Source organism: Leptolyngbya sp. Cla-17, from assembly GCF_016807185.1.
In the GTDB taxonomy this organism is placed as follows: Bacteria; Cyanobacteriota; Cyanobacteriia; order Leptolyngbyales; family Leptolyngbyaceae; genus ULC077BIN1.
The window spans coordinates 1-57,671 of the sequence record NZ_JAEVYN010000006.1; the positions used below are offsets into that span (position 1 = coordinate 1).

Consider the following 57,671-nt stretch of genomic DNA (forward strand, 5'->3'; position numbering starts at 1 on the left):
TGGGTTGGGAGGTGAGGATTACGGTGTAGGTGTCGGTTGCGCCACCTTCGGTAATCGCGGTAGTGCCATCTAATTGGGTAATCGTGACTCCAGCGGTGTCGTTGTCGGCGATGGTGACTGGAACAGAATTAATCGTAATCCCGTTGTAGTTGGCATCAGTGCTGGTGGCGGTGTGGGTAATCGTGCCACTGTGATTGCCTTCAGCCACGTTGTCATTGACGGCGCTGACGGTAACTGTTTGAGCAACATTCCAGTTGGCAGCGGTGAAGGTGAGCGTGTTGCTGTTGGTGCTGGTTTGGGTGCCAGGGTTCAGGGTGACAGTAACATCGGCGGTGGGTTGGGAGGCGAGGATTACGGTGTAGGTGTCGGTTGCGCCACCTTCGGTAATCGCGGTAGTGCCGCCACTTTGGGTAATCGTGACTCCAGCGGTGTCGTTGTCGGTAATTGCAGCGGTAACGGAGACAATCGGGATGTTGTTGTAGTTAGGGTCCGTGCTGGTGGCGGTGTGGGCGATGGTGCCACTGTGAATCCCTTCAGCCACGTTGTCATTGACGGCGCTGACGGTAACTGTTTGAGCAACATTCCAGTTGGCAGCGGTGAAGGTGAGGGTAGGAGCGCTGGTTGTGGTTTGAGCACCGGGATCTAGAGTGATGGTGACATCACTGGTGGGTTGGGAGGTGAGAACAACGGTATAGGTATCGGTTGCGCCGCCCTCGGTGATTGTGGTGGTGCCGCCACTTTGGGTAATCGTGATTCCAGCGGTGTCGTTGTCGGCGATGGTGACTGGAACAGAACCAATCGTAATCCCGTTGTAGTTGGCATCAGTGCTGGTGGCAGTGTGAGTAATCGTGCCACTGTGATTGCCTTCGGCGATGTTGTCATCGACGGCGCTGACGGTAACTGTTTGAGCAACATTCCAGTTGGCAGCGGTGAAGGTGAGCGTGTTGCTGTTGGTGCTGGTTTGGGTGCCAGGGTTCAGGGTGACAGTAACATCGGCGGTGGGTTGGGAGGTGAGGATTACGGTGTAGGTGTCGGTTGCGCCACCTTCGGTAATCGCGGTAGTGCCGCCACTTTGGGTAATCGTGATTCCAGCGGTGTCGTTGTCGGTAATTGCAGCGGTAACGGAGACAATCGGGATGTTGTTGTAGTTAGGGTCCGTGCTGGTGGCAGTGTGGGCGATGGTGCCACTGTGAATCCCTTCAGCCACGTTGTCATTGACGGCGCTGACGGTAACTGTTTGAGCAACATTCCAATTGGCAGCGGTGAAGGTGAGGGTAGGAGCGCTGGTTGTGGTTTGAGCACCGGGATCTAGAGTGATGGTGACATCACTGGTGGGTTGGGAGGTGAGAACAACGGTATAGGTATCGGTTGCGCCGCCCTCGGTGATTGTGGTGGTGCCGCCACTTTGGGTAATCGTGATTCCAGCGGTGTCGTTGTCGGCGATGGTGACTGGAACAGAATTAATCGTAATCCCGTTGTAGTTGGCATCAGTGCTGGTGGCGGTGTGGGTAATCGTGCCACTGTGAGTGCCTTCAGCCACGTTGTCATTGACGGCGCTGACGGTAACTGTTTGAGCAACATTCCAGTTGGCAGCGGTGAAGGTGAGCGTGTTGCTGTTGGTGCTGGTTTGAGCGCCAGGGTTCAGGGTGACAGTAACATCGGCGGTGGGTTGGGAGGTGAGGATTACGGTGTAGGTGTCGGTTGCGCCACCTTCGGTAATCGCGGTAGTGCCATCTAATTGGGTGATGGTGATTCCAGCGGTGTCGTTGTCGGCGATGGTGACTGGAACAGAATTAATCGTAATCCCGTTGTAGTTGGCATCAGTGCTGGTGGCGGTGTGGGTAATCGTGCCACTGTGATTGCCTTCGGCGATGTTGTCATTGACGGCGCTGACGGTAACTGTTTGAGCAACATTCCAGTTGGCAGCGGTGAAGGTGAGCGTGTTGCTGTTGGTGCTGGTTTGGGTGCCAGGGTTCAGGGTGACAGTAACATCGGCGGTGGGTTGGGAGGCGAGGATTACGGTGTAGGTGTCGGTTGCGCCACCTTCGGTAATCGCGGTAGTGCCGCCACTTTGGGTAATCGTGACTCCAGCGGTGTCGTTGTCGGCGATGGTGACTGGAACAGAATTAATCGTAATCCCGTTGTAGTTGGCATCAGTGCTGGTGGCGGTGTGGGTAATCGTGCCACTGTGATTGCCTTCAGCCACGTTGTCATCGACGGCGCTGACGGTAACTGTTTGAGCAACATTCCAGTTGGCAGCGGTGAAGGTGAGCGTGTTGCTGTTGGTGCTGGTTTGGGTGCCAGGGTTCAGGGTGACAGTAACATCGGCGGTGGGTTGGGAGGTGAGGATTACGGTGTAGGTGTCGGTTGCGCCACCTTCGGTAATCGCGGTAGTGCCGCCACTTTGGGTAATCGTGACTCCAGCGGTGTCGTTGTCGGTAATTGCAGCGGTAACGGAGACAATCGGGATGTTGTTGTAGTTAGGGTCCGTGCTGGTGGCAGTGTGGGCGATGGTGCCACTGTGATTGCCTTCAGCCACGTTGTCATTGACGGCGCTGACGGTAACTGTTTGAGCAACATTCCAGTTGGCAGCGGTGAAGGTGAGCGTGTTGCTGTTGGTGCTGGTTTGAGCGCCAGGGTTCAGGGTGACAGTAACATCGGCGGTGGGTTGGGAGGTGAGGATTACGGTGTAGGTGTCGGTTGCGCCACCTTCGGTAATCGCGGTAGTGCCGCCACTTTGGGTAATCGTGACTCCAGCGGTGTCGTTGTCGGTAATTGCAGCGGTAACGGAGACAATCGGGATGTTGTTGTAGTTAGGGTCCGTGCTGGTGGCAGTGTGGGCGATGGTGCCACTGTGAATCCCTTCAGCCACGTTGTCATTGACGGCGCTGACGGTAACTGTTTGAGCAACATTCCAATTGGCAGCGGTGAAGGTGAGGGTAGGAGCGCTGGTTGTGGTTTGAGCACCGGGATCTAGAGTGATGGTGACATCACTGGTGGGTTGGGAGGTGAGAACAACGGTATAGGTATCGGTTGCGCCGCCCTCGGTGATTGTGGTGGTGCCGCCACTTTGGGTAATCGTGATTCCAGCGGTGTCGTTGTCGGCGATGGTGACTGGAACAGAATTAATCGTAATCCCGTTGTAGTTGGCATCAGTGCTGGTGGCGGTGTGGGTAATCGTGCCACTGTGATTGCCTTCAGCCACGTTGTCATTGACGGCGCTGACGGTAACTGTTTGAGCAACATTCCAGTTGGCAGCGGTGAAGGTGAGCGTGTTGCTGTTGGTGCTGGTTTGGGTGCCAGGGTTCAGGGTGACAGTAACATCGGCGGTGGGTTGGGAGGTGAGGATTACGGTGTAGGTATCGGTTGCACCGCCTTCGGTGATTGCGGTGGTGCCGCCACTTTGGGTAATCGTGACTCCAGCGGTGTCGTTGTCGGTGATGGTGACTGGAACGGAGCCAGCAGTAATGTTGTAGTTGGGGTCGGTGCTGGTGGCAGTGTGGGTGATGGTGCCACTGTGAGTGCCCTCAGCCACATTGTCATCGATGGCAGTCACGGTGACGGTCTGAGCAACGTTCCAGTTGGCGGCGGTGAAGGTGAGGGTGTTGGTATTGGTGCTGGTTTGAGCACCGGGATTTAGGGTGATGGTGACATCACTGGTGGGTTGGGAGGTGAGGACTACGGTGTAGGTCTCGGTATCGGTTGCGCCGCCTTCAGTCACTGCGGTATTGCCCGCACTTTGGATAATGCTGACTCCGGCGTTGTCGTTGTCGGTAATAGCAATCGCTTGAGTGGTGGTGCCGAGGGTGATGCCACTGGAGGGATTGCTGAGAGTTAGGGTGGCGGTTTCTAGTCCTTCCGCTATGGCATCGTTGACGACGGTGAAGGTAACAGAACCCGTGGTTTGCCCGGTGGGAATAGTGATAGTGGAGTTGCTGAGGGTATAGTCACCAGCAGTGATGCCTGTGCTGGAAACACCAAGGCTGACGGTTTGGTCGCCAGAGACTGCACTAGAAGCAGTGGCGGTGACGGTGATGAGGGTGGTGTCTGCTTCTGTGCCTGCGGTGGTGCTGACGGAGAGGTTGACGGTGGGCGCATCGGCAATGGTGAGGGTGGCAGTGGGGGCATTGTTCAGCAGCACCGAGACATTGCCATTGACATTGTTTGCGGCGGCAAAATCCGCCTTGCCATCGCCATTAAAGTCGCCGATCGCCACAGAAATGGGATTTGACCCAACCACAACGTTGGGGGTAGCCGTGAAGCCGCCCAGTCCATCACCCAGGCGGATCGAGACATTTCCACTGCCAAAGTTTGCGGCGGCAAAATCCGCTTTGCCATCGCCATTAAAGTCGCCGATCGCCACGGAACGGGGAGATGCCCCAACCACGACGTTGGTGGTGCCCGTGAAGCCGCCCAGTCCATCACCCAGGCGGATCGAGACATTTCCACTGCCAAAGTTTGCGGCGGCAAAATCCGCCTTGCCATCGCCATTAAAGTCGCCGATCGCCACAGAAATGGGATTTGACCCAACCACAACGTTGGGGGTAGCCGTGAAGCCGCCCAGTCCATCACCCAGGCGGATCGAGACATTTCCACTGCCAAAGTTTGCGGCGGCAAAATCCGCCTTGCCATCGCCATTAAAGTCGCCGATCGCCACAGAAACGGGACTTGACCCAACCACGACGTTGGGGGTAGCCGTGAAGCCGCCCAGTCCATCACCCAGGCGGATCGAGACATTGCCATTGCCATTGTTTGCGGCGGCAAAATCCGCCTTGCCATCGCCATTAAAGTCGCCGATCGCCACGGACCAGGGATTTGACCCAACCGCGACGTTGGGGGTAGCCGTGAAGCCGCCCAGTCCATCACCCAGGCGGATCGAGACATTTCCACTGCCATTGTTTGCGGCGGCAAAATCCGCCTTGCCATCGCCATTAAAGTCGCCGATCGCCACGGAATAGGGATTTGACCCAACCACGACGTTGGGGGTAGCCGTGAAGCCGCCCAGTCCATCACCCAGGCGGATCGAGACATTGCCATTGCCATTGTTTGCGGCGGCAAAATCCGCCTTGCCATCGCCATTGAAGTCGCCGATCGCCACGGACCAGGGATTTGACCCGACCGCGACGGGGGTGGCAGCAGTAAACGGGGTGGTGGAGTTGTAGCTCGTGGTGTAGCCGCTCCCTGCTGCCAGGTTGAGTTTGACCGTTTCGTTGGGGTCGGCAATGCCATCGTTGACGGCATTAACCAGGAGAGTGGCGCTGGTTTGTCCGGCGGCAATGGTGAAACTCGTACCTGCGACCGCAGCGATGTTGGTGCCTGCGGATAATGTGTAGTCAGCGGGGTTGGTGGCGGTGCTGCCCGCGAGGGTGTAGTTAATGGTTAAGCCGCCCGTCGGGGCAGGGGCATTGAGGGTGACGGTGTAAGTGCCCTGGGTGCTGACTTCAGCGGGGTTGATGCCTGCCGCAAGGTTGACAACGGGTAGGAAATCGTTGTCGATCAGGGTGATGGTGCGGCTAGGGGTGCTGCCGAGGACAATGCCGTTAGAGGGATTGCTGAGGGTGAGGGTGGCAATTTCGTTGCCTTCGACCAGGACATCATCCACGACGGTGAAGGTGGCAGTCCCGGTGGTTTGTCCCGCAAGAATGGTGATGGTGGGGCTGCTGAAGCTGTAGTCGCCTGTGGTGATGCCTGTGCCAGAAACACCGAGGCTGACGGTTTGGTTACCAACAACCGCACTAGAGGCTGTGGCAATGACAGTGACAACAGTAGTGCCGGCTTCACTGCCTGCGGCGGTGCTAACGGAGAGGTTGACGGCAGGAAAGTCGTTGTCGGTGATTGTGACTAGAACAGGATTAATCGTAATCCCGTTGTATTTGGCATCAGTGCTGCTGGCGGTGTGGGTGATGGTGCCAGTATGAGCGCCTTCGACGATACTGTCATCTACAGCGCTGACGGCGATAGTTTGAGCGGTGTTCCAGTTGGCAGCGGTGAAGGTGAGCGTGTTGGTATTGGTGCTGGTTTGAGCGCCGGGATTTAGGTTGATGGTGACATTGGCGGTGGGCTGGGAGGTCAGGACGACGGTGTAGGTGTCGATCGCACCGCCTTCGGTGACCGTAGTGCCGTCTACCTGAGTGATGGTGACTCCAGCGGTGTCGTCATCGGTAATCGCTGCGGTGACAGAATCAATCGTAATCCCGTTGTATTTAGCATCGGTGCTGGTGGCGGTATGGGTGATGGTGTCAGGGTGATTGCCTTCGGCAACATTGTCATCGACGGCGGTGACGGTGATGGTTTGAGCGGTGTTCCAGTTGGCAGCGGTGAAGGTGAGGGTAGGAGCGCTGGTTGTGGTTTGAGCACCGGGATCTAGGGTGATGGTGACATCGGCGGTGGGTTGGGAGGTGAGGGCAACGGTGTAGGTGTCGATGATGCCGCCTTCGGTAATCTCCGTGGTGCCGCCACTTTGAGTGATGGTGACTCCAGCAATGTCGTTGTCGGCGATGGTGACTGGAACAGAACCAATCGTAATCCCGTTGTAGTTAGGGTCCGTGCTGGTGGCGGTGTGGGCGATGGTGCCAGGGTGATTGCCTTCGGCGATGTTGTCATCGACGGCGGTGACGCTAACCGTTTGACCAACGTTCCAATTGGCAGCGGTGAAGGTGAGGGTAGGAGCGCTGGTTGTGGTTTGAGCACCGGGATCTAGAGTGATGGTGACATCACTGGTGGGTTGGGAGGTGAGAACAACGGTATAGGTATCGGTTGCGCCGCCCTCGGTGATTGTGGTGGTGCCGCCACTTTGGGTAATCGTGATTCCAGCGGTGTCGTTGTCGGCGATGGTGACTGGAACAGAATTAATCGTAATCCCGTTGTAGTTGGCATCAGTGCTGGTGGCGGTGTGGGTAATCGTGCCACTGTGATTGCCTTCAGCCACGTTGTCATTGACGGCGCTGACGGTAACTGTTTGAGCAACATTCCAGTTGGCAGCGGTGAAGGTGAGCGTGTTGCTGTTGGTGCTGGTTTGGGTGCCAGGGTTCAGGGTGACAGTAACATCGGCGGTGGGTTGGGAGGCGAGGATTACGGTGTAGGTGTCGGTTGCACCGCCTTCGGTGATTGTGGTGGTGCCATCTAATTGGGTAATCGTGACTCCAGCGGTGTCGTTGTCGGTAATTGCAGCGGTAACGGAGACAATCGGGATGTTGTTGTAGTTAGGGTCCGTGCTGGTGGCAGTGTGGGCGATGGTGCTACTGTGATTGCCTTCAGCCACGTTGTCATTGACGGCGCTGACGGTAACTGTTTGAGCAACATTCCAGTTGGCAGCGGTGAAGGTGAGCGTGTTGCTGTTGGTGCTGGTTTGGGTGCCAGGGTTCAGGGTGACAGTAACATCGGCGGTGGGTTGGGAGGTGAGGATTACGGTGTAGGTGTCGGTTGCGCCACCTTCGGTGATTGTGGTGGTGCCATCTAATTGGGTGATGGTGATTCCAGCGGTGTCGTTGTCGGCGATGGTGATGGCTTGAGTCGTGGTACCGCCGAGGGTGATGCCGGAAGAGGGGCTACTGAGGGTGAGGGTGGCGGTTTCGGTGCCTTCAACCAGGACATCATTGACCACGGTGAAGGTAACAGAACCTGTAGTTTGTCCGTCGGCAATGGTGATGGTGTTGCTGCTGAGGCTGTAATCGCCAGCGGTGATGTCGGTGCCAGACACACCGAGGTTGAGGGTTTGTGCGCCGACAACGGCACTGGAGGCGGTGGCGGTGACGGTGATGAGGGTGGTGCCGGCTTCACTGCCTGCAGTGCTGTTGACTGAAAGGTTAACCGCAGGAAAATCATTGTCGGTGATGGTGATGGCTTGAGTCGTGGTACCGCCGAGGGTGATGCCGGAAGAGGGGCTACTGAGGGTGAAGGTGGCGGTTTCGGTGCCTTCAACCAGGACATCATTGACCACCGTGAAGGTGACAGAACCTGTAGTTTGTCCGTCGGCAATGGTGATGGTGGGGCTACTGAGGCTGTAGTCGCCTGCGGTGATGTCGGTGCCAGACACACCGAGGTTGAGGGTTTGTGCGCCGACAACGGCACTGGAGGCGGTGGCGGTGACGGTGATGAGGGTAGTGCCGACTTCCGTGCCTGCGGCGCTGCTGACGGAGAGGTTGACGAGTGGTAAATTTGTCAGGAAGAAATCGTCGATCGCCAACCCATCCTCCAATTGACCAGCGGCATCGAAGTCTTGCCAGCGAAACCAGAAGGTGGCTCCGGCTGGAATATTCAGACCCGAAAGCGTTGTGGTGATAGCCGTCCGGTTGGCGCTAATATTGCCATCTTTTGCACCTAGAGTCCCTGTCGTAACAGGCGCAGTGAAATCTAGCGTATCAACATTTGTCCAGGTGCCTGTGGACAAGGATGTTGCATTCAAGCTGTATTGAAAATCCAGGCGATCCGTTCGACCTGTTGCACCTAAACGCCATTGTTCCCCGGTGTAGCTGACTTGAAGTGCAGTGATTGGGCTACCAGTAGTATTGGTAAAGCTGGCACCAAATGAGGGAAACACAGTATTAGACCGTAACAAGCCCAACGCTCGTTCGGTGTTGCCCGCCGCAGTCCCATAGCTGTAGGTATCTCCATTGTTTGAACCACCATTATCACCCGCGTATAAACTATTGGCTCCTCCTCCAGTTTCTGAAATAACCCAATCTGTTGGAAGGGTGCTACTAAGTCCTGTGGTTGTCAGAGTATCGAAGTTTTGGGTGTACGAGCCAGTGAAGTTAACGGGCATGAATGGACGCTCCAGGGATTGAGGTAGTTAGGCGGGGCAGGAAAGTGAGCGTAGTGAGATTTTTAGACAGGATAGAGCGATCGTGTATCATCGAATACCTTAACCGTGAGTTCTCAGTGGTATCCGCATATCCTGGTGACGCTTATGAAAGAGATATTTTATGGAAGATACGCTTTATGAAAGCCTTACCCAGCCTATGACAATCAAACATTCCAGATTTTTTGGATAGGTTTTAACGTTTCAGAGCTACTCCTCTGCATACTTTCACAGAAATGAAGTATTCACCACTACTGAAACTACCCAGAATTCCTAACTACAAGATGACCAAAATCCCGTGAATTTCTAGGTGTAAATTGTTTGAATGTATGCACGTCCTACTTAAAAACTGCTAGACATTCGAGTTCTTGAAGAACTTGAATGTCTAGTGAAAACTGGAAGTTTAAGAGTATGGCTGTTCTAATAAACCGCTAAGGTTGTAAAGTCACCTGACGGAATTGCTTTAGGTAAAAAGGTTTGATCGGAGCGATCGCGCAAGCGCTGACGTGTCAACTCGCAGCTCAGTGGTTTTGATTCCGCTGTAGATGGCGTAAAGGTAGCGAAACCTTGCCCCTCCATGGCTGATGTGGCGCAAATTATTGCCTACGTCATGACACAGGGCTGTACCGAAGCGATTTTGATCTATCCAGAACCGTTACAAAAATCGTTGAACGTACGGTGCAAAATATTCGCGTCTGCACCCTTACTTTTGCGGTAAATGGGGATCTGAAGCAGGCAGGCAGCAGTTTTTTGGAGAGCTTGTTTGAGTAGACTTGCTTATTTGCGATCGCAGTTACGGCGGATTGCAGTGTTAAGAGGGACAGTAACAGCAGTGTGCAAACCAGTTGTGCAAATGTTGAGGATCTATCAAATCCATCGCTGTGGCAATGAGGGTATCTACCCTTTTCGAGGTTGTCGGCGAGAACTGTCTTAGGAAAGCCTTTAACTGTGACCACCAATGCTCAATCGGATTAAATTCGGGAGAGTAAGGAGACAGATACAGAACCTTCGCTCCAACCGCCTCAATTAAAGGTGCAATGGCTTTTACCTTGTGAGCAGGCAGGTTATCCATGACCACGACAGCCCCTTTCCACAGTTGAGGCACAAGACACTTTGAGACGTACACCTCAAAGACAACCGCGTCCATCGACTGATCTATCGTCATCACAGCCAGCACCTTTGAGACGGTAATCGCGCCCATGACACTCACCTTCTTGCCCCGATAAAAAGGTTTGAAGTCATACGCTCGTTCCCCAGGTGCAGCACGGGCATGGGTTCGCATGAGTCCCAGTAGAACACCCATCTCATCGAGAAACACTAAATCTTTGAGTTCTATACTCGTCACCTGTGCCCAGTACTCCTGTCTCAGGAGTTGGACTCGTTCGCTGGTGGCTTGGCTGGAGCGGAGCGTTTTTTTTTGCGCGGTAAATTGAGTCTCTGAAAGGTTCGGCACATAGTACTTTGGCTAACCCATAGCCCAGTCTCATCAAAGAGTAGCTCACAATATTCCGCTAAGGTCGCATCGCGCTGGTTCTCGAAGATCGCCACTAACTGGTCTTTGTGCTCCATCACAGGACTCACCGAACCACCCTGCTTATGGGGAACGACGTGACCTTCTGTGCGCTTCTGAATCATCCATCTCTCGACGCACCAGAAAGTGGAGCAAGTGCAAGCCGACCATCCCGACGACGACGTTGAAACCTGGTTTGAAGACGAACATCGACTGGGCTTGCAACCGGTGTTGCGACGGGTGTGGGTGGAACAAGATGAGCAACCGATTGCTACCGTCAACTGGAAACGCGAATGGTTATGGCTGTATGCCTTTGTCCACCCTCAAACCGGAGAAACCTACTGGTGGCTGTTACCCTATGTCAACACGGACCTATTCAATCAAGTGCTCCAGGACTTTGCTGAGCATTTCAAGGTGGGCATAACCAAGCAAGTGATTCTCTCGGTTGATCAGGCAGGATGGCATCTGAGCAAAGCCTTGCAGGTGCCAGAAGGCATTCATTTGTTCCCCCTGCCACCCTATTCACCAGAATTACAACCCGCCGAGCGCTTGTGGGTGCTTGTGGATGAGCCATTGGTCAATACAGCGTTTGACTCCATTGCACAGGTTGAACAGATTATCTACCAGCGCTGTCAAAGCTTACTCAAGCAGCAAGAATTGATTCGTGGACTCACCTCTTACTACTGGTTGCCAGATGTAAAGGCTGTATCTTAATTATGGGTATTCATCCTGACTTGATATAAAAGATTGATTTTACGTTGTTTTAGCTTTCTTACTGCAACTAGAGCAAACTACGTAAGCGGGACAGTTTGTCCTTAGCGACCATTTTTTCTCGGCTGCTATACAAAAGCGAGCAAGTCGTGTAACCGCTACCCCTATTGGATTAGCAGGATCAGGTTAGGTGACATAACGGTTACGCTACCTCCATTAGATTTTAATACTCTGAAAACCTTTGTCTGTAGAGCATTCGGTTTTCTAGTATTCACGCTTCACTAGTTCTTCACTAATATTCTTATAAAGATCATGCAGGGAAAGGTGCTCAAATTTATCCACTGGGAGTCTAGAAAACCAGGAATGTTGTGAGTCTTGAAAAGCTAGCAAGCTACTTACTATTTTGACTCAAGCTGAAGACCTGCAAGCAAGAATTAAACTCTATGAGACCAAAGAAACGCTCTAATTAACACCATAATCCTGCTGAGAGCTTAGCAGGTTAAATACCATAGGAAAACTCCCTCAAGAGAGAACTACGCTATCTCGCGGGTGTCTTGTTCTACTGTACGAGGACGGCACATTTGAAAGACTGTCTCTTACAGCAGGACTGCTAATCGCAACTTGCCTAACAATCTAAATGCCAAAAATTTGACAGACGTAGAGTTTTAGCTGAACCTCACTTCTCCCTCAAATCAAAAGAAAAGTCTGAAGTCAAAGCTAATCCTGCCCCATCGTACTGCTTGCACTGAAATTGCTAGCAAGAGCTAGAAGCTATTTGTTGCAGTTGTGAACCAAAGGCACCTTTTGTGGCTCGGTAGCTGCTTTGGTCTGACTTATTGTACAACATTTAATCATTTATTTCACCGAATCCACCGTTTGGCTGGAGGCACTGCGAGGGCCTGCTGACATCGCTCAACCTCCCACTGCCACCGAGGTAGCCCAGAACCGGGAATCGTCATGTCCCGACAATGGGTCCCGACTTTGAACAGCCCCTTTCGCCGCAGTTTACGCAACTGTTCGGCGGAGAGACCCAGGACTTGAGCGGCGTGAGCGGTTGGCAACCAGGCAGAAGGAGGCTGTAGATAGGACTGGATGGAGGTTGCTGCTTCGAGCCGAGTCAGATCATGAACTGGAAGGGTGATTAGGGTCGCAGGGGCAGAGGGGTTGGAGGCGACTGGATCTAAATCGGGTTGGATGTGGTATTCCCAACCGTGGGAACGAATGAAAGTCATGCCGATGATGCAGCCCGTTTGTCGCTGCCAGACCCGTTGGTCATTTTCACCCGCCCATTGCACTCGCTCACCAAAGTGAAACTGAGGTTCGGTGAAATCTAGCTGAGGCACTACCACTAACCAGACTTGGTCAAGCGGATGCGGAGACGTTTTAGAACGAGACATAGTGATCATCCTTTTGTAAAAGTTGTTTGGGTGAATTCTCCAGTCGTCATCTCTCAGGTGCAGCGAAGAGAGACAGGCGAACCGGACTTAGTGAACCGAACTAACTGAGCAAAATTAATGGTTCAGAGCTGAACGATCAATTCTGAGTAGTTCGATGGCAAAGTAGATTAACAGAGCGATTCGGTTGACCAGGGGAAGTTGATCTAATCGGTTTTCTGCGTCAAATCCGTTTCACTTTGTCGGTGCAAAGCTGTGTCCTGGCTGGGTGTCGCGGGTGTGGCGATCTCGCCAGTCCATCAACGATACTCCTAATAAAAACTCCCTAGGTTTATAGCTGAGGGAGTTACTTTTTTCGTAGGTGTGACCAGTAGGTAGCAACACAGGTAGCAGCAGGTTGCAAGTGGGAAGCGCTACCCAGGTAACGGGAGGTAGCAGCCAGGTAGCAGGCGTTACCTCCCCAAAATCGATATGTTTTTCCTTTGCTACCCGCTACCTGTTTCCCACTTGATCCACTCCCCTTTTCCTTCGCTTGGCGTGAAGGTTGATAGTAGATGAAGCTCCATTAGCTCGATTAACGAATGGTCGATCGCTTCCGAATCAAGTGGATTTTTCCGTCTAGCTCTTCCCCAATCTTTCAAGGTAGATACTGCTAATTCCCCACCTTTTGAATGGATATACCGGGCAACATCGTTCAGCGGCTCAGGTAGATCATCAAAGGAATTTTTTGTGGGTAAAACCTCATGAATCACTGTAGGTTCTATAGAATTTAGCCGATAAGAATCTTCCAGTTGTTCAACGGGCGATTCGTTCCCCGATCCCTTTGGGAATCGCGGCATTTCTGGCAGCGGCAACCCGTAGGCAGTGGCGATCTCTTCAACCTTCTTTGGGGTGAGTGCGGTTGCTGCCAACAATTCATCCATGTCATTCCGTTCGCTGCCCACCTCTGCCACTTCAGCCCCTGGACGCAAATCAATCACATTGGGGACGGCTTCCCAAGTGGCAAACTGCGGAATATTGCCAGGTGCAGCCAAAGCAGGGTAAACCGCGTTGCTCGTGAGCCAAACTCTACCCGGCGGTAAGGTTGCCTCATCAAAGGGAATTGCGAGGGTGTCACAGATATTTTTGCAGCCAGTCCGGTCCGGTCCGGTCCGATCGCAGAGATCGCGGTAAACATCGCTCTGTTTGATCGGCCACTAAAACCCAAATCTTCGAGCGTGACAGACTGACCCGACAGCCATACCGCCATGTTGCAGCCTCGCAGCAGGGAAGCTAGAGCTGTAATCTTTGATTTGAATGCCTGTTTCTGCTTGGGGGTGAATAGCCCGATCAGGGCGGTGATCTCTTCAAGCAGCAAAACAAATGGCTCATAATCACCCGGTTGGTTATTGCGGCGGCTGCCTTCGTAGCTAAATAGTTCCAGCGTTGCCATCAAATCTGAAAATATCTGATCATCCTGTTGCAGGCGATCTTTGAGGTAATGCTTTTCCGCCCTGGCCCAATATCCCGCTTCCTCTAGCTTGTTTTTGGGATTGAAGATCCAATAGCGTAAGCTGCGCTCTTTCACACCCAACGAAAGGGCGATCGCTGCCAACATTCCTTTTCCACTGCCAGGAAGACCCGCAAGGATGACAGGTTGGAGTGGCGCAGAGGTGAGCGATCGCAAAAACTCTAGGGCATTGGGCGGTTGAACGGGCGGCGCTTCTCCAAATGCTAAAGCTAATTCATCAAGAGCTTGAGGCAGCATTTTTGGCGCTTCTACTTCCTGCACTTGGGCTTCAATCGCATCCTTACGGCTCAATGCTTCCTGTCGTTCCCACAATCTGAAAGCCACGTAATCAGCCGGCGTAAGGGGAACGGATTCGCCATCATCAAAAGTGAGAATGCCCCGGAGTCCATAGTAGGGATGCTTTTTATCTTTAGTGAAGTTGCACAATTCACAATTGCCGATCATTGGCTCAATCAGGCTGTTGATCGTGTCCTTGCCCCATTCCTTGCACCAGTCCGCGTAGGAATCCGCAATGCTCTTATGCTTGGGCGATAGTTTGTAATGCCATAGCTCATCCCGGCTGTGGCACCAATCCGCATCCTTTACCTTTCCGGTAGAGCGGAACAGCTGATAAACGGTCGCCAATGCCAGGGGCGCGGCAAACAGAACGTTGCCCCCAACCGAAATCAAGATGGTGCCTGCGGTGACAATAGCACTGAGCTTCAGAATGTGCCCTAATCCTTGGGGATTGTAGTCATTCAGCGAGGGGCTTTCACGGGTTGCTAAAGCGCTCATTAGTATTCCCTCACTGGCTTCTGTTCTGCTTTTTGGTACTTGATGGACTGCGGATCAATGATGTTGCTAATCAGGGTTAAACCCAGGATCACCACTTCAACACCAAACACGCCTAACAGCACTCGCATCAAGGCTTTTATGTCTAGCTCTCCCATCTCGTTGAGGGGGGAATACAGCCAACTCATTAGCCCTAAATCGAGCAAATACATCACCCATGAAAAGGCGAGTAGGGCACCTAAAGAACGTTCTACGATGCTGTTGTGTTTTTGCTTGAGGCGCTTAACGGCGGCGCGATCGCGTTCTTCCTCATCCACTTGCGGCGCGGTTTGCATCTTGCTGAGTAGATTCGAGAGGAAGGGGATATTAAATGAGTTGGCGATCGGTAGCAGTTCCACTATTTGGAATATTGCCCACACAATAAACCCAGCAAGGCTGTAGATAACGGCTCCAAAAAAACCGCACACCCCTTGAAAGATGCCCCCAACAAAGGGCATAAACCCTAATACGTCGCAAGTGTCTACACCTTTGGTATCACTGAAAATCAGTTGAGTGACGCTGATATACGGCTCAATATTGCTGACGACGAGAAAAGCCCCGGCAATGATCAAAAGGAATTTAAGCAGCTTCAACATCTTAGATTTCTCCCTTTTGCACTTTCAGGTTCTCATTGCGGAATGCCCGTTCTTGATAGGCTTTCCGCACTCTGGCACTCACGCGAATATCAGAGATAGTGCCATCGGGGGCGACTGTCGCCGTTGCCCCAGTTTCATCGAATAAACAAGTGCCCTTGGCTAAGGGTGTGCGGCTGCGAATATCGAGCGGGGTTTCTCCTTCAATCAAGTTCGGTGTGCCATCGGAGAGCACAAAACCCGAACTACAGTTGCCAAAGCGTTTCTCTGCGATGCGGCTATCTCTGGCAGCACTGCTGGCATTGCGGCTTACGAGGGATTGGGCGTTGATGCCTTCGATTTGCTCACCGCCCTTGAGCAGGAGCAGGACTAGAAAGGATAAGCCCAATACTCCATAGATGATTTTGTCTTGCTGGTCTATCTGGTTCATGGGTTCATCCAAAACTACATGGGCAAGCAACCAAGGGCAGATGAGACGGAGATCGCGGGGATTTCCCAGTCTCCAATGGCATCGAAGGCTTCGACCAAGGCATCGATCGCGGTGGGGGTGACAGTCGCAACGGCTGCGGGCTGGTTCCCTTTGAGTTTCTGTTGAGCCAGGTTCAACAGGTCATGCATGAACAGGTTTTCGTCTTGCAGGTAGGCAACCCGGTCGGATAGGCGATCAAGTACTTCATGGCGGCGCTGTTCGGCTTTGTCGAGGGCGGTGGTAAGTCCAACTAACCGTTCCTGGTTGGCAGTGACTAAGGCAATTTTGGTTTGTTCGGCCACTCGCCCTGCATCGGCTTGAGTCTGTGTAAGGCGAGTGGGGTCAATCCCTCTAGCTTCTACAGGCGGCGTTTTGAATTGGTTCAGGATGGCTTTGGTGTTTTCGTCACTGTAGCGGTGGTCGTCGTCAGTAGGGAGTCCCAGGTCTGCGATCGCCCGTCTCAATTGGGCATCACTCACCGTGCCTGGAATCATTCGCCGGATTTGATGGCGTTTCATAACTGTTAACTCCTTAAATATCGGGAAGATTGGAGGTTTTACCCCCTTGTGAATAGTGAATGCAAAGTCTCATTAGCCGCTGCAAGTCGGATTCGGAATACCGGAATTTGGGTGAGATGGATAGCTCTCCAATCCAGCGGTAGAAAGTGGCTGAAGAGATAGACGGACGAGAAAATATAGCGTTTCCGGCTCCTGTGAGGTACAAACTAAAGGCTCAAACCCTTGCTCTCTATTATTCTGCCCGTACCTCATCCGACAGAAAACCGCTATATACGCCGTTGATGAGAAAGCAAATGAATAATCTCATCCCGGCTATATCCCTCTAGCACCAATGGCTTTACATTTCTCATGGCTGCTTATGGCTTCCTACACGAGTCTCATAAGAATCTCGTCGCGTTTATGATTTGGATGTTAACATAAATCACATCAAATGAATCAATTACCTCATTTGATTCATTTGATTGGTTTGGTGCAAGAATGAGATCAACTTGAATTCAAGGATATGATTTATGCATTCCAAACAGGTGGCTGACAACATGCGGCGTACAACCGTATCATTTGAGGATGATCAGTTTGAGATCCTTGAAAAATGGGCAGATAAGGAGATTCGGACAGTTCCGAACCTCATTCAAGCGATCGTAGTGAGTGTTTTGAGAGGGGAACCGCCAAACGTTCCAGATTTGCCTGACTTAGGGAAGCTGAAGGAAAAGTAAGGGGTGATCTTTATGGCACAACTGCTTCAACAATCCACTGACCAGCGCATCGTCATCCAAGGAACATGGGATCACTTCACACTCATCCAGCAGGGTTTTGAAGCAACCCCCGGTGCCAAATTGTCTTACTACCAAGGGACGATAGAAATTCTCATGCCTGGAGAGGACCACGAATTTTTTGCCCATGTCATCGGCTACTTACTGACAACCTTCTTGTTAAAAAAAGGAATTTCCTTCAAGCCCACAGGAGCAAAAACTCAAGAGATGCCAGGTAAAGCATCCGCTCAGGCGGATCAGTCCTACTGCATCGGTGGCTCCAAGCTAATTCCTGATTTGTCCATTGAGATTGTTTTTAGCAGCGGAGCGAATAAGCTACCGCGATACCGAGCCTTGGGCGTGATTGAAGTATGGTTCTGGGATGATGGAGTCCTCACCCTGCATCATCTGCGCGGCAACGAGTATGAGCAGATTGAACGGAGTGAATTACCTGGATTAGATCAGTTGGATGTGAACTTACTAAGGCGCTGCATCTTGATGGCTGAAACTGATTTTGCCGAAGCAGTACAAGTTTTCCAACGGTCGATTTAGAGGAGTTTTTGAAAAACTACGACATTTTCCCCGATCTGCGCTTAGATCATTCAAGCGACTCACTCCAGCCCACGTGCTGAGTGTAGATAAGCGCCCGATCACGAACCAGTTTTCCCGTTTGAAACTCCAGGAGGTCAGCCCGTGACATAGAAAACCCTTTAAAAAGTCAGAACCCCCACTGCTGTAACAGAAGGGGTGAAAGACTTGATTTAGTTCTGGATAGGATTCGGAGACTCTAACTGCGCCGTCGAAAAGCAAATGTTAGGTCATCCAGCTTTGCTATACAAATTTTAGTAGCAATTCGTCAAAAGGTGCAACATCTTTGACGAATTTCACTGATTTTGCATAGCTTCCTATCTGCCGTTCCTTCACAAGGCATAGGGAGTTCATCATGCATCGAAGATTTTGTGACTATTGGGAGGACAGACCATGACTCTGCCTCTCATCCCCTCATTCAAGGGGTTTGGAGCTAAACTCCAACCCAAACGTTCCCATCCCAGTCCTCAGTTTCAGTCAGTAGCAGAAGGGGAGGATACCTTCCTAGCGCTGTTTCCCCATCGCCATGACTACATCTGGGCAACGCATCCCCAGCCCACCGCCAAGCCAGAGTGGCAAACCGAAAGTCGTCACCCCCTCTCAGATCGCTTGATCCTTCAAGGCGGATATCTCTATGGGGTGCGCTTTGGACCGAAAACTAACTACCTGCTGTTCGATATTGATATCAGCAGCCTCTACCATCCCCGGCGTGACCCGTTTGCGATCGCGCGTCTGGTCGCTGCCCTGGAAGTGCTGGGACTGGTGAGCTACATTGCTGTGACCAGTTCTTACAGTGGCGGTCTGCATCTCTATTTTCCGTTTGAACGGGCGCAGAAGTCCTATGAATTGGCGGGGGCAGTACAGGCCCTGTTGGAGAACGCAGGTTTCGTTTTCTCTCCGGGGCAACTGGAACTGTTTCCCAATGATCGCGGGTTCGTAGACGGAAAGCCGACGCTGTATGCGGCTCATCGGCTGCCGCTCCAGTTGGGTTCTTATTTGCTTAACTCCAATTGGGAACCGATCTTTAGCACTCCAGCGGAGTTTGTGCACCAGTGGCAGTTTTGTCTACGTCGCAACCCGATTACGTCTAGAGCGATCAGGCAGGTGCTGAAGGCGGCAAAGCGGCGGCGCTTTAGTCTATCGGGCAAGGTGGACAAGTTCTTGAATGATTTGAATGCGGAGATTGAACCGGGTTGGAGTGGGACGGGGCAAACCAATCGGATTCTGGGACGAATTGCTTTAAGGACGTACATCTTTGCCAAGATTCTCTATGGCCATTGCTTGGAGGGCAAGGCGCTGGTGGAGAAGATGATGGAGATTGCGACTGCGCTACCGGGTTACCGGGAGTTTTGCCAGCATCAGCATGAGATTCGGCAGCGGGCGGAGGAGTGGGCACAGTCGGTTGAAACTACAACCCGCTATTTCCCTTACAAGGGGCGGAGGGCTAAACCGAATCGGTCTTCTAAGCCAGCGGAGACTCCAAGCTGGCATGAGCAGCAGTTGGAAGATGCGCGGGGGCGGATTAGCAGGGCGATCGCGCTCATGCTGGACTCTGGCACTCTGCCGATAGGGGCGACAGCGAGGTTTGGTGCTCTAACCCAAAGTGGCATTGGTGGGGCGACGCTCTACAGGCATAAGGATTTATGGCATCCCGAATATCTGATGCCTGTGGATAACCCCCCGCACCCCCCTAGTTTAGACATTGAGCGCGAAGGGAACGCGCCAAAGTGTCCAAGCTTATTAGCACTCAAGTCCAGTAATGCTCCATCTGGCAAGCATTTGAGCGGTGCGAAAGACTCGAATACTGACGCAATAAGTAGTAATACTCAAGAACAGAAGGAGGGGATTGAGTTTGTCAGGCAGAAATTGGCTGACGTGGAGGAGGTGCAGGCGTATAAACGGGCGGCTCAGTTGGAGCTTTGGCAGCGGTATGGGCAGCAAGGGGGGCAGGTTGCTCATCCTTCTCCGGCTCATGTGGACAAGATGCGGCAATGGCTAGAGTCGGGGGATGTAATTCTGGTGGCTGAGGCTGAGGTGTTTTTTGGTTTGATGCAGGAGAGTTTAAAGGGGTCTGAGTAGAAGGTTAATTCGTCATTCGGTGAGGTCGATTCAGTCAGCAACCTAACCACTTCAATCGATTAAAGTGGTTAGGCTCCTTTGGTTGTTTCCATTCCATGGGTTTCCCTAGCAGTATCCGTTGCTTCTCAGACCCGAGGTTAGGGGCAGCGCTAAATCTGGGAGAAGATGCGATAAGTCTAGACGCACCTAAATATTAGGGGGCTGTTTGGCTATCCTTAATTTGCTGAGTTAGAACTGAGTAGAAAAGGGGGATTCTAGAGGGACTCTGCCTCCCAACTTATTCTGTTTCTGGATCGGCACAATGCCATTATCCCCAAATTTTGAGTTTCTTAAAGTACACGACCCTCAACTTGTTAGGCTTGGTAGTCTGGCTGAACGCTACTTTGTCGATGACCCCAATACTTGCCTGATTAAGTTACGGCAGTTTGGAGAAGTTTTGGCACAGCTAACGGCAGCAAAAGTCGGGATGTACGCTGATTCAGAAGAGAAGCAAGTTGATTTACTGCGGCGATTGCGCGATCGCGGCGTTGTGAAGGGTGAGGTTGACCGTCTCTTTCATGAGCTACGTAAGGCTGGCAATAGTGCCACCCATGGGTTAGCTGGTAATCAGCGCACGGCTTTAAGTGGTCTCAAGTATGCTCGTGCGCTAAGTATTTGGTTCCATCGGGTCTTTTCCGGCGAGACTCCAGAGGAGCGGCTTCGCCTACGCACTTTTGACCCTGGTCCATTCATTCCACCTACTGATCCTGCCGTTGAGACCCAGGATCTCCAAGCTGAGTTGGCACAGCTACGGCAAGAAGTGCATGCTAGTCTTTCTGCTACGGCGGCGGCAGAGGCTCTGGCGCAAGCAGAAGCCCAACGGCGGCTGGAAGCGGAAGCCTTAGCGCAGGAAGCAGAGGCAAAGGTAAAGGAGGTTCAGACCCACCTCATTCAGATTCAGAGTCAAGCGGCTGGAGCATCGCAGCAAGCGATTCAACAGACGATCGTTCAAGCACAAGTTGCCGAAACGCAAGTCAGTTTGGATGAGCGGGAGACTCGACGGTTGATTGATGCCCAACTCCGGGCGGCTGGGTGGGAGGTGGATTCGGAGCTCTTAACCTTTGCGAGTAGAGCACGGCCACAAAAAGGTAAGAATCGGGCGATTGCGGAATACCCCACAGCGAAAGGACGAGCAGACTATGCCCTCTTTATAGGGCTGCAAATTGTCGCATTCGTTGAGGCTAAACGCCAGAGTAAAGATGTCTCTGAAGGGGCACTCAACCAGGCAAAGCGCTATAGCCGGGGCTACGAGCCTCAGGGTGATGAGATATCATCTGGCGGACCTTGGGGAGAATTTAAGGTGCCGTTTGTCTTTGCCACCAATGGTCGTCCATTCTTGCAACAGCTGCAAACAAAGAGTGGCATCTGGTTCTGTGACTTACGTCGTCCTGATAATCTACGCCAATCCATCGCGACCTGGTACAGTCCGCAGGGACTGATGGAGGCGTTGAAGCAGGACATCGACCAGGCACAGGCTAAGCTCCAGCAGGAACCATTTAACTACGGCATTGCACTACGGGACTATCAAATCCAGGCGATCAAAGCAGTCGAAGCGGCTCTGGAACGAGGGCAAAGAGAGTTGCTGGTAGCGATGGCAACCGGCACTGGCAAGACCAAGATGTGCATTGCACTGGTCTATCGACTCTTGAAAACAAAGCGCTTTCGGCGAGTGTTGTTTCTGGTTGATCGCACCGCGTTAGGAGAGCAAACAGCCAATGCCTTCAAAGACTCTCGCATGGAGAACCTCCAGACGTTTGCAGATATTTTCGAGCTGAAGGAACTGAAGGACGCAGCGCCAGAGACGGACACCAAAGTGCAGATTGCCACTGTGCAGGGCATGGTCAAGCGCATTCTTTATCCCTCTGACGAAACGGCAATCCTCACTGCCGACCAGTATGACTGCATTGTCGTGGATGAGTGTCATCGGGGCTATTTGCTCGATCGAGAATTGAGTGATTCCGAGCTGGAGTTCCGCAACTTTGATGACTACATCTCTAAATATCGGCGCGTGCTGGATCAATTCGATGCGGTCAAGATTGGTCTTACAGCCACCCCAGCCCTGCATACCACACAGATTTTTAACGAGCCCGTTTACACCTACACGTATCGGGAAGCCGTGATTGACGGTTGGCTGATTGACCATGAACCACCCTTTCAGATTAAAACCCGACTCTCGGAAGAGGGCATTGTCTGGAATGCAGGTGACCAGATGGAGTTCTTCAATCCTCAGACGGGGCAGCTTGACCTGGCTCATGCCCCCGATGCCGTCAAAATTGAGGTGGAGCAGTTCAATAAGAAGGTGGTAACGGAAACGTTTAATCGGGTGGTCTGTGAAGCGTTGGCACAACACATCGATCCGTCACTGCCTGAAAAAACGCTGATCTTCTGCGCTACTGACCACCATGCTGACATTGTGGTCTCCCAGTTCAAACAAGTATTGCAAGAGCACTATGGCAGTGTGGATGATGAGGCGATCGCCAAAATTACAGGCGCAGCAGATAAACCACTGGAACTGATTCGCAAGTTTCGTAATGAAGTCAATCCCAAAATTGCGGTGACGGTCGATCTGCTGACAACGGGGATTGACGTACCGCCGATTTGTAACCTGGTATTTATCCGTCGGGTCAACTCTCGCATTCTCTACGAACAAATGCTGGGAAGGGCCACTCGCCGCTGTGACGACATTGGCAAAGAGGTGTTTCGGGTCTTTGATGCGGTGAGGCTGTACGAGGCGATCGCTCCCGTTTCAACCATGAAACCTCTGGTGGTGAACCCCAAGCTCTCGTTCACTCAACTGGTGGAAGAATTGGGCACCGTCACAACACCCGATGCCGTAGACAGCATCATCGATCAGCTCTTATCGAAATTTCAGCGTAAGCGCAGGCACCTCAGCGAGAACAGCCAGGAACAACTGGAGCAGTTGGCTGGGATGCCGCTTCAGGACATTGTGCCCCATCTGAAGCAGAGTGGTGCGGCTCAGGTGCGGGACTGGTTTGAGCAGCGCAAGGCGATCGCTCAAATTCTGGATCGTCAGGATGGTGGCACGCAACCGATCCTCATTTCCTATCATGCTGATGAGTTAGTTGGGATTGAACGGGGCTATGGCGTGTCTGAAAGTGGGGTGCCCTACGGCAAACCTGGAGACTATCTCGACAGCTTCAAAGCCTTTTTGCAGGACAACCAGAACCAGATTGCGGCTCTAACTGTGGTGGTGCAACGCCCCCGTGACCTGACGCGCCCTCAGCTTAAGGAGTTGAGAATGCTACTGGATAATGCGGGCTACTCAGAGACGATTTTGAGATCGGCGTGGCGGGACTCAACCAATGAAGATATTGCCGCGTCGATTATCGGCTTTATTCGGCAGGCGGCGTTGGGCGATGCGCTGGTGCCTTATGGCGATCGCGTTGATCGTGCTTTAAAGAAAATCCTCGCTAGCCAGAACTGGGCTCCACCGCAGCGCAAGTGGTTGGAGCGCATTGGCAAGCAGTTGAAGGTGGAAGTCATTGTTGATCGGGAATCGTTGGACAATGGCGAGTTTAGAACTCAGGGGGGCGGGTTTGATCGCCTCAATAAGTTGTTTAACGGTCAGCTAGAGACGATTTTGGCGGGCATCCGCGATCAACTATGGCAAGATGTCAGTTAACGTCCAACCCATAGCCGTCATCCTGATCAATATGTTGAATGAATCTGATGAGAGTGATGAATTACTGAAGCAAGATCGTGAACCGGAAACTTTACTCAGCGGCGAGGAGAAGGAAATCTCGGTTTTGTTCATTCATCTTTATGGATTTGAACGCTTGGCAGAACAAATGGACGTTGAACTCCGTGTTGAATTTTTTAACCAATATTTTGAATCAATGGTAGAAGCTATTTTTGAGTGTCAAGGCAGATTAGACAAATACATTGGCTCAACCATTATGGCTGTGTTCGGTTCACCACTACCGCTCGAAAACCATGCATTGATGGCGATTAAAGCCGCATTACAGATGCGGGAGCAATTGCCAGGCATCAATCGTCACTGGTTTCCAAACGAACCACAGCCATTGACGATTGGCATTGGCATCAATACCGATCAGATTTTTCAAGGATATGTGGGAACTCCTCAAGCGGCGGAATTTACAGCCGTTGGACATGGCGTGAACGTGGCAAACCACTTGAGTCAACAGGCACAACACTATGGGTGCGACATTTTAATTGGGCAAAAGACTTATGAAAGTTCTGCTGCGTCTATTCAAGCGAGGGAAAGAGACTTGACTCAACTGACACCTGAGGGAACCCCAGTCAAAGTTTATGAATTGATTGGATTGCATACTTAATTGTTGTTGCCGCACCAAACCCTTTTATGACCGCTACTACCGACATCGTTCAAAAGCTTTGGAATCTGTGCCATGTTCTGCGGGATGATGGCATCACCTACCTGCAATATGTCACTGAGTTGACCTACCTGCTGTTTCTCAAGATGATGCAGGAGACGGAGCAGGAGTCACAGTTGCCAGAGGGCTATCGTTGGGGCGATCTGGTCAGCCGAGATGGGGTGGAGCAACTGACTTTTTACCGAGCGGCCCTGTTGCATTTGGGTTCTGAGGCAACGTCACTACGAGTACAGGCTATTTTTGCCAACGCACAGACCGCGCTAAAGCAGCCGCGCATTCTCAAGAAGCTGGTGCAGAGCCTCGACGAACTGGACTGGTATTCGGCGAAGGAAGAAGGCTTGGGCGACCTGTATGAAGGGTTGCTGGAGAAGAATGCTAGTGAGAAGAAGTCAGGCGCAGGGCAATACTTCACGCCCAGACCGTTGATTGATTGCATGGTGTCGTTGACCCAGCCGCAACCGGGGGAACTGGTGCAAGATCCGGCAGCGGGCACGGGCGGTTTTTTAATTGCGGCAGACCGTTATATTAAAAAGCGCACCGATGACCTGTTTGACCTGAGTGAGTCGGAGCAATCATTTCAGCGGCACCACGCGTTTTACGGCATTGAACTGGTACAGGATGCCCATCGGCTCTTGCTAATGAACATGATGCTGCATGGTATTGAAGGCGCGGTCGATCTGGGCGATACACTCTCATCGGATGGGCAGCGATTGGCTAAGGCAAATGTGATCCTGACGAATCCGCCGTTTGGGACGAAGAAGGGGGGGGGGTTGCCGTCGCGGGAAGACTTCACCTATGCCACGTCAAACAAGCAGTTAGCATTTTTGCAGCATATCTACCGCAATTTGAAGCCGGGAGGACGGGCTGCCGTGGTGTTGCCGGATAATGTGCTGTTTGAGGATGGGCAGGGACGATCGATTCGGGCTGACCTGATGGATAAGTGCAACCTGCATACGATTCTCCGGTTGCCGACGGGCATCTTCTACGCTCAGGGGGTGAAGACGAATGTGCTGTTCTTCCAGCGAGGCACGACCGAGAAGGGCAACACAAAGGTGGTTTGGATTTACGACATGCGAACCAACATGCCCAGCTTTGGTAAGCGCATTCCGCTGACGCGCGAACACTTTCAGGCGTTTGGGCAGTGCTATGGGGATGACCCGAACGGGAATAGATCACGAGTCGATCAGGGAGAAGAGGGACGCTTCCGCTGCTTCACGCGGGAGCAGATTACCAAACGGGGTGAAAACCTGGATATTTCTTGGCTGCGGGATGAGAGTTTGCAGTCGGGGGATGACTTGCCGGAACCGGAGGTGATTGCCACTGAGATTATGGAGAAGCTACGGATTGCGACGAAGGAGATGGAGGCGCTAATGGTGCTACTGGAAGGGGAGGAAGCAGCGGAAGCTGTGAGCGCTTCGGTAGGTCTGCCCACCGTAGAATAGGAGGATTCGCGATCGCGTCTTAGCCGAAGTCATTGATATCTGATTGAGCGAACTCGAATGCCAGTTGAGTGAAAAGCAAGGAGGAAACGATGCAACAGATTAAAGTCCGTCAACGAGTGGGGACAGATGGCATTTTGCATCTGGAGATTCCTACAGAAATTCATGAAGGCGAGGTAGAAGTGACGGTGAGTTATCAGCGTATACAGCTACCCGTAGAGCCTGAACGATCACTGGCTGACTTCTATGGGATTTGTGCCGATGATCCGATCGTCGTTGATGGCGGAGGCGTTGATGACAAGCTAGACGATGATATGGAAGAGGCTTTTGATTAGCGATGCTCTATCTGCTGGATACAAATGTTTGTGTGATGTATATGAACGGTCGGTCTCAGCTAGTTCGAGATCGTGTGCTTTCCACTCCAACTAATGAAATGGCAGTATGTTCTGTGGTCAAGGCAGAGCTTTTTTATGGATCAATGCGAAGCAGTAATCCCGCTCGTTCTCTAGAGAGACAACAAGGTTTTCTAAGTCGGTTTGTCTCTTTGCCTTTTGATGATGAAGCAGCCTTGCTGTTTGGGCAAGTTCGGTCTCAGCTTGATCGTCAAGGAACCCCGATCGGCTCGTATGACCTGCAAATTGCTGCCATTGCCCTTACCCATAACCTGACGCTGATTACCCACAACACAGCCGAATTTAACCGCGTGGATGGTTTGCTGCTTGAAGATTGGGAGATCGAAGCGTGAGTGACGAATTAATGGAATTGCCAGAAGGTTGGGAGTGGATAACGTTTGAAGAATTAGTTGTTAACCACGACGGGAAAAGGGTACCTGTAAGTAGCACTGACAGACAAGAACGACAAGGGAAATTCCCATATTACGGTGCTTCTGGAATTATTGATTATGTTAACGATTATCTATTTGATGGCGATTTCCTACTAATTGCTGAAGATGGAGCTAATTTAATCAGCCGATCTACCCCTATTGCCTTTGAGGCAACTGGAAAGTTTTGGGTAAATAATCATGCTCATGTTGTGGAACCGTTGAAAGAGATAATCCTCACCTCATATCTACGGGATTATTTCAATTGCACGGACTTAAAATTCTATATTTCTGGATCAGCACAACCGAAACTTAACCAAAAAAATCTTAATCGCATCCCAATTCCCCTGCCGCCACTCAATGAGCAAAAGCGGATTGTTGCAGCGATCGAGGCATTGAGAGAGCGGAGCCAGAAAGCGCGATCGGCTCTTGTAGCCATCCCTGAGTTGTGCGACAAGTTCCGGCAATCTGTCCTCGCCGCTGCCTTCCGGGGCGACCTCACTGCCGACTGGCGCAAACAAAACCCAGACGTTGAACCTGCTTCTGTGTTGTTGGAGAGGATTAAAGATGACCGCTACAAAAATTGGGAATTAGAGCAACTTGCCAAGGCGAGTCACAGAAGCACAAAGTTAGACAGTGGAAAAATGAGGATGAAGTATGAACTTCCAACTTCTCCTCAAGAGGATCGGCTTTTTAGGGAATTAGAAGAATGTATTCCTGATAGCTGGGCAATTACAAGCTTAGACAGTGTAGCAAGATTGATTACTGGTAAAACTCCTTCTACATCCGAAGCTGATTACTGGGATGGAGAAATACCGTTTGTAACACCAACCGAAATTGACCCATCAGGCTTTATCTTGCCATCGCGTAGATTAGTAACCCAACTAGGCGCGAAACAAGCCAAAACCATTCCAAGTAACAGTACGCTAATCGTATGTATTGGTACTGTTGGGAAAGTTGGTATCCTAAGCAATCCCTCAGTGGTTAACCAACAAATCAATGCATTAGTTTCTTTAAAGTCTGTGTCATACAAATTCATCTACTACTGGGCACAAGCACTACAGCCTTGGGTAGTAGCAAATGCCGCTGCGACTGTGAATGCAGCTATTCTTAACAAGTCCCGATTGGGTATGGCACCAATACCAATCCCTCCTTACCTAGAGCAGTTACACATAGTTTCAATGATTGAGGCCATGTTATCTGAAATATCTAGCCTAACTTCAAATACAACTAACGCGTATGAATGGCTTAACAGCTTAGATCGCTCCATTCTCACCAAAGCTTTTCGGGGTGAACTCGTCGAGCAAGACCCCAACGATGAGCCTGCCTCTGTGTTGCTAGATCGCATCCGTGCCGAGCGAGAGCAGCAGGCGCAGGGGAAGGCAAAGAAGCCTGGAGAAAAAAGCGGACAGTAGCACACACAAGCGCGATGTCCTTTAGGCTCTTTGTAAGCAGGTCAAAAGGAAAGCTCCATCAGCCTATCAAATCTCAGTCGTTAATTGATCTAATTCGGTCAATAGTTTAGTAATGCGATCTCGTTTCTTGCGATCGCCCCAAGTCTCACTCTTCCGCAATCGCTTGCTAATCTCACCCAATCGCTCAACCAGCACTTTCTCAGGGGTCGGCTCTGCTTCGGGTGCGAGTTCTTTAATCACTACCTTAATCTCATTCAGCGATAGGTTCTTAGCAATTGCCTGCTTGAGCAACTTAGACCGCTGCCCTTTATCTTTTACGCGGGCGATCGCCTGTGCTTTGGTATATGCCAGCTTCCCCTGGCGGAGAGCATTCAACACATCTTCCGGCAAATTTAGTAGCGGCAAGCGGCTAGAACGAAAGCTGTCAATGCTAAACCGACCCACTCCTGCCATCACATTTTGAACGGTTTCCAATTGGGACAAAACGTTTTGTCCCAATTCCTGACCTCGATGTTTTGCCCGATGCGCCTGATAAAACAACGAGGTCACATCTTCTCTCGTTGTCTCCAAGGAGATTGCCAGCAAATCAAGCACTGCATCCGTTTCTTCCACCGGGTTTAGGTCTTCCCGCTGTAAGTTCTCGATCAACGCAACCTGGATCGCCTGTCGATCGTCCAACTCGCGCACCACGATCGGAACTACTTTTAGCCCCACCTCGCGAGCTGCCCGCAACCGACGCTCTCCTGCAACCAATTCATACTCCCCATCCTTGAGAGGACGAACGAGAAGTGGCTCTAGAATGCCATGCTCCTTAACCGATGCAATCAGTTGAGCCAGCTTATCCGCATCGAAAAAGCGACGAGGCTGCTTTGTAGGCAGATGGATTTGAGCAAGTGAAGCAGATTGAGACGACTGCTCAACGTGTTCAGCCTCAGCGGGTGCCTCCCGGTTGAGAATTGCGGCGACATTGCGAAGTTGTGGTTTGAGTGCAGTTTTACGGGGTGGCACTATAAGGACTCCAGGCTTTGAGTAACAGCAGTCAGGACTGCAAGGGCAGGATGTTTGGGGTCATATAGCCCCAAGGGTAGGTGTTGCATAGAGGCATCGGCAAAGGCAACAGCCCGTGGAATGGGCAGGAAAACAGGTGCAACACCGCTAAATTGCTCCGTCACAGCCTGTAAGATTTCCTTTCCTTGAGCCGTGCGATCGTGCAGATTAGGAATGACCCCAGCAAACTTCAGGTCTGATGCAACCCCTTCCTGTTGAAGCTCATTGATTGTCCCCAACAGCAGATCCAGACCCACAAAGCTTTTATACTGCGTCTGCATTGGGATCAGGATATGTGTCGATGCCACCAGTGAGAGAATGCTTAGCACCCCCAGTGTCGGTGGGCAGTCGATCAACACAAAATCATAGTTCTGCTCAACTGGAGCGAGCGCCTTCTTGAGACGGGTCTCTTTCGCGATCGCGGTCGCCAACCTGACATCGGCTGCACTCAACGTCAAGTTGCTAGGCACCAAGTCCATCTGATGAATGTCATGCAGAATGGGGAGAGGTGCCCGGTCTAAAATACTTTGAGCGATCGTGTCCTCCAGCTCATGCGGCTGTAATCCCATGAATACTGTAAGGGAGGATTGCGGGTCCATATCTACTAATAGAACTCGATGTCCTCGCAAAGCCAGAGAGTACCCTAAGTTCATAGCAAGGGTTGTCTTGCCAGTTCCTCCAGCTTGGTTAAATAGTGAAATGACGTTGGTCACGGGCTGAGTCTATCGCTTACAGGGCTAGTGTACAGCGAGTTTACATAAACAAAACAGGGTAATTTGAAAAGCTAATCCTGTCCGTTCTCCAACTCAAAAATCGCTGCCTCTAACTCCATCTCTAACTGCTCAACGGTTGGTAGGCATTCTTGTAACGTAGATGGCAGCCCATCCCGTAACTTATAGGTGGAAACGCCAATCGGGTTATGCACAGTGTCCAGAGCAAATTCAACGACTGTCTTTTTCTTCGAGCGGCAAAGAATAATCCCGAGCGTGGGATTTTCGACATCGGTACGCAGAAGGTTGTTGACCGCTGAAATATAGAAATTCATTTTGCCGGAATACTCTGGCTTGAACTCGGTTACCTTCAAATCAATCACAATGTAGCAGTGCAACTTCAGATGATAGAAGAGCAGATCGATGAAGTACTCGTCGCCTTCGACCTCCAGGCGGTACTGGCTACCAACAAACGCAAAACCAATGCCCAGCTCTAACAGAAATTCGCGAATACGCTCCACCAAAGCCTTCTCTAAATCTCGTTCCTTAGCATTCTCAGTAATAGTGAGGAAATCAAAGTTGTATGGGTCCTTGATGATTTGATGAGCGAGGTCAGAGTCCAGACCTGGTAGAGTGCGCTCAAAATTGGTGATTGCCCCGCCTTGACGAGTGTAAAGGTTAGTTTCAATCTGCATCACCGGATGTCCCGGCTCCAGCCGTTCTCAAACGATTTTTGAGCATACCAAAGCCGCTGCTCAGGCGTCTTCAACTTATCTAGAAGCACCTGATTGTGCCGCCAGGGGATTTGTGCAGCGTAGCGCTGCACAAATTGCTCATCAGGATACGCTTCGGCAAACGCCCGCATATATTTGAGGTTGCGCGGTGAAAAGCCGCTCATGTCGGGAAATTCTCGTTTCAGGTCTTGCGCCAGTCGTTCAATGACCTTCGATCCCCAACCTTCCTGCTGCTGGCGGCTTAGTATTTCTCGCCCCATCTGCCAGTAAAGTACAATTAACTCGTTGTTGACGGCCAGTGCTGCTCTGATTTGCGCTTGCCGAATCCGTTCTTTCAGCGATCGCAAAAAGGTTGTGTAGTTTTCGTCAGTAGGGAATAAGGAAGCAGATTTTGACACAAGCAAGTCAGCTCTGAGGAACAAATAGATAATAGCGACTTGTGGAACGGAATAAGGTTTGTATTTCTACTGTATAGTGCCAAATAAAATGACATTGGGACAAATTGGTGTTATCAAGCAAATCTGATTGCTGCACCCTTTCAGCAAATGAGGGAGATGCAATTTACTCATTCTCTTTGTTTACTCGCAGCTAATGGCGCGAAGAGACATGCGCCACAGCCGTAATGATATTAATTTGGCACTACAGCAAATAATAAAATCACTGTACAGTTTCTTTCGATGCGTTCATTTATTCACAGATGAAACGGCGTTCACAATGTTGCTGCTTTAAGGATTAAGTGCTTTGCTGTGAACCGGCGTTAACAGCGCTAACAAAATCAGAAAAACTTATCAGTCATCCTCAGAATGGGACTTTCAGCCGTTAGCCCCGGGCGCTGAATCATAAGTTTTTCGTAATTCCACAAGTCCTCTTGGTCCCATCCCTATAAAGTATAGGAAACTCATTTGCTAAATTAACGAATGAGCAAATGAGGCAAGATTGTGAAATGAAGGTGAACCGGAACGGGCAGGCGGAAGTTTTGGCAGCGGATCAACTTGATGAACTGTTCGCCACGTTGCCTCATCCCCACCGTCTGATTGCCGCCATTTGTTATTACACCAGTTGCCGGGTGAGCGAGGCGATCTCGCTCCAGGTTGACGACCTTAGCAATGGACGCATCATCTTTAGACGGGCCAATACCAAGCAGAAACGCACGAAGGAAATCAGTATTCCAAGCAAGCTACAAGCGGAGCTGGACTTAGTCAACCTGCCTCAAACGGGGTACTTGTTTCCGGGTAAGTATGGCGGACATATCGCCCGGCAATCGGTGGATCATGCCATCAGGAAAGCAACGGACTATATCGGATTACAAGGGGTGAGCAGTCACAGTTTCAGGCGTACGGCCATTACGAAGATGTACCGGGCGGGTGTGGATCTGAAGACGATTCAGCAGCGTTCTGGACATGCCAGCATTGCCAATGTGGGGATTTATATTCAAGGGTTAGATGGGGCGGCGGATACGGCAGGGGAGTTACTTTGATCGCCAGCAAGGGCGATAGGGGTCTATTCATCAACCGTTAAGAATCTGGCTTGAATAGGTCAATGCGATCCACCTGTATCAAACATGATTTACCTACCCCTATGGATATATAGGTTGATTGACAAGTTGTTTTACAGAGTTTGAGGGCTGAAACGCCCAGTTGAGATCGCCTGCTTAACGCGAACTGACGTTAAACGATGTTCCAACCGCTTGAGAGAGGGACAGTTCCTACACTGAAAAAGTTATTCAGAGTGGTGCCATTCATTCCCCACACGCTAATGCTGCCATCTAAACTGTTGTGCCAAAGAATGTCGGTTTTGCCATCTTGGGTGAAGTCGCCTACCCCGGCAATTTTCCAACCCGAACTCGCAGGAACTTCAACCTCACTGAGAAAAGTAGATTTCTTGTAAGCCGTCCCATCCATTTCCCACACCACATTGAGCCCATTGATACTATTGCGCCAGAGTATGTCAGTTTTGCCGTCTTGGGTGAAGTCACCCGCTCCCACGACCTCCCACCCCGTACTCACAGGAACTTCAACCTCACTGAGAAAAGTAGATTTCTTGTAAGCCGTCCCATCCATCTCCCACACCACATTGAGCCCATTGATACTATTGCGCCAGAGTATGTCAGTTTTGCCGTCTTGGGTGAAGTCACCCGCTCCCACGACCTCCCAACCCGAACTCGCAGGAACTTCAACCTCAGTGAGAAAAGTAGATTTCTTGTAAGCCGTCCCATCCATCTCCCACACCACATTGAGCCCATTGATACTATTGCGCCAGAGTATGTCGGTTTTGCCATCTTGGGTGAAATCGCCAGTGGCAACCGCATTCCAACCCGTACTCACAGGAACTTCAACGTCAGTGAGAAAAGTGGATTTCTTGTAAGCCGTCCCATCCATTTCCCACACCACATTGAGCCCATTGATACTATTGCGCCAGAGTATGTCGGTTTTGCCGTCTTGGGTGAAGTCAGTCGTGTCGGTGCGGTCAACTTGGAGGGATGCGGTATCAAACTGCACACTGAAAGCGGAAGGGGTGCCGCTGGTCGTGGTGTCTGCTGTTGCCCCGTTGGTGCCGCTGGTTTGATCCCAGGCTCGGTAGGTAATGGCATTGGCAAGGGTGCCGGTGTAGCCAGTATTGGGGCGGAAGTACAAGCGGCTGCTGGCATCGTTGGATAGCAGCCGGGCATTGGCATTGGAGACTTCACCGAGGGTAGTCCAGTCCGTACCGTTGTTGGTGCTGTAGAACCAGGTGCCGTTGCTGGTCTCTGCTTGCGTGATGGCGATGCCAGCCAATGCGCCGGCATCGGGGTCGATGATATTGTTTTGTCCACTGCCGCCTAGGAAGTCAACGAGTTGGGAGATGCTCGTGCCGACGGTGTCGATCGGTAGGGGAGCGTTGAAACGAATGCTGTTCAGGGTGACGACGGTATCGTTGAGGATGGGAGCATCATTCAGGTCGTTGACGATAATCGAAATCTGTTCGTCGTAACTCAGTCCACTAAGGTCGGTCGTGCGAACCAAAATGCTATAGCTGGGTTGGGTTTCAAAGTCAGGGGAGTTAATGATCTGTAGTTGGTCGCCTGTGATGGTGAAGGCGCTATTGTTAGTGCTACCTATGCCAGGAATCAAACTATAGGTGAAGGTGCCGCCATCGGGGTCAGCGGTTTTGAAACTGCCAATGATGGTGTTAGCTGCGACGTTTTCGTTAACGGTGGTGACACTGAGGGTAAGGTCGGTCGGTGGATTCTCGTTGTCGGTGATGGCAGCGGTGACGGGGGCAATCGTAATCCCGTTGTAGTTGGCATCGGTGCTGGTGCTGGTGTGGGTGATGGTGCCAGAATGAATGCCTTCGGTCAACACGTCATCAACCGCTGTGACTGTCACAGCTTGAGCCACATTCCAGTTGGCAGCAGTGAAGGTGAGGGTCGTCGCGCTGGTCGTGGTTTGACTGCCAGGATTCAGGTTAATGGTGACATTGGCGGTGGGTTGGGAGGTGAGGACAACGGTGTAGGTGTCGGTGATGCCGCCTTCGGTAACCGCGGTAGTGCCGCCACTTTGGATGATGCTGACTCCGGCGGTGTCGTTGTCGGTAATGGTGGCGATGAAAGAGCCACCATTAATAATGTTGTAATTGGGGTCGGTGCTAGTGGCACTGTGGCTGATGGTGTCGGTGTGATTGCCTTCGGCAACATTGTCATTGACGGCGGTCACGGTGACGGTTTGAGCCACATTCCAGTTGGCGGCAGTGAAGGTGAGGGTCGTCGCGCTGGTCGTGGTTTGACTGCCAGGATTCAGGTTAATGGTGACATTGGCGGTGGGTTGGGAGGTGAGGACAACGGTGTAGCTGTCGGTTGCACCCCCTTCGGTAACCGTGGTAGTGCCGCCACTTTGAGTGATGGTCACGCCAGCATTGTCGTTGTCAGTGATGGCAGCACTGACGTCACCAATGGTGATGCCGTTGTATTTGGTGTCGGTGCTGCTAGCGGTGTGAGTAATGCTGCCATTGTGAGGACCTTCTGCTACCGCATCATTCACTGCTGTTACCGTCACGGTTTGAGCCACATTCCAGTTGGCAGTGGTAAAGGTGAGGGTGGTCAGGTCTGTGCTGGTTTGGCTACCGTTGCCAAGGGTAATAGTGACATTGGCGGTGGGTTGGGAGGTGAGGACAACGGTATAGGTATCGGTTGCGCCGCCTTCGGTGACGGTGGTAGTGCCGCCACTTTGAGTGATGGTCACGCCAGCATTGTCGTTATCGGTGAGGGTGACGGGGACAGGAGCAATGGTGAGGATGGGAGTGTTGTAGTTCGGGTCGGTGCTACTGGCGGTGTGGGTGATGGTGTCGGTGTGATTGCCTTCCGCTATCAAATCGTTCACGGCGGTCACGGTGACGGTTTGAGCCACATTCCAGTTGGCGGCGGTGAAGGTGAGGGTCGTCGCGCTGGTCGTGGTTTGACTGCCAGGATTGAGGGTGACGACCACATCAGCGGTGGGTTGGGAGGTCAAGACGACGGTATAGCTGTCAGTGACGCCGCCTTCGGTAACCGCGGTAGTGCCACCACTTTGGATGATGCTGACTCCGGCGGTGTCGTTGTCGGTGATGTTGATCGCTTGAGTGGTAGTACTACCGAGGACAATGCCAGCAGAGGGAGTGCTGATAGTCAACGTAGCGGTTTCTGTTCCTTCCGCTATGGCATCATTTACAACGGTGAAGGTGACAGAACCCGTGGTTTGTCCGTTGAGAATGGTGATGGGACTGTTGAGGGTGTAGTCGCCTGCGGTGATACCGATGCCGGAAACGCCGAGGTTGAGGGTTTGGTCGCCAGAGACGGCACTGGAGGCGGTGGCGGTGACGGTAATGACAGTGGTGCCGGCTTCACTGCCAGCGGTGTTGCTGACGGAGAGGTTGACGGTGGGCGCATCGACAATGGTGAGGGTGGCAGTGGGGGCATTGTTCAGCAGCACTGAGGCCGTGCCAGAGTTAGAGTTTGCGGCGGCAATGTCCGCCTTGCCATCGCCATTGAAGTCACCGATCGCCACAGAATAGGGAAATGACCCAACCGCGACAGTGGTCGTGCCTGTGAAGCCGCCTGTTCCATCGCCTAAGCGAATGGAGACATCGTTAGAGCCATGGTTTGCGGCGGCAAAGTCTAGCTTGCCATCGCCATTGAAGTCACCGATCGCCACGGAATAGGGATTTGTCCCGACGGTGAAGTCGGTGGCGGGGCCAAACCCGCCCGTGCCATTTCCCAGCAGCACCGAGACAGTACCAGAGCTCTTGTTTGCGGCGGCAAGGTCTAGCTTGCCATCGCCATTGAAGTCACCGATCGCCACGGAAATGGGATTTGACCCGACGGTGAAGTCGGTGGCGGGGCCAAACCCGCCCGTGCCATTGTTCAGCAGCACGGAGACACTGTTAGAGCCACTTGCGGTGGCAATGTCTGCCCTGCCATCGCCATTGAAGTCGCCGATCGCCACGGAAATGGGATTTGGCCCGACGGTGAAGTCGGTGGCGGTGCCAAAGCCGCCTATGCCATTGTTCAGCAGCACCGAGACAGTGTTAGAGGTAACGTTTGCGGCGGCAATGTCTGCCCTGCCATCGCCATTGAAGTCACCGATCGCTACGGAATAGGGATTTGTCCCGACGGTGAAGGGGGTGGCGGTGCCAAACCCGCCCGTGCCATTGCCCAGCAGCACCGAGACAGTACCAGAGCCATAGTTTGCGGTGGCAATGTCTGCCCTGCCATCGCCATTGAAGTCACCGATCGCCACGGAAAAGGGAAATGACCCGACGGCGAAGTCGGTGGCGGTGCTAAAACCGCCCGTGCCATTGTTCAGCAGCACCGAGACAGTACCAGAGCCATAGTTTGCGGTGGCAAAGTCCGCCTTGCCATCGCCATTGAAGTCACCGATCGCCACAGAAGTGGGAGTTGGCCCAACCGCGACGGGAGTGGTAGCAGTAAACGGGGTGGTGGAGCTGTAGCTCGTGGTGTAGCCGCTACCCGCTGCCAGATTGAGCTTCACCGTTTCGTTGGGGTCTGCAATGCCATCGTTGATGGCGTTGACCAGGAGCGTGGCAGTAGTTTGTCCGGCGGCAATGGTGAAACTGCTGCCTACGACGGCGGTGATGTTGGTGCCTGCTGCCAGGGTGTAGTCGGCGGGGGTAGTGGCGGTGCTGCCTGTGAGGGTGTAGTTGATGGTTAAGCCACCAGTGGGGGCAGGGGTATTGAGGGTGACGGTGTAGGTGCCCTGGGTGCTGCCTTCAACGGGGTTGATGCCAGCGGTAAGGTTGACAATGGGAAAGTCGTTGTCGGTGATGGTGATGGCTTGGCTGGTGGTGGTGCCCAGGGTGATGCCAGCAGAAGGGTTACTCATCGTGAGAGTAGCGGTTTCGCTGCCTTCAATCAAAACGTCATCTTTGACTGTGAAGGTGACGGCACCTGTAGTTTGTCCGTTGGCGATGGTGATGGTGGGGCTACTGAGGCTGTAGTCGCCTGCGGTGATGCCGGTACCAGACACACCGAGGTTGAGGGTTTGTGCGCCGACAACCGCACTTGATGCGGTGGCGGTGACGGTGATGACGGTGGTGCCGGCTTCACTGCCTGCGGTGCTATTGACTGAAAGGTTGACGGTGGGCGCATCGGCAATGGTGAGGGTGGCAGTGGGGGCATTGTTCAGCAGCACCGAGACAGTGCCAGAGCCAAGGTTTGCGGCGGCAAAGTCCGCCTTGCCATCTCCATTAAAGTCGCTGATCGCCACAGAATAGGGACTTGTCCCAACGGCGACGTTGGTGGTACCCGTGAAGCCACCCAGTCCATCGCCTAAGCGAATAGAGACAGTGCCAGAGCTATCGTTTACGGCGGCAAAGTCCGCCTTGCCATCCCCATTGAAGTCGCCGATCGCCACAGAAATGGAACCTGTCCCAACAGCGACATCGGGGCTAACTGTGAAGCCGCCCAGTCCATCGCCTAAACGGATAGAGACCGTGCCAGAGCCATAGTTTGCGGCGGCAAAGTCCGCCTTGCCATCGCCATTGAAGTCGCCGATCGCCACGAAATGGGGCTGTGTCCCAACGGCGACGTTGGTGGTACCCGTGAAGCCACCCAGTCCGTCCCCTAAGCGGATAGAGACATCGCCAGAGTTAATGTTTGCGACGGCAAAATCCGCCTTGCCATCCCCATTGAAGTCACCAATCGCCACAGAATGGGGACGTACCCCGACGGCGACTTCGGGTCTAGCCGTGAAATTGCCTGCTCCACCGCCTAAGTAGATGGAGACCGAGTTGGAACCAAGGTTCGCGGCGGCAAAGTCCGCCTTGCCATCCCCATTGAAGTCACCGATCGCCACGGAATAGGGATTTGTCCCGACGGCGACGTTGGTGGTGCCCGTGAAGCCACCCAATCCGTCGCCTAAGCGGATAGAGACATCGCCAGAGTTAATGTTTGCGACGGCAAAATCCGCCTTGCCATCCCCATTGAAGTCACCAATCGCCACGGAACGGGGAGCTGACCCGACGGTGACATTAGGGCTAACCGTGAAGCCGCCCAGTCCATCGCCTAAGCGGATAGAGACATCGCCAGAGTTAATGTTTGCGACAGCAAAGTCCGCCTTACCATCGCCATTGAAGTCACCGATCGCCACGAAAGAAGGATTTGACACCGCGACGGGGGTGGCAGCAGTAAAGGGGGTAGTGGAGTTGTAGCTCGTGGTATAGCCGCTACCCGCTGCCAGGTTGAGCTTAACCGTTTCGTTGGGGTCTGCAATGCCATCGTTGACGGCGTTGACCAGGAGGGTGGCGCTGGTTTGTCCGGCGGCAATGGTGAAGCTCGTACCTGCGACCGCGGTGATGTTGGTGCCTGCTGCCAGGGTGTAGTCGGCGGGGTTGGTGGCGGTGCTGCCTGTGAGGGTGTAGTTGATGGTTAAGCCACCAGTGGGGGCAGGGGTATTGAGGGTGACGGTGTAGGTGCCCTGGGTGCTGCCTTCAACGGGGTTGATGCCAGCGGTAAGGTTGACAATGGGTAGGAAATCATTGTCGATTAGGGTGATGGTGCGGCTAGGGGTGCTGCCGAGGAAGATGCCAGAGGAGGGGCTACTGATGGTGAGGGTGGCGGTTTCGGTGCCTTCGATCAGGACATCATTGACCACAGTGAAGGTGGCAGTTCCGGTCGTTTGTCCGTCGGCAATGGTGATGGTGGTGTTGCTGAGGCTGTAGTCGCCTGCGGTGATGCCGGTACCAGACACACCGAGGTTGAGGGTTTGGTTACCCACAACGGCACTGGAGGCGGTGGCGGTGACGGTGATGAGGGTGGTGCCAGCTTCACTGCCTGCGGTGCTATTGACTGAAAGGTTAACCGCAGGAAAATCATTGTCGGTGATGGTGATGGCTTGAGTAGTGGTACTGCCGAGGACGATGCCAGAGGAGGGGTTGCTGAGGGTGAGGGTGGCGATTTCGGTGCCTTCAACCAGGACATCATCAACGACAGTGAAGGTGGCAGTTCCGGTCGTTTGTCCGTCGGCAATGGTGATAGTGGGGCTACTGAGGCTGTAGTCGCCTGCGGTGATGCCGGTACCAGACACACCGAGGTTGAGGATTTGTGCGCCGACAACCGCACTTGATGCGGTGGCGGTGACGGTGATGAGGGTGGTGCCGGCTTCACTGCCTGCGGTGCTATTGACTGAAAGGTTAACCGCAGGAAAATCATTGTCGGTGATGGTGATGGCTTGAGTAGTGGTACCGCCGAGGGTGATGCCGGAAGAGGGGCTACTGAGGGTGAGGGTGGCGGTTTCGGTGCCTTCGATCAGCGCGTCATCAACGACAGTGAAGGTGACAGTTCCGGTCGTTTGTCCGTCGGCAATGGTGATGGTGGGGCTACTGAGGCTGTAGTCGCCTGCGGTGATGCCGGTACCAGACACACCGAGGTTGAGGGTTTGTGCGCCGACAACGGCACTGGAGGCGGTGGCGGTGACGGTGATGAGGGTGGTGCCCGCTTCACTGCCTGTGGTGCTGTTGACTGAAAGGTTGACAGTGGGCGCATCGGCAATGGTGAGGGTGGCAGTGGGGGCATTGTTCAGCAGCACTGAGACATTGCCGGAGTTAGCACTTCCAGCGGCAATGTCTGCCTTGCCATCGCCATTAAAATCGCCGATCGCCACGGACCAGGGACCTGACCCGACCGCGACATCGGTCGTGCCCGTGAAGCCGCCCAGTCCATTGCCCAAGCCGATCGAAACACTGTTGGAGTTAGTGTTTGCAGTGGCAAAGTCTGCCTTGCCATCGCCATTAAAATCGCCGATCGCTACAGACTGGGGATTTGACCCGACCGCAACATCGGTAGTGCCCGTGAAGTTGCCCAGTCCATCGCCCAAGCGAATCGAAACCGTGCTGGAGTTAGTGCTTGTAGCGGCAAAATCTGCCTTGCCATCGCCATTAAAATCGCCGATCGCCACGGAATAGGGACGTGGTCCGACCGCGACATTGGTCGTGCCCGTGAAGCCGCCCAGTCCATTACCCAAGCGGATCGAAACATTGTTGGAGAAATAGTTTGCAGCGGCAAAGTCTGCCTTGCCATCGCCATTAAAGTCTGCAATCGCCACGGAATAGGGATTTGACCCGACCGCGACATCGGTCGTGCCCGTGAAGCCGCCCAGTCCATCGCCCAAGCGAATTGAAACCGTGCTGGCGTTAAAGTTTGCAGTGGCAAAATCTGCCTTGCCATCGCCATTAAAGTCGCCGATCGCCACGGAACGGGGATTTAGTCCGACCGGGACGGTAGTGGTGCCCGTGAAGCCGCCTGAGCCATTGCCCAAGCGGATCGAAACAGTGCTATCGCTATTTGCAGTGGCAAAGTCTGCCTTGCCATCGCCATTAAAGTCTGCAATCGCCACGGAAAGGGGACCTGACCCGACCGGGACGTTGGTGGTGCTCGTGAAGCCGCCCAGTCCATCACCCAAGCGGATCGAAACACTGTTGGAGTTAAGGTTTGCGGTGGCAAAATCTGCCTTGCCATCGCCATTAAAGTCTGCAATCGCCACGGAATAGGGCTGTGTCCCGATCGCGACGGGAGTGGCAGCCGTAAACGGGGTCGTGGAGTTGTAGCCCGTGGTGTAGCCGCTCCCGGCTGCCAGGTTGAGCTTCACGGTTTCGTTGGGGTCAGCAATGCCATCGTTGATGGCGTTGACCAGGAGGGTGGCGCTGGTTTGTCCGGCGGCAATGGTGAAGCTGCTGCCTGTGACCCCGGTGATGTTGGTGCCTGCTTCCAGGGTGTAATCGGCGGGGGTGGTGGCGGTGCTACCTATGAGGGTGTAGTTAATGGTCAAGCCGCCCGTTGGAGCGGGGGTATTGAGGGTCAGGGTATAGGTGCCCTGGGTGCTGCCTTCGGCGGGGTTGGTGCCAGCCGCTAGGCTGATGATGGGAAAGTCGTTGTCGGCGATGAGGATATTTTGCGTCGTAGTGCTGCCGAGGGTAATACCAGTGGAGGGAATGCTGAGGGTGAGGGTGGCGGTTTCGCTGCCTTCAATGATGAAATCGTCTTTCACGGTGAAGGTCGCGGTGCCCGTGGTTTGTCCGTTGAGAATGGTGATGGTGGAGTTGCTGAGGCTGTAGTCGCCAGCGGTAATGTTGGTGCCGGATACTCCTAGGCTGAGGGTTTGGTTACCAGTAACGGCACTGGATGCCGTGGCAGTGACGGTGATGACGGTGGTGCCTGCTTCACTGCCTGCGGTGCTGGTGACGGAAAGGTTAACTACCGGAAAATCATTGTCGGTAATTGCCGCAGTGACCGAAGCAATCGTGGGGATGTTGTTGTAGTTGGGGTCAAGGCTGGTGGTGGTGTGGGTGATGATGCCGGAATGATTGCCTTCGACGATAGTGTCATCGAGTGCCGTGACGGTGATGGTTTGAGCCGTATTCCAGTTGGCACTGGTGAAGGTGAGGGTGTTGGTATTGGTACTGGTTTGACTGCCGGGGTTTAGGGTCAGAACGACATCACTGGTGGGCTGGGAGGTGAGGACGACGGTGTAGGTGTCGATCGCACCCCCTTCAGTCACTGCGGTATTGCCCGCACTTTGGATAATGCTGACTCCGGCAGTGTCGTTGTCGGTGATCGCAATCGCTTGAGTGGTAGTACTACCCAGGACAATGCCAGTAGAAGGATTGCTAAGAGTCAACGTAGCGGTTTCTGTTCCTTCCGCTATGGCATCATTCACAACGGTGAAGGTGACAGACCCTGTGGTTTGCCCGGTGGGAATAGTGATAGTGGAGTTGCTGAGGGTGTAGTCACCTGTGGTGATGCCTGTACCGGAAACACCGAGGCTGACGGTTTGGGCGCTAGAAACGGCACTCGATGCGATGGCAGTGACGGTAATGAGGGTGGTGCCTGCTTCCGTGCCAGCGGTGGTGCTAACGGAGAGGTTGACCGTGGGCGCATCGGCAATGGTGAGGCTGGCAGTGGGGGCATTGTTCAGCAGCACCGAGACGTTGCCGGAGCTAAAGTTCGCTGCGGCAATATCCGCTTTGCCATCATTGTTAAAGTCTGCAATCGCCACGGAAAAGGGATTTGCCCCGACGGCGACGTTGGTGGTGCCCGTGAAGCCGCCCAGTCCATCGCCCAGGCGGATCGAAACCGTGCTGGAGCTATCGTTTGCGGCGGCAAAATCTGCTTTGCCATCGCCATTGAAGTCACCGATCGCCACAGACCAGGGACTTGACCCAACCACGACGTTGGTGGTGCCCGTGAAGCCGCCCAGTCCATCACCCAGGCGGATCGAGACATTGCCATTGCCATTGTTTGCGGTGGCAAAATCCGCCTTGCCATCGCCATTAAAGTCGCCGATCGCCACAGAAATGGGAGCTGACCCGACCGCGACGTTGGTGGTGCCCGTGAAGTTGCCCAGTCCATCGCCTAAGCGGATCGAAACATCGTTGGAGTTAATGTTGGCGGCGGCAAAATCTGCCTTGCCATCGCCATTGAAATCACCGATCGCCACGGAAAAGGGAAATGACCCAACCGCAACGTTGGTGGTGCCCGTGAAGCCGCCCAGCCCATCGCCCAAGCGGATCGAAACTGTGTTGGAGTTACCGTTTGCGGCGGCAAAATCTGCCCTGCCATCGCCATTGAAGTCGCCGATCGCCACAGAAGTGGGATTTGTCCCAACCGCGACGTTGGTGGTGCCCGTGAAGCCGCCCAGTCCATCGTTTAGGCGGATCGAAACCGTGTTGGAGTTATAGTTTGCGGCGGCAAAATCTGCCCTGCCATCGCCATTGAAGTCGCCGATCGCCACAGACTGGGGATTTGTCCCAACTGCGACGTTGGTGGTGCCCGTGAAGCCGCCCAGTCCATTGCCTAGGCGGATGGAAACCGTGTTGGAGTTAGCGTTTGCGGCGGCAAAATCTGCCTTGCCATCGCCATTGAAGTCAGCGATCGCCACGGAATAGGGACTTGTCCCGACCGCGACGGGAGTGGCAGCAGTAAACGGGGTGGTGGAATTGTAGCCTGTGGTGTAGCCACTACCCGCTGCCAGATTGAGCTTCACCGTTTCGTTGGGGTCGGCGATGCCATCGTTGACGGCGTTGACTAGGAGGGTGGCAGTGGTTTGTCCGGCGGCAATGGTGAAACTGCTGCCTGCGACGGCAGTGATGTTGGTGCCTGCGGCGATGGTGTAGTCGGCGGGGTTGGTGGCGGTGCTGCCCGTGAGGGTGTAGTTGATGGTTAAGCCGCCCGTCGGAGCAGGGGCATTGAGGGTGACGGTGTAGGTGCCCTGAGTGCTGCCTTCAGCGGGGTTGATGCCAGCCGAAAGGGTAACGATGGGAAAGTCGTTATCCGTAATGGTGATGGGTTGGCTGGTGGTGCTGCCCAGGGTGATGCCAGCAGAAAGGTTACTCATCGTGAGAGTAGCGGTTTCGGTGCCCTCGATCAAGGTGTCATCTTTGACGGTGAAGGTGACAGACCCTGTGGTTTGTCCATTGAGAATGGTGATGGTGGAGTTGCTGAGGGTATAGTCGCCTGTGGTGATACCTGTGCCGGAAACGCCGAGGCTGAGGGTTTGGTTACCCACAACTGCACTAGTAGCGGTAGCAGTGACGGTAATGACGGTGGTGCCTGCTTCACTGCCAGCGGTGGTGTTGACGGAGAGGTTGACCGTGGGCGCATCAACAATGGTAAGGGTGGCGTTGGGCTGAGTGTTCAGCAGCACCGAGACGTTGCCGGAGCCAAAGTTTGCAGCGGCAATATCTGCCTTGCCATCACCATTGAAGTCTGCAATCGCCACGGAATAGGGATTTGTCCCGACCGCGACGTTGGTCGTGCCCGTGAAACCGCCCAGTCCATCGCCCAAGCGGATCGAAACACTGTTGGAGCCACCGTTTGCAGTGGCAAGGTCTAGCTTGCCATCGCCATTGAAGTCTGCAATCGCCACAGAAGTGGGCAATGACCCAACCGCGACATTGGTGGTGCCCGCGAAGCCGCCCAACCCATCGCCCAGGCGGATCGAAACACTGTTGGAGCCAGCGTTTGCGGTGGCAAAGTCTGCCTTACCATCGCCATTGAAGTCGCCGATCGCTACAGAATAGGGATTTGACCCAACCGAGACGTTGGTCGTCCCCGTGAAGCCGCCCAGCCCATCGCCTAAGCGGATCGAAACCGTGCCACCGTTATAGTTTGCGGCGGCAAAGTCTGCCTTACCATCGCCATTGAAGTCGCCGATCGCCACGGAACGGGGATTTCCAACCGCGACATTGGTGGTGCCCGCGAAGCCGCCCAGTCCATCGCCCAGGCGGATCGAAACACTGTTGGAGCCATAGTTGGCGGTGGCAAAGTCTGCCTTACCATCGCCATTAAAGTCGCCGATCGCTACAGGATAGGGATTTGACCCAACCGCGACAGTGGTGGTGCCCGTGAAGCCGCCCAGTCCATCGCCCAGGCGGATCGAAACCGTGTTGGAGCTATAGTTTGCGGCGGCAAAATCTGCCTTGCCATCGCCATTGAAGTCGCCGATCGCCACGGAATAGGGACCGAACCCGACCGCGACATTGGTGGTGCCGCTGAAGCCGCCCAGTCCATCGCCCAAGCGGATCGAAACATTGTTGGAGCCATAGTTGGCGGTGGCAACGTCTGCCTTGCCATCGCCATTGAAGTCGCCGATCGCCACAGCCCAGGGCTGTGTCCCGACCAAGATGGGAGTTGTAGCAGTAAAGGGGGTTGTGGAATTGTAGCCCGTGGTGTAACCACTCCCTGCTGCCAGGTTAAGCTTGACCGTTTCGTTGGGGTCAGCAATGCCATCGTTGACGGCGTTGACCAGGAGAGTGGCGCTGGTTTGTCCGGCGGCGATGGTGAAACTTGTGCCTGCGACCGCGGTGATGTTGGGGCCTGCGGATAATGTGTAGTCAGCGGGGTTGGTGGCGGTGCTGCCCGTGAGGGTGTAGTTGATGGTTAAACCGCCCGTCGGGGCAGGGGTATCGAGGGTGACGGTGTAGGTGCCCTGGGTGCTGCCTTCAGCGGGGTTGGTGCCAGCCGCAAGGTTGACAGTGAAGAGTCTAGTCAATGAGAAATCGTCAATGGCTAAGCCATCGTCTTGACCAGTGGCATTGAAGTCTTGCCAGCGAAACCAGAAGGTGGCTTCGGCTGGAATATTTAGACCCGAAAGCGTTGTGGTGATAGCCGTCCGGTTGGCGCTAGCATTGCCATCTTTTGCACCTACAGTCCCTGTCGTAACAGGCGCAGTGAAATCTAGCGTATCAACATTTGTCCAGGTGCCATTGGACAAAGACGATGCATTCAAGCTGTATTGAAAATCCAGGCGATCCGTTCGACCTGTTGCACCTAAACGCCATTGTTCCCCGGTATAGCTGACTTGAAGTGCAGTGATTGGGCTACCAGTATTATTGGTAAAGCTTGCACCAAATGAGGGAATCAGTCCAGCCTGTAAAACGCCTAATGCTCGGTCTGTATTGCCCGTAGCCCCATAGCTATAGGTATTACCCGCGATATTGTTACCCGTGTCAGCCCCGTAGGTAGTATTGGCTCCTGTTCCAGACTCTAAAATGACCCAATCTGTCGGAAGGGTGCTGCTGTTTCCTGTGGCTGCCAGGGCATCGAAGTTTTGGATGTAAGAGCCAGTGAAGATAACGGGCATGAATGGACGCTCCAGGGATTGGGGTGGTTAGGCGGGGCAGGAAAGTAAGCGCAGTGAGATTTTTAGACAGGATAAAGCAATCGTGTATCATCGAATACCTTAACCGTGAGTTCTCAGTGGTATCCGAATATCCTGGTGACGCTTATGAAAAAGATATTTTATGGAAGATATGCTGTATGAAAGCCTTGCCGAGCCTATGACAATCAAACATTTCAGATTTTTTTGGATAGGTTTTAACGTTTCAGAGCTACTTTTTTGTATTCTTTCACAGAAAAGAAGTATCCAATGCTACTGAAACTACCCGGATTCCTAACGACAAGAAAACCAAAATCCCGTGAATTTATAGGTGTAAATTGTTTGAATGTATGCTCGCCCTACTTAAAATCACTAGACATTCGAGTTCTTGAAGAACTTGAATGTCTAGTGAAACCTGGAAGTTTAAGAGTATGGCTGTTCTGATAAAACCGCTAAGATTGTAAAGTTACCTGACGGAATTGCTTTAGGTAAGAAGGTTGGATCGGAGCGATCGCGCAAGCGCTGACGTGTCAGCTCGCGGTTCAGCGGTTTTGATTCCGCTGTAGATGGCGTAAAGGTAGCGAAGATACCGTTGGCGAAGTGAGAGACCTCAAGGGTTTATTTGGTCAGCGGTTGAAGCGGCTTTGAGGGAATAGGGATTGATGGATAATGGTGATACGGCAGCATAGAACTATGCCTCTCTACAATGAACAAGCTCCAGATAATGGGGCTTTTCTGAAGCTTATTTGGTTAGGGCGATCATCACCTCTGCGACGAAACCAAAGGGTGTATCCCCTACGTTGAACCCAACAGGATCACCCTTTCTTCCGACTCTATTCTCAGTCTTTTCATCGAAGCGCTGCTGCAAGCGATGACTGCACAAAGTGTCTTCAGGACACGCAGTGGTTTCACAGCGACCATTATGTGTTCTGATTAAGCCTTAGGTGAATGCTCTGATGTCTTGCTGCTTAAAGAACAAGCAAGATACCCCCAATCCCCTTGAGCCTCTCTCAAATACAGAAGGAACGTGGTCGTGAGGAAATTACTGAACTACTATTCACCGGGTTTGACCCTTTTAGGGCTGATCGCTGGAACCGCCCTGAGCTTCATGCCATCGCTAACGAGTCAGGCGGTAGAAGCGCCCAGCCTCTCACCCGCGACAGCTCATGCTCTCGATGCGCCTCGTACCCTGAAAGAAGCCAAGATTTCCACGGCTGAGATTCTGGGTCAAGCGCCTGAAACACCTGCCGTTCCTGCCCCCTCTACTCCTGCGACTCCTGCAACCCCTACATCCTCTTACACTCCCATCCCGATTCGCGGTGGCGTTTCTTTCAACAGCGGTCCCGGGGTGGGCTACGAAAGCTCCTTCTTCGGACTCGAGGGCTTTGTCCCCCTAACCCAAACTCCTGGCAAAACCCTAACCTATGCTCAAGGTCGCTTACTGCTCGATACCAATGGCGGCAATCCAGGGAGCAATTTTGCTCTGGGCTATCGAGATTTTGACCCCAGCAGCGGCAGAATTGTAGGCGGCTATGTGGGAGTGGACGTGCGCGACACGGGCAGAACCACCTTTAGCCAACTGGGTGCTGGAGTGGAAGTGGTGTTACCGGGTGTGGAGTTTCGCGTCAATGGCTACTTGCCCGTGGGAGATCGCCGCCGCGAAGTGGCCAGCCAGAGTTTCACCGATACTGCCAGCACCAGCACCAGTACCAGCACTAGCCTGAGTGGGGGCAGTGGCGTAACCGCACCGACCACTCTTCGCTTTCAGGGCAATAGCCTGCTGTTTGACTCGCCTACTGCCAGCACCTTAACCACCACCACCCGCAACCAGACGACCCGCTTCACCCGCGCCCTCGATGAAGTGTCCCTTGCTGGCTTGGATGCCGAAGCCGGAGTGAAGCTGGCACAACTGAGTCCCGGCAGTGACCTGCGCTCTTACCTGGGCTTGTATTACTACAGTGGCGAAGGCGTGAGCGGCTTTGTGGGTGTGCGCGGACGGTTGGCGCTGCGGGTGAATGACACCCTGACGGCGGGTTTAGCCGTGCAGGGTGATCGCGAGTTTGGCACGACGGCGGTGGCGACGGTCAGCCTCCAGTTTCCCACCATCGGACGTAAAACGACGGGACAACCTGCTGATAACTGGGCGCGAGTGGGCGATAGTGCGATCCGCAATCAAGCGGTGGCGGTGACAGAGCGGACCCGAACCAGCACCCGCACCGAAATCACTCAAACCACTCAAACCGTGGGCAGTGGCAGTGGGGGCACTGTGATTGTGCAAAACCCGGCGACGGGACAGCCCTATGTGTTTCAACATGCGGTGTTAGGGGCAGCGGGTGGGAGTGGCACCTTTGAAAGTCCGTTTGGCACGGTGCTAGCAGCAATCACAGCGGCTCCTGGAGATGGCAATGGCATTGTCTATGTGCAGGCGGGCACCAATCCAGGGATTCCGGCGTTCACGATTCAGGATGGCGTGCAGGTGCTGTCGTCGGGAGTGGCGCAACCCCTGGCAACGGTGCAGGCGGGGACGGTGCAATTGCCGCTGTCGGGGACTGGCACCCTACCACGAGTGGCGGGCACCGTGACGATGGGCAATAACACCACCCTGGGCGGGTTCAACATTACGGGCTTTGGTGGAGTGGGCGTTAGGGGGACAGACTTACGGAATGTGACGATTCAAGATAACGTCATCACTGCCGTGGGAAATAACCCTGGGATATTTTTGGATGGCAATCTGACCGGGGCTGTGACGCTTCGCCGCAACACGATTGGCACAGGTCTTAACATTGGTATGCTTCTGAGTCCCAATCAAGCCGTCGCCACGCCGCTAACGATTGATGTTTCCAACAACACGGTGCAAAACACGGCTGATGTTGGCATACGTGTGCAGGCTCAAGGAAACACTACTGCCACCGCCACCATTGCGAACAATACCGTTACCAATACGACTGTCGTTGGAATTGATGCTAGTTCTCAGAGTAATTCTCCAGTCCGGGTGCAGATTGACAATAATCAGGTCAATAACGTCCAATTTGCGGGGATTGGAATCCGTGTGATATCTGCTACAGCGCAGATGTTTGCTTCGGTCACCAACAATCGCGTTGCTAACCTCAATGCATACGCACCCGGCAACCAGGTGGAATACCAAATTGTTTCACAAGGTACTGGAACGCTCTGTTCCCGGTTACTCAACAACACTGCCAGTCTCTCCGGGTACGAATTTCGGAATGCTGGTAGCACTCTGCAACGAGAGCCATTGGTGGGCAACACCGGACCCGTGCAACCCGACATTGGCGTGATTACGCCTGTCGCTGCGGGTACTTGCGGGTTCTAAACCTAAACATCCTATCCACCCTAACCGGGCTGACGCAGTGGGTTTAAGATCGAAACGAGGACCTGCGAGAGGGGCATGAACTGCCAATATCGAACGCAAGGGGGGGGTGCTCCCTCCACTGGTTTGATCGCACCCATCCTTTTTTCTCAACGGCGTCACTCCGACTTGATTGTCTTTTTCTCACCAGCTTCGCTCCGTGCCCATCTCCGTTACATCGGCCTCAATGAAACAATCTTCTAAATCTGCTTGAGCGTGCATTTCGTCCAGCAGATCCTCAACCTGTTGATTGAGGTCTTGATCGTCTTGATAGGTGATCGTCAATTCATACTCCCAACTGTCCTGGTGCTGCTTCCGCATCCTATAGCGAGATAGACACACTCGTTCGATCGTCTCCCTCACTTTGTTTTTGTGCCGCACAAACTTGTTGTTATTCTCCACTCTGAGCCAAAGATGCACCTGTGTTGTTTGGGTGGTTGGCGCTCGCTCCCCTTTAGGGCTGATGTATCTGTAGAACGTGGGGCGACTGATTTCCAGATGCTCACAGATCGAAGTCACCGTTCGGTTTGGATCGCTGGCCAGCGATCGCCCAATGGCAATTTGCTCTGGCGTTAACTTCTGTCGTCGTCCCCCGGTTCGCCCTCTGGCTCTCGCCGCCTGCAAACCCGCTTGCGTTCGTTCTCGAATCAAGTTGCGCTCAAACTCAGCCAGCGCCCCGAACACATGGAAGATCAGCTTTCCCCCGCTCGTTGTGGTATCGATACTCTCTTGCAGCGAACGAAACCCAATTTGTCGGCGCTCCAAATCCTCGACCAGCGCAATCAAATCTTTGAGCGATCGCCCCAAGCGATCGAGTCGCCAGACGACCAGAGTGTCTCCCGGCCTCACATAATTGAGTGCTTGTTGCAACCCAGGGCGATCGGCTTTCACCCCACTCAGTTTGTCGGAAAAGATTTTGTCGCACCCAGCCGCTTGCAGTGCGTCATGTTGCAACGCCAGATTTTGGTCATCAGTTGAGACCCGTTCGTATCCAATCAGCATGGTCAGACGTTCTAAGGTACTGCAACTGTATCAGAACTCGTTAAACCTGCCATATTTTGATACATAGATTAATTGACAAGTTGTTTTACAAGGTTTAGAGGCTGAAACGCTACTTTGCCCTTACAAACCCCAATCGTAAAACAAACGGTCCTTTGATTTACAGTTGGAAGGATTAGAATCGCTAGGCTACTTGTCAAGAGGACAAAGCCTAGTCAAGCCACTGAGTCTCAAGGGCAAGCCTAACTCCTTCACTCCACACCTTTCAAGCTTACCCACCGACATGAACACTACCGAAAAAGTGTAGTAGAGCCAGACACAATCATATGAAATCCGGGTGTAAACTTACTGCATAAAGTTAGCCTAGAAAGTCCTATGCCCAAACGCCTAACCCTTGAGCCTCATCTCAGTTGTGAAGAATTGGAGGAGCGGTATCGTCAAGCGAAAGAGGGGATCGAACGTAGTCAGTACCAAATTCTGTGGCTACTGGCGAAGGACAAGCGGACGGCAGAGGTGCGCGAGGTGACAGGGTATTCGTTGCGCTGGATACGGGTGATAGCCAATCGCTACAATCGAAAGGGAGAAGCAAGTGTGGGGGATGGTCGGCAGCACAATTGTGGAGCCGAACCTTTACTCGATGAAGTTCAACAAGCCCAACTCCTGCAAGCGATTGCAACGCCTACGACTGAAAACGGCTTGTGGAATGGACGCAAGGTTGCCGATTGGATGAGTCGAGTGCTCGAGCGTCCAGTGTCGCCTCAGCGAGGGTGGGAATACCTCAAGCAGATGGAGTTTCGCCTGCGAGTGCCGCGCCCTGAGCATCAGCAGCAAGACCCGCAAGAACAGGAAGCCTGGAAAAAAAACTGCCCGTGCGAGTAGAGCAGTTGCGTCAGCAGTATCCTCAGGCAGAGATTCAACTCTGGGCAATGGATGAACATCGAATCGGTCTCAAGCCCGTGCTGCGGCGCATCTGGGTGCCTTGGTGGGAAAACCCAATTGCTAAAGTGCAGTGGCGTTATGAGTGGGTCTGGGTCTACGGTTTTGTTCATCCTGCCTCCGGCGAGACGTACTGGTGGATCATGCCCAAAGTCAACATCGACTTGTTCAATCGAGTCTTAGCAGATTTTGCTCAGCATTTTGGATTGGGTCAGCACAAACATGTTTTATTGAGCGTTGACCAAGCGGGTTGGCACACGAGTGACAAGGTAGTATTACCCGAAGGTTTGCACCTGGAATTTCTCCCCCCCTATTCACCTGAGTTACAGCCCGCAGAACGCCTGTGGTCAATTTTGGATGAACCGATTGTAAATCGTATCTTTGAGAAGATTGAAGACCTTGAACAAGTACTCTGTGACCGCTGCTGTGCACTGCTTAAACAGCACGAATTTATTCGAGGTCTGACTCATTTTCACTGGTGGCAGGAAGCTAATGCTTAACGATAACTACTTAGCCGGATTTCATATGACTCATAATTTCGCCGGGAAATCGAGGATGGGAGTACAGGGGTCAGGAATCGTAAACCGAGTGAAATCAGGACGATGATTTCACCTTTGGGTTCAGTTGACCATACCGTTAGACCGAAGCAGTACCGATGCTTACAGCTTGAAGTGCTGCAACACCTTAGACAGTAGTACAAAGCCAAGCCCCATCAAGCAAATCCCTATGAGTAGTAAACTACTGACTAGCACGAGTCCAAACCAGCGGTTGGCCGATGGACTCACCGTTGGAGATTGGAGATGGGCTTCCAGTAAACTGACATTGCGTGTATTCGCTTTCCACGCTGTATCGAATAAGTCACCCAAAACTGGCACCGAACCGACCACCCCATCCAACAAAATATTGAAGAGCATCTGTATCAGCAGTGATCGCGGTAGCCCCAAGGAGAACGCTTGCAGCAGAATATAACTGGATAAGAGTAGACCAATGGCGTCTCCTCCGATGGGTAGCAGTCCAATGAGCGATTCCAAGCCAACACGCAAGCGAGTGCCTGGCAGACTAAGCGAATTGTCCCACAGTCGGCTTAGCTGACGTAGGTGCTGCAGTTTTGCCAACTTGGCATCAACTAACGCATAATCGCGTGGGGTATCAGGCATCAGCTTAGCTTAAGTCGTAGTTGCAGTAAGGGCACTTGCTAATCTTAGCTAGGAAGTTGAGTACTCGGTTTTCCATAAACTTTAGACTATCAGTGTTTCCTGAAATTGCCTGCTTTTGCGGCATTACCTTCTGTATAAATATGATGAGAGTTATGGAGCATCACCGTAACTGTTGCAGATGTGGCGATCGTACTCTTCCAATTTTGGATTTGTCTTCAAATAATCGTGTAGCCACTGACAGCTAAAAGGTAATAGCGCTTTCAACTCTGAAAGCTGTTGCTTAGTGCTATCGAGTTGCCAAAGCCTGGTTGTTTGATCGCGGCTGGCAGATGCAAGTAGTTTACCGTCGGGGCTAAAGCTGACATGCCAGACCCAATCGGTATGACCAGAAAACGTTTGAAGTGGGCTACCATCTGATGTCCGCCAAAGTTTAATGGTTTTATCGAAACCTGCTGTGGCCATCACGTTGCCGTCAGGGCTGAAACTAACAGATATGATGCGCTCAGTGTGTCCGGTTAAGGTTCTCAGGAGCGTGCCATCCAGCGCCCAAAGTTTGACAGTTTTGTCATCGCTAGCAGTCGCAATGGTTTTTCCGTCTGGGCTAAAATTAATGCCATTGACTTCATCACGATGTCCTTTTAGCTCTCCAATTGCTTTACCATCGTGGCTCCAGAGTTTGACAGTTTTGTCATCGCTGGCAGTTGCGATCGCACCTTCGAGCATGGCTCCGCTGATGGTCTGGTTAGTACCCAACGGCAGACTAACGTTAACGGGGCTAAAGCGAACATCCACAACGTTCCCCTGATGACTGGTGTGCCACTTTTGTTTAATCTTTTTGCTGCTAACGCTCCAGAGGATTACGCTTCTGTCGCTGCCTGTTGACGCGACCGTTTGACCATCGGGACTGAAGCTAACGCTCATAACCCACCCGCTGTGTCCGGTCAAAGTGCCAAGCAGCATACCGTCGCGTCGCCAAAGTTTGATGGTTTTATCCCAACTGGCAGTCGCAATGGTTTGACCATCTGGGCTGAAACTGATGTCCCACACGCGATCGCGATGTCCTTTCGAGGTTGTGATCGCTCTGCCATCCCGGTGCCACAGTTTGACGGTGCGATCGTAACTTGCCGTTGCGATTGTCTGCCCATCCGGGCTAAAGCTAGCTTTATAAACTTCGCCAGTGTGTCCTTGCAGAATTAGGGGCAAACTGCCAGCCTTCCAAAGGCGAATGGTTTGATCAAAACTAGCGGAGGCGATCGTCTGTCCATCCGGGCTGAAACTGACGCTGGTAATGCGGTCGTTGTGTCCCTTCAGAGTTTTGAGTAAGGTGCCGTCCTGACGCCAAAGCTTGATCGTTGTGTCGCTACTCGCGGTAGCGATCGTCTGTCCATCCGGGCTGAAACTGACGCTCATGACGCGATCATTGTGCCCCAACAACGTCTTTAGTGGCGTGCCATCGCGCCTCCAAAGTTTGACTGTATAATCCCAACTTGCCGTTGCTAGCATTTGACTATTAGGACTAAAGCTCACACTGTAAACTTTGTCGCCGTGACCTTTGAGGGTTTTGAGTACTTTACCCTCTCGGTCCCAGAGTTTGACAATGCTATCTTCACTAGCAGAGGCGATGGTCTGTCCATCTGGGCTAAAACTGACGCTGGTGACGGCACTGTTATGCCCGGTTAAGGTTTTCAATTCAATGCCATCGCGCTTCCAAAGTTTAATGGTTTTGTCGTCACTAGCCGAGGCAATGGTCTGTCCATCCGGACTAAAGCTCACACTCGTGACAGTCCCACGATGTCCATTCAAAGTTTTTAGCTCAGTCCCATCACGCTTCCAGAGTTTGATGGTTTTGTCGTCACTAGTAGAGGCAATAGTCTGTCCATCCGGACTAAAGCTCACACTCGTGACAGTCCCACGATGTCCATTCAAAGTTTTTAGCTCAGTCCCATCACGACTCCAAAGTTTGATGGTTTTGTCATCACTGGCGGATGCGATCGTTTGCCCATCGGGACTAAAGCTGACGCTGTTAACGGAGTCGTGATGTCGCTCTAATCGATTAGATTCCTGAATCGCATAGATTACCTGTTGCAGAACATTTGCCGTTTTGGTTTTTAATTCTCTTTGGTTACCAACAACGTCTTTTAGCTGCTGACTTGCCTTCACGCTGGCAATCAGTGCCTCTAGTTGCTGTGTTTCCAATTGTTGATTGGAGCCGAGTAGCTTCTCAGAAACTGCATTCAACGCTTGAATCTGTTCAACTTTGTGCACCATACTTGCCAAAATAATCGCTGTCATCGTCCCAACCAAAGACAGACTTAAAAACGTAGACCCAACTCTGATCTGCCGCTTCGCAGTTCGTTGTGCCTCGCGTTGTTCGCGCTCCTGGCTGGCATTCAAAAATTGATAATCTTCAGTACTCAGGCTCTTACCGGCTGCCCACGCTTGCGCGTTTTGGAGTGCCTGCCCTTGCAGCAGCGGTGATACGTCTGCTTGATTGGAAGCGATCCAGGCATTCAGCGCTTCAGCGTAGGGACGTAAATCTGACAGCGCTTTTTCCACCCAACGGTGATCGAACACAGAGGCATAAATGCGGTTGTAAACTTTTAATTTGCCCTGCTGTTTGACCACTAAGCCCGATAGCTGCAATTCCACCTGCCCAAAACTGCCATCGGCTGCGATTTCGCCCTGCTGCAAAATTTGCTGATACAGTCCTAACTGTTGGGCTGCCCGTTGTTCATTCCGCAACAGGCGATCGCGAATAGTTTTGAGGTGCTCTGGTTCATCCTGTGCTTCCCAATTTTGAATAATGTGAGTGTGAACGAGACGGTCTAAGTGGGGAGCAGGGAGTAGAGAGTGGGGGGACGTTTCCCCATTTTCCATTCCCATTTTCCCATTCCCCGCGCTTTGCGCTGCCAACTGACATAGCTTTTGGGTCAAAAAGGGCTGCCCCCCAGTCCAATCTAAGACTGCACCTAACACGGCTTCTGGGTTAGTGACCTGCGCTGCTAACCCCTGAGCAAGCGGTTGGGTTTCATGCAACTCGAAGCCACTCAGGTCAATGATCTGCCCAATATTAAACGGTGTGCGGTTTTTGTCTTGCACTAGATCGGAGGCAGTTGCTACGCCCAAGAGGGCAAAGGTCAGGCGATCGTAGTCTGGGACATCCGCACGTTTGTTGTAGCAGGCGCGAATAAACGCAAAGAAATCATCTTTGAACGTGAGACTGAGAATGCTATCAATCTCATCAATAAAAATCACGATCGGCTGGCAACGCTCGACCAGCAGTACTGACTCAATGAAAACGCTCAAGCGATTCACACCCGAAAGATGCTCATGCTCACGCCACCACGCTCCTAGATTGATCTGAAGCTTCAAACTGTTGATGATCGTGCCCACAAACCCGGCATACCAGCGATCGGGCGTGACCTGCTGAGTGCCGATCGCAGTTACATCAATCACAACACAGGCAATGTGATCACCTTGCAATCGACGCATGGTGCGGACGCGCAGACTGGATTTTCCCATCTGCCGAGAATTCAAGACATAGCAAAACTCACCTGCTTTCAGCTTTCCGTATAAATCCTGGTCTGCCTGTCGCTCGACATACGATAAAGCGTTCGGTGGTAAGCTGCCTCCAACTTGATAGTTATAAGTTGAATGTTGGTTCATTTGGTGTCAATCAAGTTAATTCAATATCACTACAGACGTTCACAAAAATACTGTTGGTACAACTCACAGCGTGGGGTTACTTGATTGCCTACGATCGTCGCTAAACCCAAACTGTTGAGTTTAAATGCCAGAGTTGACCTTAATGAAACTGGAGTCGTTGCCATCACCACATCGCTAAAGGCGCTGGCTAATTCTGGATATCGTTCCAGGTGCTCCAAAAGATGACGAAGATGGTCGCTGTAAACGCCTAATTCGGTTGCGGCTTGTTCAAGTACCTGTTCAAAGGCGATCGTTTGATGGGCAACCGCATACATCGCCACTCGCAACAAGTAAGGATGACCGCCAACTAAACGCATCAATTCCTCTATTTGACTGAGTGTCCAATCTAGCTGATAGCGCTGGGTTAAATCTTGTACCTGCTCTAGTGTGATTTCAGGTAATTCGATCGAAAGCCCTACATTAAATGGCGATTGATTCAAATTCATCGGGATGTAGACCTCGGTAGAATGAATCACGATGAGTCGGAGCTTTTTCCAGGTATCGCTATCGCGATCGCCGTATCTTGCCTTCTCATACCAGGCTCGCAGCAGTGCAAAGAAATCAGTGGCGATTTCTGGATGTTCAAAGACGCGATCAACTTCATCTAACCCAATCACTAACGGGCTACTTGCTGCCAGCAAGTAATCCTTAAAATAAACCGTGCTGTTGTAGTTTCCATCATAAATGTCGTCCCAGTGTTGATCTAATTGGTTAGGTAAGTGCAATCCCTCACTTACACAACGACAAAACCATTGCATGAGTTGGTCTATGTTGCTCAATACTTTACTGGGTGCGCTTTGAAGGCTCAGATGAGTGGTACGACAGCCCTGTTCTCGTGCCTGCTCAAGAATTCTTGCCGTCAACGATGTTTTGCCCATCTGTTTGGGTGCTTTAATGCGAATCAGTGCCCCCGGATGCACGATTTCTTGACAACACTGCGCTTCGATCGGTGGACGCTCGACATAAAAGGCAGACTCTAGCGGAACCTGACCTACCGGACGCTCTGGCCCTATAGGTGAATCAGATAGTGTCACAGGTAGAACGACAAATAAATCTTCTTGTTGATCAGTGCGTCTAATGTGTGTGCGGTGCCATTCATCGGGATCAATAATGTCTGTCGGCTGCAAATTTAAGGCAGCGACAATTCTTCGCACCGAGTCTCGATCAACTCTCTCGCGCTTGATCAGCCGCTCCAGTGTATCTAGCGCAACGCCTACCCGATTTGCTAACGCCTGACGAGTCCAGTCCTCATTCACCCGTCGTGCTTCCAGGCTTTCAACTCCTGCCGCAGTGGCTTGAACGCCGCGACTTCTACGATTTTGAATCATCAGTTCACCCCAACTGAATGATGGCTAACAACACTTTAGCGAGTTGCAACCGCTAGTTTTAGGGCAGATCACTGAAGTTAACGTATCTGCCCTTATCTGCGGTTTCTTGCCTCTGTCCAAAGCGTCAGCACGTAGATATTCTGATGGAATCATTCAGTGAGCATTTGAATTTGGTTGGTGTGGGAGAGGCACCTGCTTCACTTGGAAATCATTAGCAAAAGAGCTAGAGCAATGATAAACCCGCATAGTCAGCTATTTCGTTTCGCTTGTAAAGCTGTCAAATACTTCTTTGTTGGCTTATTTGGTGTCGGCATTACAGGTTTGATTGCCGTTACGTTTGGTTTTTCCCATCTTTTTGTGATGCTTTTGCCTTACCTGTGGAGTTGGTGTTTGCGGTTTGGTATTACGATCGGCTGCTTATTCGCAACCGCTGTAATTGCGGAATCGCTCAGTTCTTGACAAATTTTACTTCCTTTAAATTGAATTTTTTTGATTTAGCTTGAACACATTTTGGAGATTAAAACCATGCAACTCCTAGCAGTTCAGTCCAAGCAAGCCTTTTATGCAGGCTGTGTCGGTTTAGCGCTAATGATCGCTCCGTCCAGCAGCCTTGCTGTCATGGTAGAAGAAGTTCCCAATCCAAGACAAGCAAATAGAGGTTGGGTATCTGATACAGCCAATATTCTCAACGCTGCTACTGAAAAGAAACTCAATCAAACAATCTCGCAATTAGAAGCTAAAAATGGAAC

General features: G+C 52.5%; 33 protein-coding genes and 1 pseudogene (1 of these 34 running past the window's edge). 15 read left to right on the forward strand and 19 right to left on the reverse strand.

Annotated elements, in window-relative coordinates; translation table 11 throughout:
- From JOY44_RS28890 to JOY44_RS28900, 3 genes are all read right to left on the reverse strand, one after another.
- Positions 1 to 8,764 (reverse strand): FG-GAP repeat domain-containing protein (locus tag JOY44_RS28890; RefSeq protein ID WP_203032217.1); only part of this gene is annotated, 8,764 nt, incomplete at its 3' end.
- An 847-nt stretch (positions 8,765 to 9,611) separates the two neighbouring features.
- Positions 9,612 to 10,253, reverse strand: a complete 642-nt coding sequence (locus tag JOY44_RS28895; protein ID WP_171571819.1) for an IS630 family transposase — start codon at positions 10,251 to 10,253, stop codon at positions 9,612 to 9,614.
- Positions 10,166 to 10,435: a hypothetical protein gene (locus tag JOY44_RS28900; RefSeq protein ID WP_171576879.1), complete on the reverse strand. Its 270-nt coding sequence runs from the start codon at positions 10,433 to 10,435 to the stop codon at positions 10,166 to 10,168. The genes JOY44_RS28895 and JOY44_RS28900 overlap by 88 nt, the downstream gene beginning before the upstream one ends.
- A 22-nt stretch (positions 10,436 to 10,457) precedes the next feature.
- On the opposite strand from JOY44_RS28900, the gene JOY44_RS28905 reads away from it, so the two are divergent.
- Entirely contained in the window at positions 10,458 to 11,024 is a 567-nt protein-coding gene (locus JOY44_RS28905) for an IS630 family transposase (RefSeq protein ID WP_171576880.1), read from the forward strand.
- A gap of 857 nt (positions 11,025 to 11,881) precedes the next feature.
- Here the strand turns inward: JOY44_RS28905 and JOY44_RS28910 are convergent.
- From JOY44_RS28910 to JOY44_RS28940, 7 genes are all read right to left on the reverse strand, one after another.
- Positions 11,882 to 12,418 (reverse strand): hypothetical protein, encoded by a 537-nt coding sequence (locus tag JOY44_RS28910; protein WP_171576881.1) that lies wholly within the window; start codon positions 12,416 to 12,418, stop codon positions 11,882 to 11,884.
- 231 nt (positions 12,419 to 12,649) lie between these two features.
- Positions 12,650 to 12,799 carry a hypothetical protein gene (locus tag JOY44_RS28915; protein ID WP_203032218.1) on the reverse strand — a complete coding sequence of 50 codons (150 nt, stop codon included), beginning with the start codon at positions 12,797 to 12,799 and terminating at the stop codon, positions 12,650 to 12,652.
- A 101-nt stretch (positions 12,800 to 12,900) separates the two neighbouring features.
- Complete coding sequence (locus JOY44_RS28920; protein WP_171576882.1) at positions 12,901 to 13,449, reverse strand: hypothetical protein; 549 nt, start codon at positions 13,447 to 13,449, stop codon at positions 12,901 to 12,903.
- Entirely contained in the window at positions 13,392 to 14,699 is a 1,308-nt protein-coding gene (locus JOY44_RS28925; RefSeq protein ID WP_171576883.1) for a hypothetical protein, read from the reverse strand. Before JOY44_RS28925 ends, JOY44_RS28920 begins: the two co-directional genes overlap by 58 nt.
- Positions 14,699 to 15,331, reverse strand: coding sequence for a hypothetical protein (locus JOY44_RS28930; RefSeq protein ID WP_171576884.1), 633 nt, complete (start codon positions 15,329 to 15,331; stop codon positions 14,699 to 14,701). Before JOY44_RS28930 ends, JOY44_RS28925 begins: the two co-directional genes overlap by 1 nt.
- A 1-nt stretch (position 15,332) precedes the next feature.
- Positions 15,333 to 15,758, reverse strand: a complete 426-nt coding sequence (locus tag JOY44_RS28935; protein ID WP_171576885.1) for a hypothetical protein — start codon at positions 15,756 to 15,758, stop codon at positions 15,333 to 15,335.
- Positions 15,759 to 15,772: 14 nt separating this feature from the next.
- Complete coding sequence (locus tag JOY44_RS28940) at positions 15,773 to 16,315, reverse strand: hypothetical protein (protein ID WP_171576886.1); 543 nt, start codon at positions 16,313 to 16,315, stop codon at positions 15,773 to 15,775.
- 509 nt (positions 16,316 to 16,824) lie between these two features.
- On the opposite strand from JOY44_RS28940, the gene JOY44_RS28945 reads away from it, so the two are divergent.
- From JOY44_RS28945 to JOY44_RS28985, 9 genes are all read left to right on the forward strand, one after another.
- Positions 16,825 to 17,028 carry a hypothetical protein gene (locus JOY44_RS28945; protein ID WP_171576875.1) on the forward strand — a complete coding sequence of 68 codons (204 nt, stop codon included), beginning with the start codon at positions 16,825 to 16,827 and terminating at the stop codon, positions 17,026 to 17,028.
- A 12-nt stretch (positions 17,029 to 17,040) separates the two neighbouring features.
- Complete coding sequence (locus tag JOY44_RS28950; RefSeq protein WP_171576887.1) at positions 17,041 to 17,616, forward strand: Uma2 family endonuclease; 576 nt, start codon at positions 17,041 to 17,043, stop codon at positions 17,614 to 17,616.
- Positions 17,617 to 18,045: 429 nt separating this feature from the next.
- Complete coding sequence (locus JOY44_RS28955; protein ID WP_171576888.1) at positions 18,046 to 19,731, forward strand: hypothetical protein; 1,686 nt, start codon at positions 18,046 to 18,048, stop codon at positions 19,729 to 19,731.
- Between the two features lie 301 nt (positions 19,732 to 20,032).
- A complete protein-coding gene (gene hsdR / locus JOY44_RS28960) occupies positions 20,033 to 23,413 on the forward strand; it encodes a type I restriction-modification system endonuclease (RefSeq protein WP_171576889.1) in 3,381 nt (1,126 codons plus the stop codon).
- Positions 23,403 to 24,086: an adenylate/guanylate cyclase domain-containing protein gene (locus JOY44_RS28965; protein WP_171576890.1), complete on the forward strand. Its 684-nt coding sequence runs from the start codon at positions 23,403 to 23,405 to the stop codon at positions 24,084 to 24,086. The genes hsdR and JOY44_RS28965 overlap by 11 nt, the downstream gene beginning before the upstream one ends.
- 26 nt (positions 24,087 to 24,112) lie before the next feature.
- On the forward strand, positions 24,113 to 25,585 hold the full coding sequence (locus JOY44_RS28970; RefSeq protein ID WP_171576891.1) for an N-6 DNA methylase: 1,473 nt from the start codon (positions 24,113 to 24,115) through the stop codon (positions 25,583 to 25,585).
- An 89-nt stretch (positions 25,586 to 25,674) separates the two neighbouring features.
- Positions 25,675 to 25,917 carry a hypothetical protein gene (locus JOY44_RS28975; protein WP_171576892.1) on the forward strand — a complete coding sequence of 81 codons (243 nt, stop codon included), beginning with the start codon at positions 25,675 to 25,677 and terminating at the stop codon, positions 25,915 to 25,917.
- Positions 25,918 to 25,919: 2 nt separating this feature from the next.
- Positions 25,920 to 26,327, forward strand: a complete 408-nt coding sequence (gene vapC / locus JOY44_RS28980; protein ID WP_171576893.1) for a type II toxin-antitoxin system tRNA(fMet)-specific endonuclease VapC — start codon at positions 25,920 to 25,922, stop codon at positions 26,325 to 26,327.
- Positions 26,324 to 27,817, forward strand: a complete 1,494-nt coding sequence (locus JOY44_RS28985; RefSeq protein ID WP_171576894.1) for a restriction endonuclease subunit S — start codon at positions 26,324 to 26,326, stop codon at positions 27,815 to 27,817. Before vapC ends, JOY44_RS28985 begins: the two co-directional genes overlap by 4 nt.
- A 66-nt stretch (positions 27,818 to 27,883) precedes the next feature.
- On the opposite strand, the gene JOY44_RS28990 is transcribed toward JOY44_RS28985, so the two are convergent.
- The 4 genes from JOY44_RS28990 to JOY44_RS32680 form a co-directional block, all read right to left on the reverse strand.
- A complete protein-coding gene (locus tag JOY44_RS28990) occupies positions 27,884 to 28,825 on the reverse strand; it encodes a ParB/RepB/Spo0J family partition protein (protein ID WP_171576895.1) in 942 nt (313 codons plus the stop codon).
- Complete coding sequence (locus JOY44_RS28995) at positions 28,825 to 29,577, reverse strand: ParA family protein (protein ID WP_171576896.1); 753 nt, start codon at positions 29,575 to 29,577, stop codon at positions 28,825 to 28,827. The genes JOY44_RS28990 and JOY44_RS28995 overlap by 1 nt, the downstream gene beginning before the upstream one ends.
- Positions 29,578 to 29,648: 71 nt before the next feature.
- Positions 29,649 to 30,269: a PDDEXK nuclease domain-containing protein gene (locus tag JOY44_RS32675; RefSeq protein ID WP_197985788.1), complete on the reverse strand. Its 621-nt coding sequence runs from the start codon at positions 30,267 to 30,269 to the stop codon at positions 29,649 to 29,651.
- On the reverse strand, positions 30,269 to 30,706 hold the full coding sequence (locus tag JOY44_RS32680; protein WP_197985789.1) for a DUF1016 N-terminal domain-containing protein: 438 nt from the start codon (positions 30,704 to 30,706) through the stop codon (positions 30,269 to 30,271). The genes JOY44_RS32675 and JOY44_RS32680 overlap by 1 nt, the downstream gene beginning before the upstream one ends.
- A 527-nt stretch (positions 30,707 to 31,233) precedes the next feature.
- On the opposite strand from JOY44_RS32680, the gene JOY44_RS29005 reads away from it, so the two are divergent.
- Complete coding sequence (locus JOY44_RS29005) at positions 31,234 to 31,785, forward strand: tyrosine-type recombinase/integrase (protein WP_203032219.1); 552 nt, start codon at positions 31,234 to 31,236, stop codon at positions 31,783 to 31,785.
- Positions 31,786 to 31,975: 190 nt separating this feature from the next.
- Here the strand turns inward: JOY44_RS29005 and JOY44_RS29010 are convergent, their stop codons facing one another.
- On the reverse strand, positions 31,976 to 45,415 hold the full coding sequence (locus JOY44_RS29010; RefSeq protein ID WP_171576897.1) for an FG-GAP-like repeat-containing protein: 13,440 nt from the start codon (positions 45,413 to 45,415) through the stop codon (positions 31,976 to 31,978).
- Positions 45,416 to 46,463: 1,048 nt separating this feature from the next.
- Between JOY44_RS29010 and JOY44_RS29015 the strand changes: the two genes are divergently transcribed.
- Complete coding sequence (locus JOY44_RS29015; protein WP_171576898.1) at positions 46,464 to 48,761, forward strand: right-handed parallel beta-helix repeat-containing protein; 2,298 nt, start codon at positions 46,464 to 46,466, stop codon at positions 48,759 to 48,761.
- 180 nt (positions 48,762 to 48,941) lie between these two features.
- Here JOY44_RS29015 and JOY44_RS33160 read toward each other — a convergent pair whose 3' ends face one another.
- Positions 48,942 to 49,799 (reverse strand): recombinase family protein, encoded by an 858-nt coding sequence (locus JOY44_RS33160; protein ID WP_171576899.1) that lies wholly within the window; start codon positions 49,797 to 49,799, stop codon positions 48,942 to 48,944.
- A gap of 372 nt (positions 49,800 to 50,171) precedes the next feature.
- Between JOY44_RS33160 and JOY44_RS29025 the strand changes: the two are divergent.
- Positions 50,172 to 51,232 (forward strand): annotated as a pseudogene (locus JOY44_RS29025) (IS630 family transposase).
- A gap of 159 nt (positions 51,233 to 51,391) precedes the next feature.
- Here the strand turns inward: JOY44_RS29025 and JOY44_RS29030 are convergent.
- The 3 genes from JOY44_RS29030 to JOY44_RS29040 form a co-directional block, all read right to left on the reverse strand.
- Positions 51,392 to 51,889, reverse strand: coding sequence for a DUF4112 domain-containing protein (locus tag JOY44_RS29030; RefSeq protein WP_171576900.1), 498 nt, complete (start codon positions 51,887 to 51,889; stop codon positions 51,392 to 51,394).
- 150 nt (positions 51,890 to 52,039) lie between these two features.
- Positions 52,040 to 55,555, reverse strand: coding sequence for an AAA-like domain-containing protein (locus JOY44_RS29035; protein ID WP_171576901.1), 3,516 nt, complete (start codon positions 55,553 to 55,555; stop codon positions 52,040 to 52,042).
- A 29-nt stretch (positions 55,556 to 55,584) separates the two neighbouring features.
- Entirely contained in the window at positions 55,585 to 56,922 is a 1,338-nt protein-coding gene (locus JOY44_RS29040; protein WP_171576902.1) for an AAA-like domain-containing protein, read from the reverse strand.
- Positions 56,923 to 57,153: 231 nt separating this feature from the next.
- Here JOY44_RS29040 and JOY44_RS29045 point away from each other — a divergent pair, with 231 nt between their 5' ends.
- Both JOY44_RS29045 and JOY44_RS29050 read left to right on the forward strand, forming a co-directional pair.
- Complete coding sequence (locus JOY44_RS29045) at positions 57,154 to 57,381, forward strand: hypothetical protein (protein WP_171576903.1); 228 nt, start codon at positions 57,154 to 57,156, stop codon at positions 57,379 to 57,381.
- Between the two features lie 159 nt (positions 57,382 to 57,540).
- Positions 57,541 to 57,671, forward strand: partial view of a TPM domain-containing protein gene (locus tag JOY44_RS29050; protein WP_242541945.1) — the beginning only. 247 nt of this gene lie beyond the right edge of the window; only the first 131 of its 378 coding nucleotides appear in the window; its start codon is at positions 57,541 to 57,543; its stop codon lies off the right edge, out of view.

Bases quoted from the DNA above. Each gene is read 5' to 3' on its own strand.
- JOY44_RS28900 (WP_171576879.1), bottom strand. From the start codon at position 10,435: ATGATTCAGAAGCGCACAGAAGGTCACGTCGTTCCCCATAAGCAGGGT.
- JOY44_RS28910 (WP_171576881.1), bottom strand. From the start codon at position 12,418: ATGTCTCGTTCTAAAACGTCTCCGCATCCGCTTGACCAAGTCTGGTTA.
- JOY44_RS28925 (WP_171576883.1), bottom strand. From the start codon at position 14,699: ATGAGCGCTTTAGCAACCCGTGAAAGCCCCTCGCTGAATGACTACAAT.
- JOY44_RS28930 (WP_171576884.1), bottom strand. From the start codon at position 15,331: ATGTTGAAGCTGCTTAAATTCCTTTTGATCATTGCCGGGGCTTTTCTC.
- JOY44_RS28935 (WP_171576885.1), bottom strand. From the start codon at position 15,758: ATGAACCAGATAGACCAGCAAGACAAAATCATCTATGGAGTATTGGGC.
- JOY44_RS28940 (WP_171576886.1), bottom strand. From the start codon at position 16,315: ATGAAACGCCATCAAATCCGGCGAATGATTCCAGGCACGGTGAGTGAT.
- JOY44_RS28945 (WP_171576875.1), top strand. From the start codon at position 16,825: ATGCATTCCAAACAGGTGGCTGACAACATGCGGCGTACAACCGTATCA.
- JOY44_RS28950 (WP_171576887.1), top strand. From the start codon at position 17,041: ATGGCACAACTGCTTCAACAATCCACTGACCAGCGCATCGTCATCCAA.
- JOY44_RS28955 (WP_171576888.1), top strand. From the start codon at position 18,046: ATGACTCTGCCTCTCATCCCCTCATTCAAGGGGTTTGGAGCTAAACTC.
- hsdR (WP_171576889.1), top strand. From the start codon at position 20,033: ATGCCATTATCCCCAAATTTTGAGTTTCTTAAAGTACACGACCCTCAA.
- JOY44_RS28965 (WP_171576890.1), top strand. From the start codon at position 23,403: ATGTCAGTTAACGTCCAACCCATAGCCGTCATCCTGATCAATATGTTG.
- JOY44_RS28970 (WP_171576891.1), top strand. From the start codon at position 24,113: ATGACCGCTACTACCGACATCGTTCAAAAGCTTTGGAATCTGTGCCAT.
- JOY44_RS28975 (WP_171576892.1), top strand. From the start codon at position 25,675: ATGCAACAGATTAAAGTCCGTCAACGAGTGGGGACAGATGGCATTTTG.
- vapC (WP_171576893.1), top strand. From the start codon at position 25,920: ATGCTCTATCTGCTGGATACAAATGTTTGTGTGATGTATATGAACGGT.
- JOY44_RS32675 (WP_197985788.1), bottom strand. From the start codon at position 30,269: ATGCAGATTGAAACTAACCTTTACACTCGTCAAGGCGGGGCAATCACC.
- JOY44_RS29005 (WP_203032219.1), top strand. From the start codon at position 31,234: ATGAGGCAAGATTGTGAAATGAAGGTGAACCGGAACGGGCAGGCGGAA.
- JOY44_RS29010 (WP_171576897.1), bottom strand. From the start codon at position 45,415: ATGCCCGTTATCTTCACTGGCTCTTACATCCAAAACTTCGATGCCCTG.
- JOY44_RS33160 (WP_171576899.1), bottom strand. From the start codon at position 49,799: ATGCTGATTGGATACGAACGGGTCTCAACTGATGACCAAAATCTGGCG.
- JOY44_RS29030 (WP_171576900.1), bottom strand. From the start codon at position 51,889: ATGCCTGATACCCCACGCGATTATGCGTTAGTTGATGCCAAGTTGGCA.
- JOY44_RS29035 (WP_171576901.1), bottom strand. From the start codon at position 55,555: ATGAACCAACATTCAACTTATAACTATCAAGTTGGAGGCAGCTTACCA.
- JOY44_RS29040 (WP_171576902.1), bottom strand. From the start codon at position 56,922: ATGATTCAAAATCGTAGAAGTCGCGGCGTTCAAGCCACTGCGGCAGGA.
- JOY44_RS29045 (WP_171576903.1), top strand. From the start codon at position 57,154: ATGATAAACCCGCATAGTCAGCTATTTCGTTTCGCTTGTAAAGCTGTC.